Annotated in this window: 58 protein-coding genes and 1 tRNA gene (1 of these 59 cut by a window edge); 31 read left to right on the top strand and 28 right to left on the bottom strand. The window is 64.4% G+C overall.

Annotated features, from left to right (window positions below; genetic code table 11):
- Positions 1-540 carry the 5' portion of a winged helix-turn-helix domain-containing protein gene (locus CK221_RS03450; protein ID WP_066991553.1) on the bottom strand. Its footprint begins 138 nt before the window's first position, so only the first 540 of its 678 coding nucleotides appear in the window; its start codon is at positions 538-540; its stop codon lies beyond the left edge, outside the window.
- A 196-nt stretch (positions 541-736) separates the two neighbouring features.
- Between CK221_RS03450 and CK221_RS03445 the strand changes: the two genes are divergently transcribed.
- Both CK221_RS03445 and CK221_RS29650 read left to right on the top strand, forming a co-directional pair.
- Complete coding sequence (locus CK221_RS03445) at positions 737-1369, top strand: isoprenylcysteine carboxylmethyltransferase family protein (RefSeq protein WP_095776737.1); 633 nt, start codon at positions 737-739, stop codon at positions 1367-1369.
- A gap of 103 nt (positions 1370-1472) precedes the next feature.
- Positions 1473-1658 (top strand): hypothetical protein, encoded by a 186-nt coding sequence (locus tag CK221_RS29650; protein ID WP_143749022.1) that lies wholly within the window; start codon positions 1473-1475, stop codon positions 1656-1658.
- Positions 1659-1702: 44 nt separating this feature from the next.
- On the opposite strand, the gene CK221_RS03440 is transcribed toward CK221_RS29650, so the two are convergent.
- Both CK221_RS03440 and CK221_RS03435 read right to left on the bottom strand, forming a co-directional pair.
- Positions 1703-1921 carry a hypothetical protein gene (locus CK221_RS03440; protein WP_066991559.1) on the bottom strand — a complete coding sequence of 73 codons (219 nt, stop codon included), beginning with the start codon at positions 1919-1921 and terminating at the stop codon, positions 1703-1705.
- A 91-nt stretch (positions 1922-2012) separates the two neighbouring features.
- A complete protein-coding gene (locus CK221_RS03435) occupies positions 2013-2774 on the bottom strand; it encodes a COG4280 domain-containing protein (protein ID WP_066991562.1) in 762 nt (253 codons plus the stop codon).
- A 204-nt stretch (positions 2775-2978) separates the two neighbouring features.
- On the opposite strand from CK221_RS03435, the gene CK221_RS03430 reads away from it, so the two are divergent.
- Both CK221_RS03430 and CK221_RS03425 read left to right on the top strand, forming a co-directional pair.
- Complete coding sequence (locus CK221_RS03430) at positions 2979-4472, top strand: aldehyde dehydrogenase family protein (protein ID WP_095776736.1); 1494 nt, start codon at positions 2979-2981, stop codon at positions 4470-4472.
- Positions 4473-4637: 165 nt separating this feature from the next.
- A complete protein-coding gene (locus CK221_RS03425) occupies positions 4638-5657 on the top strand; it encodes an LLM class flavin-dependent oxidoreductase (protein WP_095776735.1) in 1020 nt (339 codons plus the stop codon).
- A 100-nt stretch (positions 5658-5757) separates the two neighbouring features.
- Here the strand turns inward: CK221_RS03425 and CK221_RS03420 are convergent, their stop codons facing one another.
- The 3 genes from CK221_RS03420 to CK221_RS03410 all read right to left on the bottom strand — a co-directional run bounded on the left by CK221_RS03420 (position 5758) and on the right by CK221_RS03410 (position 7694).
- Positions 5758-5991 (bottom strand): hypothetical protein, encoded by a 234-nt coding sequence (locus tag CK221_RS03420; protein ID WP_095781991.1) that lies wholly within the window; start codon positions 5989-5991, stop codon positions 5758-5760.
- A gap of 70 nt (positions 5992-6061) precedes the next feature.
- Positions 6062-6505, bottom strand: a complete 444-nt coding sequence (locus CK221_RS03415; protein WP_095776734.1) for a carboxymuconolactone decarboxylase family protein — start codon at positions 6503-6505, stop codon at positions 6062-6064.
- Between the two features lie 112 nt (positions 6506-6617).
- Entirely contained in the window at positions 6618-7694 is a 1077-nt protein-coding gene (locus CK221_RS03410; protein WP_095776733.1) for a class I SAM-dependent methyltransferase, read from the bottom strand.
- A 193-nt stretch (positions 7695-7887) separates the two neighbouring features.
- Here CK221_RS03410 and CK221_RS03405 point away from each other — a divergent pair, with 193 nt between their 5' ends.
- The 5 genes from CK221_RS03405 to CK221_RS03385 all read left to right on the top strand — a co-directional run bounded on the left by CK221_RS03405 (position 7888) and on the right by CK221_RS03385 (position 13734).
- Complete coding sequence (locus CK221_RS03405; protein ID WP_095776732.1) at positions 7888-8979, top strand: helix-turn-helix domain-containing protein; 1092 nt, start codon at positions 7888-7890, stop codon at positions 8977-8979.
- A 144-nt stretch (positions 8980-9123) separates the two neighbouring features.
- On the top strand, positions 9124-10095 hold the full coding sequence (locus CK221_RS03400; protein WP_095776731.1) for a sugar ABC transporter substrate-binding protein: 972 nt from the start codon (positions 9124-9126) through the stop codon (positions 10093-10095).
- A gap of 105 nt (positions 10096-10200) precedes the next feature.
- A complete protein-coding gene (locus CK221_RS03395; RefSeq protein ID WP_095776730.1) occupies positions 10201-11703 on the top strand; it encodes a sugar ABC transporter ATP-binding protein in 1503 nt (500 codons plus the stop codon).
- Positions 11700-12716: an ABC transporter permease gene (locus CK221_RS03390; RefSeq protein ID WP_095776729.1), complete on the top strand. Its 1017-nt coding sequence runs from the start codon at positions 11700-11702 to the stop codon at positions 12714-12716. Before CK221_RS03395 ends, CK221_RS03390 begins: the two co-directional genes overlap by 4 nt.
- Positions 12717-12732: 16 nt before the next feature.
- Positions 12733-13734, top strand: coding sequence for a substrate-binding domain-containing protein (locus tag CK221_RS03385; protein WP_095776728.1), 1002 nt, complete (start codon positions 12733-12735; stop codon positions 13732-13734).
- A gap of 170 nt (positions 13735-13904) precedes the next feature.
- Here the strand turns inward: CK221_RS03385 and CK221_RS03380 are convergent, their stop codons facing one another.
- Positions 13905-14963, bottom strand: a complete 1059-nt coding sequence (locus tag CK221_RS03380) for an ornithine cyclodeaminase (protein ID WP_095776727.1) — start codon at positions 14961-14963, stop codon at positions 13905-13907.
- 2 nt (positions 14964-14965) lie between these two features.
- A complete protein-coding gene (gene rocF / locus CK221_RS03375; protein ID WP_095776726.1) occupies positions 14966-15898 on the bottom strand; it encodes an arginase in 933 nt (310 codons plus the stop codon).
- Positions 15899-16030: 132 nt separating this feature from the next.
- Here rocF and CK221_RS03370 point away from each other — a divergent pair, with 132 nt between their 5' ends.
- Both CK221_RS03370 and CK221_RS03365 read left to right on the top strand, forming a co-directional pair.
- Entirely contained in the window at positions 16031-16471 is a 441-nt protein-coding gene (locus tag CK221_RS03370; protein WP_066991897.1) for an Lrp/AsnC family transcriptional regulator, read from the top strand.
- A 231-nt stretch (positions 16472-16702) separates the two neighbouring features.
- Positions 16703-16996, top strand: a complete 294-nt coding sequence (locus CK221_RS03365) for a hypothetical protein (protein ID WP_095776725.1) — start codon at positions 16703-16705, stop codon at positions 16994-16996.
- A 67-nt stretch (positions 16997-17063) separates the two neighbouring features.
- Here CK221_RS03365 and CK221_RS03360 read toward each other — a convergent pair.
- A tRNA-Gly gene (locus CK221_RS03360) sits at positions 17064-17138 on the bottom strand.
- Between the two features lie 209 nt (positions 17139-17347).
- On the opposite strand from CK221_RS03360, the gene CK221_RS03355 reads away from it, so the two are divergent.
- The 4 genes from CK221_RS03355 to CK221_RS03340 all read left to right on the top strand — a co-directional run bounded on the left by CK221_RS03355 (position 17348) and on the right by CK221_RS03340 (position 20117).
- A complete protein-coding gene (locus tag CK221_RS03355; RefSeq protein ID WP_066991899.1) occupies positions 17348-17845 on the top strand; it encodes a prolyl-tRNA synthetase associated domain-containing protein in 498 nt (165 codons plus the stop codon).
- A gap of 86 nt (positions 17846-17931) precedes the next feature.
- Positions 17932-18927: a thioredoxin gene (gene trxA, locus CK221_RS03350; RefSeq protein ID WP_095777067.1), complete on the top strand. Its 996-nt coding sequence runs from the start codon at positions 17932-17934 to the stop codon at positions 18925-18927.
- A 196-nt stretch (positions 18928-19123) separates the two neighbouring features.
- Positions 19124-19795, top strand: coding sequence for an LON peptidase substrate-binding domain-containing protein (locus CK221_RS03345; RefSeq protein WP_095777066.1), 672 nt, complete (start codon positions 19124-19126; stop codon positions 19793-19795).
- Positions 19796-19874: 79 nt separating this feature from the next.
- A complete protein-coding gene (locus CK221_RS03340; protein ID WP_067323589.1) occupies positions 19875-20117 on the top strand; it encodes a Trm112 family protein in 243 nt (80 codons plus the stop codon).
- 24 nt (positions 20118-20141) lie between these two features.
- On the opposite strand, the gene CK221_RS03335 is transcribed toward CK221_RS03340, so the two are convergent.
- The 3 genes from CK221_RS03335 to CK221_RS30710 are packed head-to-tail and all read right to left on the bottom strand — an operon-like array spanning position 20142 to position 25988.
- Positions 20142-23474 (bottom strand): error-prone DNA polymerase, encoded by a 3333-nt coding sequence (locus tag CK221_RS03335; RefSeq protein WP_095776724.1) that lies wholly within the window; start codon positions 23472-23474, stop codon positions 20142-20144.
- The gene (locus tag CK221_RS03330; RefSeq protein ID WP_095776723.1) at positions 23471-24946 is read right to left on the bottom strand and encodes a DUF6504 family protein; all 1476 of its coding nucleotides are present in this window, start codon (positions 24944-24946) and stop codon (positions 23471-23473) included. Before CK221_RS03330 ends, CK221_RS03335 begins: the two co-directional genes overlap by 4 nt.
- Positions 24888-25988, bottom strand: coding sequence for a hypothetical protein (locus CK221_RS30710; RefSeq protein ID WP_095777065.1), 1101 nt, complete (start codon positions 25986-25988; stop codon positions 24888-24890). The genes CK221_RS03330 and CK221_RS30710 overlap by 59 nt, the downstream gene beginning before the upstream one ends.
- 129 nt (positions 25989-26117) lie before the next feature.
- Here CK221_RS30710 and CK221_RS30125 point away from each other — a divergent pair, with 129 nt between their 5' ends.
- Positions 26118-27056, top strand: coding sequence for a hypothetical protein (locus CK221_RS30125; protein WP_179295069.1), 939 nt, complete (start codon positions 26118-26120; stop codon positions 27054-27056).
- Positions 27057-27609: 553 nt separating this feature from the next.
- On the opposite strand, the gene CK221_RS03310 is transcribed toward CK221_RS30125, so the two are convergent.
- Both CK221_RS03310 and CK221_RS03305 read right to left on the bottom strand, forming a co-directional pair.
- Entirely contained in the window at positions 27610-28038 is a 429-nt protein-coding gene (locus CK221_RS03310; RefSeq protein WP_095777064.1) for a type II toxin-antitoxin system antitoxin SocA domain-containing protein, read from the bottom strand.
- 101 nt (positions 28039-28139) lie between these two features.
- Positions 28140-29084 (bottom strand): IS1595 family transposase, encoded by a 945-nt coding sequence (locus CK221_RS03305; RefSeq protein ID WP_095776720.1) that lies wholly within the window; start codon positions 29082-29084, stop codon positions 28140-28142.
- A gap of 163 nt (positions 29085-29247) precedes the next feature.
- On the opposite strand from CK221_RS03305, the gene CK221_RS03300 reads away from it, so the two are divergent.
- On the top strand, positions 29248-29685 hold the full coding sequence (locus CK221_RS03300) for a metallopeptidase family protein (RefSeq protein WP_066991616.1): 438 nt from the start codon (positions 29248-29250) through the stop codon (positions 29683-29685).
- A gap of 25 nt (positions 29686-29710) precedes the next feature.
- Here the strand turns inward: CK221_RS03300 and CK221_RS03295 are convergent, their stop codons facing one another.
- Both CK221_RS03295 and CK221_RS03290 read right to left on the bottom strand, forming a co-directional pair.
- Positions 29711-29917: a DUF1737 domain-containing protein gene (locus CK221_RS03295; protein WP_095776719.1), complete on the bottom strand. Its 207-nt coding sequence runs from the start codon at positions 29915-29917 to the stop codon at positions 29711-29713.
- 56 nt (positions 29918-29973) lie between these two features.
- Positions 29974-30855, bottom strand: a complete 882-nt coding sequence (locus tag CK221_RS03290) for a CoA ester lyase (RefSeq protein WP_095776718.1) — start codon at positions 30853-30855, stop codon at positions 29974-29976.
- Positions 30856-31390: 535 nt separating this feature from the next.
- Here CK221_RS03290 and CK221_RS03280 point away from each other — a divergent pair.
- The 3 genes from CK221_RS03280 to CK221_RS03270 are packed head-to-tail and all read left to right on the top strand — an operon-like array spanning position 31391 to position 34838.
- A complete protein-coding gene (locus tag CK221_RS03280) occupies positions 31391-32089 on the top strand; it encodes a response regulator transcription factor (protein WP_095776716.1) in 699 nt (232 codons plus the stop codon).
- Entirely contained in the window at positions 32077-33648 is a 1572-nt protein-coding gene (locus CK221_RS03275) for a HAMP domain-containing sensor histidine kinase (protein WP_095776715.1), read from the top strand. The genes CK221_RS03280 and CK221_RS03275 overlap by 13 nt, the downstream gene beginning before the upstream one ends.
- Before the next feature lie 23 nt (positions 33649-33671).
- Positions 33672-34838 carry an FAD-binding oxidoreductase gene (locus tag CK221_RS03270; RefSeq protein WP_095777063.1) on the top strand — a complete coding sequence of 389 codons (1167 nt, stop codon included), beginning with the start codon at positions 33672-33674 and terminating at the stop codon, positions 34836-34838.
- Here the strand turns inward: CK221_RS03270 and CK221_RS03265 are convergent.
- The 5 genes from CK221_RS03265 to CK221_RS03245 form a co-directional block, all read right to left on the bottom strand.
- Positions 34757-35566 (bottom strand): DUF72 domain-containing protein, encoded by an 810-nt coding sequence (locus CK221_RS03265; protein WP_095776714.1) that lies wholly within the window; start codon positions 35564-35566, stop codon positions 34757-34759. The genes CK221_RS03270 and CK221_RS03265 overlap by 82 nt on opposite strands.
- Positions 35567-35608: 42 nt before the next feature.
- Positions 35609-36097: an SRPBCC domain-containing protein gene (locus CK221_RS03260; protein ID WP_095776713.1), complete on the bottom strand. Its 489-nt coding sequence runs from the start codon at positions 36095-36097 to the stop codon at positions 35609-35611.
- A 34-nt stretch (positions 36098-36131) separates the two neighbouring features.
- Entirely contained in the window at positions 36132-36581 is a 450-nt protein-coding gene (locus CK221_RS03255; RefSeq protein ID WP_095776712.1) for an SRPBCC family protein, read from the bottom strand.
- Positions 36578-36898, bottom strand: a complete 321-nt coding sequence (locus CK221_RS03250; RefSeq protein WP_066991637.1) for a metalloregulator ArsR/SmtB family transcription factor — start codon at positions 36896-36898, stop codon at positions 36578-36580. The genes CK221_RS03255 and CK221_RS03250 overlap by 4 nt, the downstream gene beginning before the upstream one ends.
- Positions 36899-36973: 75 nt before the next feature.
- Positions 36974-37399 carry a GNAT family N-acetyltransferase gene (locus CK221_RS03245; RefSeq protein ID WP_095776711.1) on the bottom strand — a complete coding sequence of 142 codons (426 nt, stop codon included), beginning with the start codon at positions 37397-37399 and terminating at the stop codon, positions 36974-36976.
- A gap of 158 nt (positions 37400-37557) precedes the next feature.
- Here CK221_RS03245 and leuD point away from each other — a divergent pair, with 158 nt between their 5' ends.
- From leuD to CK221_RS03215, 6 genes are all read left to right on the top strand, one after another.
- Positions 37558-38163 carry a 3-isopropylmalate dehydratase small subunit gene (leuD, locus tag CK221_RS03240; RefSeq protein WP_066991643.1) on the top strand — a complete coding sequence of 202 codons (606 nt, stop codon included), beginning with the start codon at positions 37558-37560 and terminating at the stop codon, positions 38161-38163.
- A 73-nt stretch (positions 38164-38236) separates the two neighbouring features.
- Positions 38237-39181: a hypothetical protein gene (locus tag CK221_RS03235; protein WP_095776710.1), complete on the top strand. Its 945-nt coding sequence runs from the start codon at positions 38237-38239 to the stop codon at positions 39179-39181.
- A 127-nt stretch (positions 39182-39308) separates the two neighbouring features.
- Positions 39309-39692: a RidA family protein gene (locus tag CK221_RS03230; RefSeq protein ID WP_066991649.1), complete on the top strand. Its 384-nt coding sequence runs from the start codon at positions 39309-39311 to the stop codon at positions 39690-39692.
- 62 nt (positions 39693-39754) lie between these two features.
- Positions 39755-40108, top strand: coding sequence for a VOC family protein (locus tag CK221_RS03225; protein ID WP_066991913.1), 354 nt, complete (start codon positions 39755-39757; stop codon positions 40106-40108).
- A gap of 138 nt (positions 40109-40246) precedes the next feature.
- Complete coding sequence (gene leuB, locus CK221_RS03220; protein ID WP_095776709.1) at positions 40247-41350, top strand: 3-isopropylmalate dehydrogenase; 1104 nt, start codon at positions 40247-40249, stop codon at positions 41348-41350.
- Between the two features lie 5 nt (positions 41351-41355).
- Positions 41356-41853, top strand: coding sequence for a GNAT family N-acetyltransferase (locus tag CK221_RS03215; RefSeq protein WP_066991656.1), 498 nt, complete (start codon positions 41356-41358; stop codon positions 41851-41853).
- Here CK221_RS03215 and CK221_RS03210 read toward each other — a convergent pair.
- A complete protein-coding gene (locus CK221_RS03210) occupies positions 41843-42550 on the bottom strand; it encodes a DUF805 domain-containing protein (RefSeq protein ID WP_066991660.1) in 708 nt (235 codons plus the stop codon). The two genes, CK221_RS03215 and CK221_RS03210, sit on opposite strands and share 11 nt — an antisense overlap.
- Before the next feature lie 147 nt (positions 42551-42697).
- On the opposite strand from CK221_RS03210, the gene CK221_RS03205 reads away from it, so the two are divergent.
- On the top strand, positions 42698-44107 hold the full coding sequence (locus CK221_RS03205; RefSeq protein ID WP_095776708.1) for a glycosyltransferase: 1410 nt from the start codon (positions 42698-42700) through the stop codon (positions 44105-44107).
- Between the two features lie 285 nt (positions 44108-44392).
- Positions 44393-45427, top strand: a complete 1035-nt coding sequence (locus CK221_RS03200) for an aspartate-semialdehyde dehydrogenase (RefSeq protein WP_095776707.1) — start codon at positions 44393-44395, stop codon at positions 45425-45427.
- A 352-nt stretch (positions 45428-45779) separates the two neighbouring features.
- On the opposite strand, the gene CK221_RS03195 is transcribed toward CK221_RS03200, so the two are convergent.
- Positions 45780-46187: an ACT domain-containing protein gene (locus tag CK221_RS03195; protein WP_095776706.1), complete on the bottom strand. Its 408-nt coding sequence runs from the start codon at positions 46185-46187 to the stop codon at positions 45780-45782.
- 141 nt (positions 46188-46328) lie between these two features.
- On the opposite strand from CK221_RS03195, the gene CK221_RS03190 reads away from it, so the two are divergent.
- Complete coding sequence (locus CK221_RS03190; protein WP_066991671.1) at positions 46329-46739, top strand: DoxX family protein; 411 nt, start codon at positions 46329-46331, stop codon at positions 46737-46739.
- Positions 46740-46976: 237 nt separating this feature from the next.
- Positions 46977-47240: a YMGG-like glycine zipper-containing protein gene (locus CK221_RS03185; RefSeq protein WP_066991674.1), complete on the top strand. Its 264-nt coding sequence runs from the start codon at positions 46977-46979 to the stop codon at positions 47238-47240.
- A gap of 76 nt (positions 47241-47316) precedes the next feature.
- On the opposite strand, the gene rpsP is transcribed toward CK221_RS03185, so the two are convergent.
- The 5 genes from rpsP to CK221_RS03155 all read right to left on the bottom strand — a co-directional run bounded on the left by rpsP (position 47317) and on the right by CK221_RS03155 (position 52080).
- Complete coding sequence (rpsP, locus tag CK221_RS03180; protein ID WP_066991677.1) at positions 47317-47718, bottom strand: 30S ribosomal protein S16; 402 nt, start codon at positions 47716-47718, stop codon at positions 47317-47319.
- A gap of 107 nt (positions 47719-47825) precedes the next feature.
- Positions 47826-48152 carry a chorismate mutase gene (locus CK221_RS03175; protein ID WP_095776705.1) on the bottom strand — a complete coding sequence of 109 codons (327 nt, stop codon included), beginning with the start codon at positions 48150-48152 and terminating at the stop codon, positions 47826-47828.
- Between the two features lie 7 nt (positions 48153-48159).
- A complete protein-coding gene (gene ffh, locus CK221_RS03170) occupies positions 48160-49755 on the bottom strand; it encodes a signal recognition particle protein (protein WP_095776704.1) in 1596 nt (531 codons plus the stop codon).
- Positions 49756-50129: 374 nt separating this feature from the next.
- On the bottom strand, positions 50130-51071 hold the full coding sequence (locus CK221_RS03160; RefSeq protein WP_095776703.1) for a glycosyltransferase: 942 nt from the start codon (positions 51069-51071) through the stop codon (positions 50130-50132).
- Positions 51072-51138: 67 nt separating this feature from the next.
- Entirely contained in the window at positions 51139-52080 is a 942-nt protein-coding gene (locus tag CK221_RS03155) for a CPBP family intramembrane glutamic endopeptidase (RefSeq protein WP_095776702.1), read from the bottom strand.
- Positions 52081-52338: 258 nt separating this feature from the next.
- On the opposite strand from CK221_RS03155, the gene CK221_RS03150 reads away from it, so the two are divergent.
- Positions 52339-53403, top strand: coding sequence for a TraB/GumN family protein (locus CK221_RS03150; RefSeq protein WP_095777062.1), 1065 nt, complete (start codon positions 52339-52341; stop codon positions 53401-53403).
- Positions 53404-54025 lie beyond the last annotated feature (622 nt).

The raw sequence follows: 54025 nt of genomic DNA, 5'->3' as shown, positions 1-54025 counted from the left end.
CCAGACGCGCTCCAGAAGCATGGTGCGGGTAATCACCCGGCCCTCGCCGCGCATCAGCACTTCGAGCAGGCTGAACTCCCGGGGCTGCAGGTCTATGGTCCTGCCCTGCCTGGTCACGCGCCGCATGATCAGGTCCATTTCGAGGTCGGCGACGCGAAGGCTGGTCTTCTGCTCCTGCGCCGCCGGCCTCCGGCCGAGCGCGTTGATGCGGGCAAGCAGTTCGGAAAAGGCGAAGGGCTTGACCAGATAGTCGTCGCCGCCGGCCTCCAGCCCTTCCACCCGGTCGTCGACGCCGCCGATCGAGGTCAGGAATATGGCCGGCGTCTTGATGCCCGCCGCTCGCACCGCCTTGATCATCGACAGGCCGTCGAGACCGGGAACCATACGGTCGGCCACGATGACGTCATAGGCATTGCGGGTTGCCGCGGCGAGCGCTTCATGGCCATTGCGCAGGAGATCGCAGGCGTGCCCGGCCTCGCTCAGTCCCCTGACGATGTAGTCGGCAGTCCTTGGGTCATCCTCAACCAGCAGCAGTCGCATCTTGGCCTATCGTCCGGTGTCGAGTTCAAGCGGCACGGTAGCATCGGCGAGGCCCCATTCCCACAAGCCGGACTTACGCAGGCCTGTCCGGGTCCTTACAAATTCGTAAGAATGATCGAAAATAATGGGAAGACCTCGCCGCCGGGCGCGAGAAAGGTTAGGGGAGCGCTGGCCCGGCCGGAGTGACTCAAATCGAATGGCTTACACATCGCTCAAGTCAGCGCCAAAGGCCTTCGACCAGCACAAGCGCCTGATCGTCGTCCAGGTCGCCGCCGTGACGGCCATCGCCCTGCTGCTGTTTGCCAAGCCGTTCCTCAGCGAGGGCTCGAGCGGACACGAGCTGATGGAGACGGCCGGCTTCGGCTTCGTGCTCGTCTGCTTTCGCGGCCGGCTGTGGAGCATTCTTTATGTCGGCGGCAGGAAGAACGACGAGCTGGTCGTCTCCGGTCCGTTCTCGATGAGCCGCAATCCGCTCTATTTCTTCTCGATCATCGGAGCGATCGGTATCGGGTTGATGTTCGGATCGGTGCTGGCCGCCGCGATGCTTGGTCTTGCAAGCTTCCTCGTCTTCCGGTTCACCGCCGGCCGGGAGGCCGAGTTCCTGTCCGGCAAGTTCGGCGCCGCCTACACCGCCTATGCCGAGCGGACGCCGCGTTTCTGGCCGAATCCGATGCTCTACCGCGACGAGGAGGAATGGATCTTTTCCACCAGCGCGCTGAAAAGCACGTTCCGGGACGGTTTATATTTTCTGGCGTTCTTTCCGCTTATCGAGGCGGTCGAGCATTTTCGTATGATCGGCATGCTGCCGACCTTGTTCACAATCTACTGATTCCAATTGGGCGTTTGCCGATTGCACCCAAAAGAAGTCAGCGGCAACGCCTTGAGTCCGAGCTGGCCAAGCATATACCTCTTTATGAGTTGGGGGCTGCGTGATGGACGTTCGCAGATCGAAACACGATACGCTCGGACGGTTGTCGGTGTTTGAACTCGATGCGTTGCGAGAAGCTTTCAAGCGATCGGTTCGCGAGAACAACGTCACGGAAATCCGGTGGGCCGAGCACGCCGAGCTTTTCGTCAAACGCGCGATCGGCAAGAAAAGTCGCGTCCTCCGAGCCTAAAGCGCGTCGCGTCGAATTTGGCCCGCGCCACCCATCAGGCCGGCTTAGCCTTTGCCTCCGCCGCGCGCGCCGCGCCTCGTGCTTTCCAAAAGGATCGCCAGGCAGCCGATCAGGATCAGGACAGCGCCGAGGAGCGGCGGCAGCGCCAGAAGCTTCACGGCGCCGGCGACCAAAGCGATCAGAAGCAGTGCCAGAAGCGCAAGGCTGCCGTCGTCGACGAACATGCCGACGAGCTCCTTCAGGACGAGGCGGACGATTTTCATCGGGCAATTCCCTTCGAGCGGTTCACCATTTCACGGAAACGGCAAACCGCTCTGTTTCTTCTTTGACCGCAATTCCGCACGGGAAACCACTTCACGCTTTTCCCGGAATTGCTTTGGCAGCCGCGGCGTGGGCGTTGCGCAGCCAGCGCACCATGGCGAAGGATGCCGCGGCGATGACGACGAAGATGGCAAGCAGCGCAAAATCCTCGCCCGGCCATTCGGCGCCGAGGCCTTCGCCTGTCCAGAACACGCCGAAACTGGTCAGCATCAGGCCGACGACGAATTTGAGCGCGTTTTCCGGCACGCGCGCCAGCGGCCGGTGCACGGCGAGGCCGATCAGCATCACAAGCACGAATGCGGCCAGCGCTCCGAGACCGGCATAGAGCGTCTGGCCATGCGCGGTCCCGACCGCAATGACGATGAACACCACCTCGACCCCTTCGAGCAGCACCGCCTTGAAGGCCGCCACGCCGGCAAGATAGCCGGCGCGACGGTCGTTGGCATGGCGGGTCAGCGCGTCGGTTTCCCTGGAAAAGGCTGCCTCTTCGTCGCGGAGCGCGATGATCCCGGCGCTGCGCAGGATCGCCTTGCGCAGCCAGCGCATGCCGAACAGGATAAGAAGCACGCCGACTGCGAATTGCAGGAGCGTGATCGGGATCAGCTGCAGCAGCGGTCCGAAAGCCAGCACCAGCGCCGCCAGCACGGCGAGCGCCGAGACGGCGCCTGTCAGCGCCGGCCGCCAGCCGCGCGTCACGCCGACGGCCAGCACGATGGTGAAGGCTTCGACCACCTCGACAAAGGACGCCAGGAAGGAAGCGGCCACGGTGGAGAGAACGGGCGTCAGTTCGTGCATCAATGGGCACCGAGGTCCGTGTTTCGCCGCCCTTTTGGGAAGGCGGGGCCGGTCCAGCCTTGTTCAACAGGCGATGACGCACAAAGTATGGCGGATGGACAAATCAGCCGTCGCCGGCTGCACATTCTCCACCGCCGCGGCGAACTTGCGCCCGTGCGCAGGCCGGTGGCATAAGGCCATGCTCATCAGAGAAAGCGGCTTCAGATGACGTTATCGGTGAGAGACCTTCCCCTGCGCACGCCGATCGACGGCCGGCACCGGCAGATGATGATCGACGGTGAGTGGCGCGATGCGGTGAGCGGCCGGACTTTCGAGACGCGCAACCCCGCCACCGGCGCGGTGCTGGGCACCGTGCCGCTTGCGGATTCCAAGGACGTCGACCTGGCGGTGGCCGCCGCGCGGCGCGCCTTCGAGGGACCGTGGAGCCGCTTCAAGCCCTATGAGCGCCAGCTGCTGCTGTTGAAGATCGCCGATCTCATGGAACGGCATTGGGAAGAGTTGGCGCTTTCCGACACCACCGACATGGGCATGCCGATCACCCGCACTTTGGCCAACCGCAACCGCGTGCTCGGCATGCTGCGCTTCTATGCCGGCATGGCGACGTCGATCCACGGCCAGACGATCGGCAATTCGCTGCCCGGCGAGATCGTCTCCTACACGCGCAAGGAGCCGGTCGGCGTGGTCGGCGCGATCATTCCGTGGAATGCGCCCACCGCCGCCTCGATCTGGAAGATCGGCCCGGCCTTGGCCACCGGCTGCACCATCGTGCTGAAACCGTCGGAAGAGGCACCGCTGACGCCGCTCCTGATCGCCGACCTGATGCAGGAGGCCGGCGTGCCGCCGGGCGTCGTCAACGTCGTGACCGGCACGGGCGCGGAAGCCGGTGCGCCGCTCGCGGCGCATATGGATGTCGACAAGGTGGTCTTCACCGGCTCGACCGCCACCGGCCAGGCGATTCTGCGCGCCTCGGCCGCCAACATGAAGCGCGTGTCGCTGGAGCTGGGCGGCAAATCGCCGGTGATCGTGCTCGCCGATGCCGACATCGAGCGCGCCGTGCCGGTGGCGGCCATGTCGGTCTTCGCCAATTCCGGCCAGGTCTGCATCGCCGGCTCCCGGCTCTTCGTCGAACGGCCGATCTATGACGAATTCGTCGAACGCGTCGCGGCCTTCGCGGCAAAGCTGCGGATCGGCGACGGCGCCGACCCCGAGACCGAGATCGGACCGCTGATCTCGCCAAGACAGCTCGAGCGCGTTACGGGCTTCATCGCGGACGGCGCGCGCGAGGGCGCGCGGCTGGTGACAGGTGGTGAGCGCATCACCAAGGGCGCGCTGGCCGCAGGCAATTTCATGACGCCCGGCGTGTTTTCCGGCGTCACCGACGGCATGCGCATCGCGCGCGAGGAAATCTTCGGGCCGATCATCTCGGCGCTGCCCTTCGACACGCTGGAGGAAGCGGTGCGGCGCGGCAACGACACGCCCTACGGTCTCGGCGCCGGCGTGTTCACCAAGGATGTCGGCAAGGCGCACCAGCTCGCCAACCGGCTGCGCGCCGGCTCGGTCTGGGTCAACACCTATCACGCGATCGACCCGGCCGTGCCCTTCGGCGGCTACAAGATGAGCGGTTACGGCCGCGAGGGCGGCGCCGAGCATCTCGACGAATATCTCAACACCAAGGGCGTCTGGATCCGGATCGATTGACGGTCTGTATCCGGTCGCGTTTCGTTGAATAGCCGCACGGCTTCAACTATTTGCGTTGCGCAATTCCGAAGCGGAAAGCCGTCGCATGTTTTTTGCTGGTATTGCGCTGGAGCAACACAAGAACACGAGCGGTTCAGCGGGCCGCCCTGATGCGGAACGGAGCGCATGAAGAAGATCGGGTTTCTGTCGTTCGGGCACTGGTCGCCCGCCCCGCAATCGGGCACGCGCTCGGGCGCCGACGCGTTGCTGCAGTCGATCGACCTTGCCGTCGCGGCTGAGGAGCTCGGCGCCGACGGCGCCTATTTCCGCGTCCACCATTTCGCCCGCCAGCTCGCCTCGCCGTTTCCGCTGCTTGCCGCGGCCGGCGCGAAGACCAAGCGTATCGAGCTCGGCACCGCCGTCATCGACATGCGCTACGAAAACCCGCTCTACATGGCCGAAGATGCGGGTGCGGCCGACCTCATCGCCGGCGGCCGGCTTCAGCTCGGCATCAGCCGCGGCTCGCCCGAGCAGGTGATCGATGGCTGGCGCTATTTCGGCTACGTGCCGGAAGAGGGCAAGGCCGATGCCGAGATGGCGCGCCGCCACGCCGAGATCTTCCTCGATCTGCTGCGCGGCGAAGGCTTTGCCCAGCCCAATCCGCGGCCTATGTTTCCCAATCCGCCTGGATTGCTCAGGCTCGAGCCGTTCTCGGCGGGCCTGCGCGAACGGATCTGGTGGGGCGCGGCCACCAACGGCACCGCCGAATGGGCGGCCAAGCTCGGCATGAACCTGCAGAGCTCGACGCTGAAATTCGATGAGGGCGGACAGCCGCTGCACATCCAGCAGGCCGAGCAGATCCGCGCCTACCGCGCCGCCTGGAAGGAAGCCGGCCACGCAAGGGAGCCGCGCGTGTCGGTCAGCCGCAGCATCTTCGCCTTGGTCAACGACATGGACCGCGCCTATTTCGGCGGCAGCGAGGGCGAGGACCATTTCGGCTATATCGAGCCGGAAAAGCGCGCCGTGTTCGGCCGTACCTACGCCGCCGAGCCGGATGTGCTGGTTGAGCAGCTCAGGCAAGACCAGGCGATCGCCGAGGCCGACACGCTGCTGCTCACCGTGCCCAACCAGCTCGGCGTCGACTACAATGCCCATGTCATCGAGGCGATCCTGAAGCACGTCGCGCCGGCACTCGGCTGGCGGTGATCAATCGAGCGATTCGACGGCCGCGAGGCGAGACCAAACTCGATTTCGGGGCCATGATCGAATCGGTGCACCCGATGCTTTGAGGCACTGCCACCGGCAATCAGGTCGCTGCGCCAGTGTACCGCGCGCGCACGATCCGGGTGATGTGGACCACGTTCAGGCCGATGAAGAAGACGTTCCATGCCACGACGTTCAACATCGGGACGGGCTGGCCGTAGAAGTATACTGCCAGGCAGGTTGCCGCCGTCAGGGTGAGTATTCGCAGGCGCAGCATGTCCATCGTGAAGTAGGCAATCACGTAAAGAATGTTCGCCGCGTTGATGAGCAGTTCCATGAGAGTTCCCATGTGGTGGGGCGTGCAGGAAGGGGCGGTGCCCGGTTGAAACGCCGGGCACCGCCTGCCGTCAGTCGCCGCCAAATTCGGTCTTGAAGGTTTCGAAGTCGATCTGCAGGCCATTCAGCACGGCGCTCCAGTGCCGGACGTAGCCGGCATGGGCCACGGCTTCGGCGACCTCCTCGTCGGTGGCGCCGCGGTCCTTGGCCATCTTGGTTTCCAGCCAGATGCAGTAACGGCACGGAATCTGCGCCGCCACCGCGACGTTGATGAGCGACTTTACCTTCGGTTCGAGAGCGTTGTTCTTGGGTTGAAGCTCGAGACCCTTGAACATCGCCCAAGCGCCGGCGACTGCCGACTTTGGATAGGCCTTGATATGGCTCGGCACGATGCCGAGCGTCGCCTCGATTTCCTTGTAGGTCTGCTCGGCCGCCGGCAGTTCCTGCGCAACGGCGAGCGGTGCGGCAAGTACGGTAGCGATGGCGAAGCCTATGCCTGTGAGAATGTTTTTCATGATCAGTCTCCTGTTTGTTGGGATCGAAGGGATTGCCGCCCGCCCCGCGCCCCCTTTGCGCCGCGAGGCCGGAAGTCGTCCGCTGCGACCGACCGGTGTTAGCTTTCGAAGGTCAGAGCCGGGCCTCGAGGACTAAGTTGAACGGCGTCTCGAAGGCACGACGGAAACGGGTGAACCCGGCCTTGCGGAACACTTCCGCCAGCCGTGCCTCGCCGGCCTGGGCGCCCAGCACGAGGCGGCCGCCGTCCGAAATAGCGTGGGCGCAGCAGATGGTGGTGGAGGCCGCGTAATACATTCTCGCCACCGGCGAGATGTTGTCTTCGACCCGGTCATTGGCGAAAGGCTCGATCAGCATCACCGTCCCGTCCGGCGCCAGCGCCTTTGATGCATGCACTGCCGCGGCGACAGGATCGCCCATGTCATGCAGGGCATCAAAGAAGCAGATCAGATCGTAGCCGCTGCCCGGGTAGTCGTCGGCCCGCGCCTTTTCGAACGCCACGCGCCCTTCCAAGCTCTGCTTGGCGGCGCCGCGACGGGCCTCCACCAGCGAGTCGTCGTGATTGTCGAAGCCATGGAAGCGGGAAGCCGGAAAGGCCTTTGCCATGAGCGCCGTCGAATGGCCGTGGCCGCACCCGATATCGGCGACAAGCGCACCAGTCCTGAGCTTCTCGACGACGCCCTCCAGGGATGGCAGCCATTCGCTGACGAGACTGGCCTTGTAGCCGTTCCGGTAAAAGGCGGCCACGCCGCAGGCCAGGCGTCCGTCATGATCTCCCCAGGCGATGCCCTTGCCGGTGCGGAAAGCCTCTACGGCCTTCTCTTCGTCGGCCCACATCGAAGCGGGCACTGCCCAAGCGTTGGGAATGAAGACGGCGCTGTCCTCGTCGGCGAGCACGACTTCCTGTTCGGCTGTCAACTCGTAGGTGTCGCTGACCGGGTGGTAGACGATATAGCCGCCCGCCACTTGGGAATTGAGCCATTCGCGTACATAGCGTTCGGCACAGCCGGCCCGCCCCGCGAGCGCGCGGGCACTGAGGGGTCCGAGGCCCGCCATGGCCTTGTAAAGACCGAGACGGTGGCCGAGGCTGATCATGACTCCGCCGTAGCCGGCCGAAATATCACCGATCGCTCGCGCGACGAGCGCATCGAGTTTTGCCGGATCGATCTTATGGTTGTGGGTATGCTCCATGTCCAAGTCTCCTGTCCAAGCGCTCGGGCAACCCCCGAGGCAGCGGCTGAATCGCAGGAACAGGGAAGAAACGGGAGAGCGCGACTCTCCAGAATCGGGCCATTTGTGCCACTGGCCCGTCGTCAGGAGAGAAACTGGCGGCCGCGCGCGCCGGGCGCTATGGTTGCGGCGCCTGCGACATGGATTAGCCGACATGCATCGTCACTTCACCACTGCCGCATCCGAGCCGCTTCACGTGAGTCTGGTGGCCATTCCAGAGGCCGTGGTGTCCACGTTGTCGGGCATCTTCGACGTGATGAATGCTTTCAAAATAATGCCGCTGCCGGGCAGCGAGCCGCGCCAGGCTCCGCCCTTCGAGATTGAGATCGTCGGCCTCGAAACGGGCGCTCTGGAACTGGCCAGCCGCGTGCCGGTCATGGTTCAGCGAAGCGTGGCGGAGGTGGATATGACCGACATCGTCATTGTTCCTTCGATCCTGCTTGGGCCGAACGGCTGGCGAAAGGACCTGCATCCGGAACTGGTCGAGTGGTTCCGCGCCATGCATGGCCGCGGCGCGCTCTTGTGCTCGGCGTGCTCAGGCATCTTCCTGCTTGCCGAAACCGGTCTGTTCGATGGCGTGGACGCGACCGTGCATTATGGCTACGCCGGCGACTTCGGCCGGACGTTTCCACAAGTGCCTATCCACCCGGATCGTGTGCTGGTGGTGTCGGGCAAGCGGGAGGAGCTCATCTCCTCGGGTGCTTCCATGACCTGGCATGATCTGGTGTTGTACCTGATCGCCCGACACGCCGGCGCGACCGCAGCCCAGGCCGTGGCGCGCTCATTCGCGCTGCAGTGGCATCAGGACGGTCTTGCGCCCTACATCATCTTTGAGGGCCGCAAGGATCATGGCGATCTTGCCGTTCAGGCGGCGCAGGACTTGATCGCCACCCGATTTTCGGTCGCCAATCCCATAGAAGAGATGATCCGCTGCGCCCAGCTCACGGAGCGCACCTTCAAACGCCGTTTCACGAGCGCGACCGGCCTGAGCCCGATCGCCTATGTACAGCGCTTGAGGATCGAGGACGCCAAGCGCCGACTGGAGCGCACCGACGCGTCAATCGACGACGTGAGCTGGCAGGTCGGGTACGAAGAGCCTGCGTTCTTCCGTCGCTTGTTCAAACGTGTGACGGGGCTGGCGCCCGGCGCATACCGCAAGCGGTTCAAGATCCCCGCCTATGCGCAAAGGCATTTGCCCGACGAGAGCGTCGAACTCCGGCTGGGAAATAGCCAGCGGCAGACGTAAGCCGGGCCGACGCTGCGATATCCGCCCGGCAGGCTACTCGGGTACGCTTCCTCCGCGAGCGTGTTGACATCCGACGAAGACAAGCAGTAGTTTTTGGCGTAATCGGTTACGTAACCGATTACGCCCATTCAGGAGGAGGAAAGCATGAGCAAGGTTTCAAATACCCGCGGGCTCGACCTGGGATCGTTCTCGCGTCGTCGGTTCCTCAAGACAAGCGCGCTGGCGGCCGGCGCGCTTGCGCTGCCGTTCGGTCCGGCGTTTGCGGCCGACAAGCCGAAGGTCGGCCTGGTCATGAAGTCTTTGGCCAACGAGTTCTTCAAGCAGATGCAGGCCGGCGCGGAGGACTATGCGGCCAAGAACAAGGACAAGTTCGATTTCGCCGCCGTCGGCATGAAGGACGAGCGCGATTTCGCCGCGCAGGTCGATGCGATCGAGAACTTCATCACCCAGAACTACAACATCATCGTCGTGGCGCCGGCCGATTCGAAGGCGATGGTCACGCCAATCGCCAAGGCGCTGAAGGCCGGCATCAAGGTCATCAACATCGACGTCGCGCTCGACGATGAGGCCAAGAAGAAGGCCGGCATCGACCTTGCCTTCTTCGGGCCGGACAACCGCGCCGGCGCCAAACTCGCCGGCGACGCGCTCGGCAAGGCGCTGGGCAAGGGCGGCAAGGTCGTCATCCTCGAAGGCAATCCGGAAGCCGACAACGCCAAGCAGCGCAAGCTCGGCTTCGACGATTCGGTGAAGGAGCACGGCCTCGACCTGCTCGATTCGAAGACCGCGCATTGGGAGACCGAGGAAGCCAACACGCTGATGACCAACTTCCTGACCCAGCACCCCGACATCCAGGGCGTGATGGCGGCGAACGACTCGATGGCGCTCGGCGTCGTCAAGGCGATCGACGCGGCCGGCAAGTCGGGTCAGATCAAGGTGGTCGGCTTCGACAACATTCCGGCGGTCGGCCCGCTGCTCAAGGAAGGCAAGATGCTCGCCACGGTCGAGCAGTATGGCGCGCAGATGGCGGCCATGGGCATCGACTACGGCCTGCGCGAGCTTGCCGGCGAGAAGTTCTCCGGCTGGGTCAAGACCGACGTCAAGCTGATCACCGCCTGAGGCGAGCAGAGGCGCCGGGACTCCCTCTGGCGCCATCCATTCGCTTGTCTCATCATCGCCGCCGGCAAGCAGCCGGCGGCGATGAGCGCCGTTCAGGATTGCTGCATGGACGATGTGGTTCTTTCCCTTGAAGGGGTAGGAAAGATCTTTCCCGGCGTGGTCGCGCTGAGCGACGTCTCGCTGTCGTTCGCGCGCGGTGAGACGCATATCGTCCTCGGCGAGAACGGCGCCGGCAAATCGACGCTGATCAAGCTCTTGGCCGGCATTTACCAGCCGGACAGCGGCACGATCGCCTTCAACGGCCAGCCCTATCAGCCGAAGACGCCGCATGATGCGCAGCTAAGCGGCATCCGCATCGTGCACCAGGAGCTGAACCTTCTGCCCTATCTCAGCATCGCCGAGAACCTGATGCTGGAAAACCTGCCGCGCCGCGCCTTCGGCATCGTCGACCGCAAGGCGCTCAACCGGCGCGCCGTCGCGCTGCTCAAGGAGGTCGGGCTCGACGTCGATCCGAGGACGCGGGTCGAAGCGCTCGGCCTCGCGCAGATGCAGCTGGTCGAGATCGCCAAGGCGCTGAGCTACGACAGCAAGCTGCTGGTGCTCGACGAGCCGACTGCGACGCTGACGCCGCCGGAGATCGGGCGGCTGTTCGCCATCATCAAGCGGCTGAAGGCCAGGGGCGTCACCATCATCTACATCTCGCACCGGCTGCACGAAGTGTTCGAGATCGGCGACCGGGTGACCATCCTGCGCAACGGCAGGCTGGTCGCGACCCGCGACCTCCACGGCCTCAGCGTGCCGGATGTCGTGCGCATGATGATCGGCCGCGACATCGCCGACGAATTCGGCTTCGACGCCTCGATCGTGCCGGGCAAGGTCGCGCTCAGCGTCACCAATCTGAAGCGCAGCGCCGTGACGCCCGAAATTTCCTTCAACGTCCGCCACGGCGAGATCTTGGGCGTCGCCGGTCTGGTCGGCAGCGGCCGGACCGAAGCCATGCGGGCCCTGTTCGGCGCCGATCCGAGGCTCGACGGCGTCGTCGAGATCGACGGCAAGCCGGTGGCGATCACGGCGCCCAAGGATGCCGTGCGGCATGGGCTCAGCCTGCTTACCGAGGATCGCAAGGGCCAGGGCCTGCTGCTCGATCTGGCCGTGGACAAGAACATCACCATCACCGATCTCGGCAAGGTGTCGCGCCACGGGCTGGTCAACCGCCGGGCCGAAGCCGCGGCAGCGAACGATCTCATCGGCCAGCTGCGCGTCAAGGCAAGCTCGATCGAGCAGGCGGTGCGCAATCTCTCGGGCGGCAACCAGCAGAAGGTGGTGTTGGCCAAATGGCTGTTCCGCGGCACCTCGACGCTGATCCTCGACGAGCCGACGCGCGGCGTCGACATCGGCGCGCGGCGCGAGATCTACCAGCTTCTGTGGATGCTGGCGGCGGCTCAAAAAGGCATCATCATGGTGTCTTCCGACCTGCCGGAGCTGATGGGCATGTGCCATCGCATCATCGTCTTTTCCAAGAACAAGATCGTCGGCGAGGTGCCGCGAGCCGAATTCGACCAGGAGCGCATCCTGTCGCTCGCCTACCAGGAGTATGTGCGACCATGAGCGAGACGTCCGAAACCCTCGTGTCGGCGCCTGTTTCTCCCGGCAGGGCGAAGTTCCTGCGCTTCCTGATCCGCGACGCCGGCGTGCTTCTGGCGCTGGTGCTGATCACGCTGTTCTTCTCGCTCACAGCGCCTTACTTCGCCACGCCCGGCAACGCGCTGAAGATCTTCGTGCAGATCGCCATCAACACGGTGCTCGCCGCCGGCATGACCTTCGTCATTCTCACCGGCGGCATCGACCTTTCGGTCGGCTCGGTGCTGGCGCTCTGCACCGTGGTCGGCGCCACCGTCATGATCGACGAAAGCCTGTCGCCGGCCGTCGCGATCACTTTGGCGCTGCTCGCCTGCATGGCGACCGGTGCTGCCTGCGGCTTCCTCAACGGCTGGATCTCGACGCGCTGGAAGATCCCGTCCTTCATCGTCACGCTCGGCATGCTCAACATGGCGGCGGGCGCCGCGCGCGTGGTCAGCGACAATTCGACCATCACCGGGCTGCCGCAGAGTTTCGTCGATTTCGGCAATCTGATCATCGGCGGCTTCCTGCCGTCGATCTTCCTGGTCGCGGTGCTGGTGATCGCGGCGGGCTGGTTCGTGCTGCGCTTCACCGTGTTCGGCCGCATGATCTTCGCCGTCGGCACCAATGACGAGGCGGTGCGCCTCTCCGGCCACAATCCGGATTTCTACAAGGTCGCGGCCTTCACCATCAGCGGGCTGACGGCCGGCATCGCGGCCATGGTCTATCTGCTGCGCTTGAACATCGGCAGCCCGATCGCCGGCGTCGGCTACGAGCTCAATGCAATCGCCGCCGTCATCATCGGCGGCACCAGCCTCAGCGGCGGCAAGGGCTCGATCATCGGCACGCTGGTCGGCGCCTGCATCCTGCAGGTGCTCAGCACCGGGCTGCAGCTGCTCGGCGTCGGCGACAATTTCAAACCGATCGTGATTGGCCTTGTCATCGTGCTCGCCGTCATCCTAGACGCTTATCGGGAGAGGCTGTTGCGGAGGATCCGCTAAACGGTCAGAGGGAACCATGACCACAATTGCCGATGTCGCGCGCTATGCGGGGGTGTCCGTCGCAACGGTCTCGCATGTGATGAACCGCACGCGCCATGTCGAGCCGGAGACGGCCGAGCGCGTGCGCGCGGCGATCACCGCCCTGCGCTACAGCCCGAACTCGCTGGCGCGGAGTCTGAGGCGCGGGGAGACCAAGACCATCGGCCTGCTGCTCCCGGACAATTCCAACCCGTTCTTCGCCAGCGTGGCGCGCCAGATCGAGGATGCCGGCTTCGTGGCCGGCTATACGGTGATCCTGTGCAACTCGGATGGCAGCGCCGAGAAGGAAGAGCGCTATCTGTCGGTGTTGATGGCAAAGCAGATCGACGGACTGATCTTCGCCGGTTCGTCAGACCATGCGCGGGTGTTCTCGCACCTGTCCGCCGCCCTGCCGGCGGTGCTGCTCGACCGCGAGATCCATTCTGTCCATGTCGATTCCGTGCTGGTCGACCACGATCACGGCGGCTATCTCGCCGGGCGCCATGTGGTCGGGCTCGGCCACAGCAAAATCGGCGTCATCGGCGGTCCGCGCGATTCGAGCTCCAGCCCGGCCCGCCTGCGCGGTTTTACCCGGGCACTCGCGGAGGCAGGTATCGACCTGCCTGCTTCGTCGGTGGTCGATTCCGACTATCATTTCGCCGGCGGACGCCTGGCGATGGAGCGGCTGATGACGCAGGCGCCGGAGATCACGGCGGTGTTCGCCTGCAACGATTTGATGGCCATGGGCGCCATCACCGCGCTGCGCACGCGCGGCTTGCGGGTGCCCGACGACATGTCGCTGATCGGTTTCGACGACATCCCCTATGCGGTCACCACATGGCCGCCGCTGACGACGATCGCTCAGCCGGTCGAAAAGATCGGAACGCGGGCGGTCAGCCTGCTGCTCGAGCGCGTCGGCGAGCCCGAGGCGCCGTCGCGCCGCGAGGTGCTGGCGCCAGTGCTGGTGGAGAGGGAAAGCTGCGCGGCGGTGCAGAAGTAGCGTGTAATCTCCCCCCTTGAGGGGAAGATGTCGCCGAAGGCGACGGAGGGGGTCGGTCCGACTGGGCTCGGCCTGCTGCGGCAGATGGAGGTTGGCGCTCCACGCGAGGCGACCCCCTCTGGCCTGCCGGCCATCTCCCCCGCAAGGGGGGAGATCACGCGCTCATTCCCTCACGCGGCAGGTTGCATGGCGGCCCTCAGCAGCATGCCGAACAGGTCGCGCGGCTCGTCGGGGTCGGCAAGCAGGTCGAGCTCCTCGTAGAGGCCGGTCGCCTGAAGCTGGTCGCGAACATAGCGCAGCGCGGAAAAATCCTCCGTGGCGAAGCCGACGGAATCGAACAGCGTGATCTGCTCCGGCGCCTTGCGGCCCTCGGCCTGGCCGGTCATGACCTGCCACAGCTCGGTCACCGGATGATCGGCATCGAGCTGCTGGATCTCGCCCTCGATGCGCGTCTGCGGCGGAAACTCGACGAAGATGTCGGAGCGCAAAAGGATATCGCGGTGCAGCTCGGTCTTGCCGGGACAGTCGCCGCCGACGGCGTTGATGTGGACGCCGGAACCGACCATGTTGTCGGTGAGGATGGTGGCGTACTGCTTGTCGGCGGTCACCGTGGTGATGATGTCGACGCCTTCCACCGCGTCCTGCCCGGTCGAACAGATGGTGATGTCGAAGCCCTTGCCGGCGAGGTTGCGGGCGCATTTTTCGGAAGCAGAGCGGTCGATGTCGTAGAGCCGCAGCCGGTCGATGCCGAGCAGCGCCTTGAACGCGACGGCCTGGAACTCGGACTGGGCGCCGTTGCCGATGATGGCCATGGCGCGCGACCCTTTCGGTGCCAGATATTTGGCGGCAACCGCCGAGGTCGCGGCGGTGCGCAGCGCCGTCAGGATCGTCATCTCGGTCAAGAGCATCGGATAGCCGGAGCCGACATCGGCGAGCACGCCGAAGGCGGTGACGGTCTGGCGGCCTTCGCGCATGTTCTTCGGGTGGCCGTTGACATATTTGAAGCCGTAGAGGCGGCCGTCGCTGGTCGGCATCAGCTCGATGACGCCGTCATGGCTGTGCGAGGCGACGCGCGGCGTCTTGTCGAACAGCTCCCAGCGGCGGAAATCCTCCTCGATATAGCCGGCAAGCTCGGTGAGGAAGCGCTCGAGGCCGATGGCGAGCACAAGCTTCATCATGCGGTCGACGCTGACGAAGGGGACGATGGCAAGGCGGGACGGCTGGGTCATGATCAGAGGCTTCCGGAATGGCTGCGGGTCGGGCGGTCCATGATGCGGCGGCCCATCAGGCTGGCGGTAAGGTCGACCATCAGGGTCGCGGTACGGCCGCGTTCGTCGAGGAACGGGTTCAGTTCGACCAGGTCGAGGCTGGAGACCAGGCCGCTGTCGGAGAGCATCTCCATCACCAGATGCGCCTCGCGGAAGGTGGCGCCGCCGGGAACCGTGGTGCCGACGGCCGGCGCGATCGAGGGGTCGAGGAAGTCGACGTCGAGGCTGACATGCAGCAGCCCGTTTGCCTCTTCGATCCTGGCCAGGAAAGCCCGCAGCAGCGGGGCGATGCCGTGCTCGTCGATGGCGCGCATGTCATGCACGGTCACACCCGCGTCCTTCAGCGCGCGGCGCTCGGCCGGATCGACGCTGCGCAGGCCCATGGTGCAGACGCGGGCCGGGTCGACTGCGGCGGGCAGGTCGGGGAAATAGCCGTTGAAGCCGGGGCGGCCGCTGGCATAGGCGAGCGGCACGCCGTGCAGATTGCCGCTGGTGGTGGTGTCGAGCGTGTGGAAGTCCGGGTGGGCGTCGAGCCACAGCACGAAGAGCGGCCGGCCGCGTTCGGCGGCGCGGCGCGCCACGCCGGAGACGGTGCCGGCGGAGATCGAGTGGTCGCCGCCGAGGAAGATCGGCATGGCATCCCTCGAAGCCGCGTAGGCGGTCTCGGAAATCGCCGCCGTCCAGGCGGAGATTTCGGGCAGCGACTTCAGGGCGAGATTGCCATGAGCGACAGCGCGCGCCGCCGCCTTCTCAACCGCGCCCCAGTCCTCGACCTCATGGCCGAGCTCCGACAGCACCGCGACAAGCCCCGCGGTGCGCAGCGCGCTCGGCCCCATCTCGCATCCCATCCTGCCTGCGCCGTCCTGCACCGGCGCGCCGACGATCCTGCAGCGCATCGCTTCTTTCCGCTTTTGCGTTTGATTTGCCGAAGTGAACCACCGCTGCCTGGCGGTTTGAACAGGGTAAATTGGCATTTCGAAAAGGCTGATCTATCATAGTGGGCATATCGGCTGCTCGAAATGGTCAACATGGACGCACTCGACGAGAGACTGGTGACGCTTCTGAGGCACGATGCGCGGCGCAGCGTCTCCGATCTCGCGCTCGATCTCGGCGTCTCGCGCGCGACGGTCCGGGCGCGCATGGAGCGGCTGGAGAAATCCGGCGAGATCATCGGCTACACGGTGGTGCTGCGCGCCGATGCGGTCGACCAGCGCATCCGCGGCGTGATGATGATCGAGATCGAGGGCCATGCCGCGGATCGCGTTATCAGGGCGCTTGGCGGTTTTCCCGAGGTGTCGACCATCCACACCACCAACGGCCGCTGGGACCTGGTGGTCGAGCTCGGCACCGCCTCACTCACGGACTTCGACGCCGTGCTGCGTCGCATCCGGCTGATCCCCGGGATCACCGGCAGCGAGACGAGCCTGCTGTTGGCGACGCCGAGGACGACGAGGGCGAGGCTTGGGTAGAGCGGTTCGTTTTATGGAAACGCCGAACCGCTCGACTTCCTTTTTTGCGCAATTCCGGACTGAAGGCTTCGGCGAGAGCAGGCGAGCCGTTAGGGACTTTACTGGAATTGTTCGAGCAAAGGCTTCAACCTGTCAGGAGCGGGCGGCAGGGCGCGCGTCCTTTCCGTCGCGACGTTCCTCTATTTTGCCCGGCCAGCATGAGCCGAGCCACAGATCGCGGAGAGCAGCGCAATGCTGAAGACGATCGCGGTCGGGGGAGGCCTGGGCCTTGTCGGGTTCCTCATCGCGATTTTCACGATGGGCGCAGGGCACGGAACGAACGTTCCCGGTTTCATCGTGGTCCCCTGGATGATGCTGCTGATGATGGCAGGCGTTGGCGCTTTGCCCGGGTTGCTCGCGGCATGCGCCCAATTCACGATCTATATCCTTCTGATCCGCTGCAAGCCGTTGCTGGCGCTGCCGATCGGGATCGTTCACTGCGTCGCCACGGTATTGGGGATGGCGGGGAACGGAATCTTGTTCTGAAGGCTACAAACGCGAAAAAGCCGCGGAAAACCGCGGCTTTTCGTTTGCTTGATCCCCTGAAGGAAACTGGAGCGGGTGAGGCGATTCGAACGCCCGACCCCAACCTTGGCAAGGTTGTGCTCTACCCCTGAGCTACACCCGCTCGCGCGGCCTTGGGCCGCAAGCCGCGCCTATATGGCCGAAGAGCGCGGCGATTGCAACAGGGAAATGACGGTCTTTTTCGAGCTAGCTCTTCGTATGGCGAGGGGTGCGTTTCGACCCGGCGAATTCGGTTGGCTCAACCGGGCGATCTTGCCCCAAGGGCATCGTTGGCCGTAAACGGCACAAGCTTTCCAGATGATGCGAGGACCGATGCCGAAGACCGAAGCCGAGCTTTATGCCTTTCTTGCCGATCTCGGCATTTCCGTCTCGACGGTGCGCCACCCGCCCTTGTTCACGGTCGCCGATTCGCAGGCGCTGCGCGGAGAGATCCCGGGCGGCCACACCAAGAACCTCTTTCTCAAGGACAAGAAGGACAATTACTTTCTCGTCACCGTCGGCGAGGAGGCCGTGGTGGATCTCAAGCAGATCCACCATCTGATCGGCGCCGCCAGCCGCGTCTCCTTCGGCAAGCCGGAAATGCTGATGGAGCTGCTCGGCGTCATTCCCGGCGCGGTTACCATCTTCGGCCTGATCAACGACACGGCCGGGCGGATCAAGGTGGTTCTGGACCAGGAATTGATGAGCCACGAGGTCATCAACGGCCATCCGCTGACCAATGAGGCGACGACGGCCATCGCCGCTGCCGATCTCGTCAAATTCGTCGAGGCAACCGGCCACGATCCTGTTATCTTGAAAGTCTCGGGCTGATCGCCACATGGATGGCGAAACCGAAATCCGACAATAACGCGCCGCACCCCCGAAGCCGGCGACGACGCGACCGAAAGGGCGACGACATGAGTGACAACAATCCGTTCAGCGGCTCATTTGGCGGCAATGCCGGCCAGTACGCCCAATCCGTGCAATATGGCGGGGGCGACCGCGGCAAGGTATCGCTCGGCGAGGCGCCTGCGGCCGCGGATCTCGTCAAGGATACGACGACCGCGACGTTCGCGGCCGACGTCATCCAGGAATCGCGCCGCCAGCCGGTGCTGGTCGACTTCTGGGCGCCCTGGTGCGGGCCGTGCAAGCAGCTGACGCCGCAGCTCGAAAAGGCGGTCAAGGCTGCCGGCGGCAAGGTCAAGCTGGTCAAGATGAACATCGACGACCATCCCTCAGTCGCCGGCCAGCTCGGCATCCAGTCGATTCCCGCGGTCATCGCCTTCAAGGACGGCCAGCCGGTCGACGGCTTCATGGGCGCCATTCCGGAAAGCCAGATCACGCAGTTCATCCAGAAGGTCGGCGGCAAGGGCGGCGGCGGCGCGCCGCAGATCACCGAAGCGCTGGCCGCGGCCGCCGAGGCGCGCGAGGCAGGCGACACCCAGACCGCGGCCGACATCTATGATGCGATCCTCGAGCAGTCGCCCGAAACCATCGAGGCCATCGCCGGGCTCGGCGAAATCCTGTTCGAGGCCGGCGACAGCCAAGGCGCCGAGACGGTGCTTGCCAAGGCGCCGGAGGACAAGAAGGATGCGCCGGCGCTTGCCGCTCTGCGCGCCAAGATGACGCTCGCGGCGGAAGCCGCCGCGCTCGGCAATCCGGCCGAGTTCGAACGCCGGCTCGCCGCCAACCCGAACGATCACCAGGCGCGGTTCGACCTGGCGATGGTGCAGAATGCGCGCGGCGAGCGGATGCAGGCCGCCGACAACCTGCTGGCGATCGTCAGGGCCGACCGGACGTGGAACGACGATGGCGCGCGTGCGCAGCTCTTGAAGTTCTTCGAGGCATGGGGGATGACCGACGAGGCGACGCTGTCGGCGCGGCGTAAGCTGTCGTCGCTGTTGTTCTCCTGAGCTTTTTGCCGGCTTTGCTGCCGGCCCCTTTTGCCAGGAGGGTCTTGCGCAAGGCGGCAACTGCGCCAGATAGGCGGCAGCGGCTTGCCCCTGCCGGTTAAGAGTTTAAACAGGCTGGGTTGCGTAAGAGGAGATCGCAGATTGATACGCTGCCCGGCGACGCTTTCGAGAGTTGAAGCGCAGGCGGAGGGTTGAGGTGCAGGTCGGAAACGCCCGCTACCGGCTCGCGAGGGATCTGCCGTCGAGGATCCCGGTGTTTCCGCTCGCCGGGGCGCTGCTGCTGCCCGGCGGCCGCATGCCGCTCAACATTTTCGAGCCGCGCTACCTGGAGATGATCGATGAGGCGATGGCCGGGCCGCGGTTGATCGGCATGATCCAGCCCAGCCTCGACGGCGCGCTGCGCGACGACGGCGAGCCCGAGCTTTGCAGCGTCGGCTGCGCCGGGCGCATCATCTCGCTTGCCGAGACCGGCGACGGGCGCTACCTGATCTCGCTGCAAGGCGTCTGCCGCTTCCGTGTCACAGATGAGCTGGCGGTCAAGACGCCGTTCCGGCAATGCCGGATGGCGCCCTTCCTCGCCGATCTCGAGGAGGATCCGGCCGGTGCCGAGGTCGACCGCCCTGCCCTGCTCAAGGCGTTCCGCGCCTATCTGCAGGCCAACGACCTCGAGGCCGACTGGGAAAGCGTGAGCCGCGCCGAGAACGCCATGCTGGTCAACGCGCTGTCGATGATGGCGCCCTATGGGCCGGCCGAGAAGCAGGCCCTGCTCGAGGCGGCGGATCTGAAGACGCGCGCCGAGACGCTGATCGCCATCACCGAAATTACGCTGGCGCGCGAAGATGAGGATTTTGGCTCGAGCCTGCAGTAAACGTAATGATTCGGGTGAAATCGGCCTGACCTGAATCTCAACACTTAGGCCGGCGGCAGTTGGACAATGGAAAAGTGCGATGGCGGACGGACGTGACGGGCGCAAAGCCACGGTCGACCCGAAATTGCTGGAACTGCTCGCCTGCCCGCTGACCAAAGGACCGCTGACCTGGGACGCCGAGCGCAGCGAACTGATCTCGCGCGTGGCGAAGCTTGCCTATCCGGTGCGTGACGGCATCCCGATCATGCTGCCTTCGGAAGCGCGCACGATCTCGGCCGAAGACGCGCTCAAGCCACCGCCGCGGCTCGGAGGGCCGTCGTGAATCGCGCCGGCGGGCCGGTTGCCGCTACTGGAAATTGCGCCCCTTGGGCATGACCTGTTGCGCCGCGCCCGACAGGGCGTCGACATGCTGCCGCCCCGGCAGGCTGCGGTTCGCGGAGCGCTCCGGTCCATTCGGTGACCCGGCGGGCTGATGCTCGATGGTGGGCGGCTCCTGCAGGAGGACGCTCAGCCAGGGCGTCAAATCCTCGATCCTGTCGGCGACGATGTGGATGACATCCGATTCCTGCTGCAGCTTGCCGGTGACGCGGATGAAGCGTGCGCCCATCACGATAGAGCGGAAGCGGTCGAAGACGCGCGGCCAGATGATGACATTGGCGATCGCCTTTTCGTCCTCCAGCGTTAGGAAGATCGCATTGCCCTTGCCGGGGCGCTGGCGCACCAGCACCAGGCCGGCGACGGTGACGCGGCGGCCGTCGCGCACCGACGGCAGGCGGACATTAGGGGTGATGCCGGCGCGGTCAAGCCGCTCGCGCAGGAAGGCGACGGGATGTTCCTTCAGCGACAGGCCGAGCGAGCGATAGTCGTGGACGACATGCTCGCCGAGCGGCATTTTCGGCAGCTTCGTCTCGGGCTCCAGCTCGCGCAGTCGGAGCGTGGGCTGGTCGAACAGCGGCAGTTTCTCGGCAGCGCTCCTGCCGTCCAGCGCGCGCACCTCCCAGAGCGCCGCGCGTCGGTCGAGGCCGAGCGAGCGGAAGGCGTCTGCCTGGGCCAGCCTTTCGATCTCGCCGACATCGAGGCCCGAACGCAGCCAGACATCCCTGACCGATCGATAGCCGTCGTCGCGCCGGGCGACGGCGGCCTCCATCCGTTCCTCCGAAAGCCCCTTGATCTGACGGAAGCCAAGCCGCACCGCATGAGCCGTCTCGATGACGCCGCGCATCGAGGCATGGCGTTCGAGGATGCGCGAAGGATCGAAACCGGCCCCCTCCAGCGTGCAATCCCAGACGGAATGGTTGATATCGACCTCACGCACCTCCACGCCATGGTCGCGCGCGTCGCGAACCAGCTGGGCGGGCTGATAGAACCCCATCGGCTGCGAGTTCAAAATCGCGGCGCAGAAGACGTCGGGATAGAAGGTCTTGAACCAGCAGGAGGCATAGACCAGCAGCGCGAAGGAGGCGGCATGGCTTTCCGGAAAGCCATATTCGCCAAAGCCTTCGATCTGCTTGAAGCAACGTTCGGCGAATTCCTTTTGGTAGCCCTTGTCGACCATGCCGTCGATCATGCGCTGGCGGTAGTTGCCGATCGTGCCGGTGCGCTTGAAGGTGGCCATGGCGCGCCGCAGCTCATCGGCCTCGCCCGGCTGGAAGCCGCCGGCAACGATGGCGATCTTCATCGCCTGCTCCTGGAACAGCGGCACGCCCAGCGTCTTGCCGAGAATCTCCTTCAGTTCCGGCTTCGGGTATTCGGCGTTCTCCTTGCCCTGCCGTCTACGCAGATAGGGGTGCACCATGTCGCCCTGGATCGGGCCGGGCCGCACGATAGCCACCTCGATGACGAGATCGTAGAATTCACGCGGTTTAAGCCGCGGCAGCATCGACATCTGGGCGCGCGACTCGATCTGGAAGACGCCCAGCGTGTCGGCTCGGCAGATCATGTCGTAGACGCGAGGGTCCTCCGGCGGCAGCGAGCTCAACTGATGCGGCCGGCCGTATTTGTCACGCGCCTGCGGATAATGATGCGTGAGCAAGGTCAGGGCTCGCTTCAGGCAGGTCAGCATGCCGAGCGCCAGCACATCCACCTTGAGGATCTTCACCGCGTCGAGATCGTCCTTGTCCCACTCGACCATCTTGCGCTCTTCCATCGCCGTCTTGACGATGGGCACGACCTCGTCGAGCCGGTCGCGGGTGATGACGAAGCCGCCGACATGCTGGGAGAGATGGCGGGGGAAGCCGATGATCTCGTTGGCGCGTTCCAGCACCTGCCGCGACAGCGGATCGGCGCGGTCGAGGCCACCGGCATTGGCTTCCCTTTCGCCGAGCTCCGAGGTCGACCAGCCCCAGATGGTGCTCGACAGGGCGCTCCTGACGTCTTCGGACAAGCCCATGGCCTTCGCCACCTCGCGCAGGGCGGAGCGGCCGCGATAGCTGATGACGGCGGCGGCCAGCGCCGTGCGCTTGGCGTTGTATTTCTCGTAAATATAAGCGATGACCTCGTCGCGCCGTTCATGCTCGAAGTCGACGTCGATGTCGGGAGGCTCGTTACGTTTCTCGGAGATGAAGCGCTCGAAGAGGGCATCGATCCGGTCAGGGCCGACCTCGGTGATGCCGATGCAGAAGCAAATGACCGAATTGGCGGCCGAGCCGCGCCCCTGGCAAAGGATACCCTTGCTGCGGGCGAATTTCACGATGTCATAGACGGTCAGGAAATAGCGCGCATAGTTCAGCCGCTCGATCAGAGCGAGCTCGCTGCCGATGCGCCGCAGCACTTCTTCCGGGATTCCGGCCGGATAGCGCACGGCCGCTCCTTCCCGCGCCAGGCGTTCGAGCTCGGCCTGCGGTCCGAGGCCGGATTCCGTCGGCTCGTCCGGATAATTGTATTCGAGGTCGCTGAGCGAGAAGGTGAGCTCGTCGGCGAAGCGCAGCGTCTCCGCCAGCGCTTCAGGGTGTCGGCGGAAAAGCCGCGCCATCTCCAGCGGCGTCTTCAGATGACGCTCGGCATTTGCCGTCAGCTCCAACCCGACCTCGGAAACCGGCGTGTTGAGGCGGATCGCGGTCAGCACGTCCTGCAGCGGGCGGCGGTCGGCGGCATGATAGAGCACGTCGTTGGTCGCCATCAGCGGGATGTGCAGATGGTGGGCCATCGCCGCCGCCTGCTCGATACGGAAGCGGTCGTTGCCGCCGTAATCAGGCGCCACGGCAAGCCGAAGCGCGGCGCCGAAACGATCCTTAAGCCGGCTAATGAGCGTCAGATTGTCTTCCGCGCCTCCCGACAGGTTGGGCAGGATGGCCAACGACATCAGATCGCCCCATTCGAGAAGGTCGCTGAGTTCGAGCAGCGTCGCGCCCTTCTCGTTCTCGTCGCGCAGATTGGCCTGCGTCAGCATGCGGCAGAGATGCCCCCAGCCCTTGCGGTCGCGGGGGTAAGCCACAATGTCCGGCGTGCCGTCGCAGAAAACCAGGCGGCAACCGGGATGATAGGCCAGCTTCTCGACCCTGGCCTGCTGCCAGGCCCGCACGACGCCGGCGACCGTGTTGCGGTCGGCAAGGCCGATCGAGGAAAAGCCGTAGAATTTCGCCGTGACCACCAGCTCCTCGGGCTTGGAGGCGCCGCGCAGGAAGGAAAAGTTCGACTGGATGCCGAACTCGGCATAGGGGATGGCGGTCAGCGCGTTCATGCGAAGACCCCGTGCATGAACCAGCGCGGCGCGGCCTGCGAGGCGCTGCTGTAGAGGCCCTGGCGGTAGAGCCAGTAGCGGCGCCCCTCGCTGTCCTCGATGCGGTAATAGTCGCGCGTCGGCGCCTCTTCCTCGCCGGGCATCTGCCGCCACCATTCGGCGGCGATGCGCTCCGGCCCTTCGGCGCGGGCGACGCGGTAAAGCGCGCGCCGCCAGCGGAAATTCATCGGCGGGCCCTCGGGGATCTCGGTCGCCGGCACCTCGATCGGCTCGGGCGAGCGGAACAGCCGTACCGGCCGCTCCGGCGGGAAGATGGTCATCGGAGGTGCTGTCCGGTCGGGCTTCGGCGGCATGCGCCTTTGCGGCGCCTCCGCGAAAGGAACCGTGGTAACGGCGCGCTCCGGCAGGTGGCTATCGACGATGACCGGCTTCAGCACGGCGGCTTCGCCGAGACGGGCACGCACGCGGTCGGCGAATAAAGCGATGTCGGCGTCATCGTCGCTTGTCTCGCCGGCAAGGTCGCCCTGCAGCATGTCGAAGGTGGCGACCGAAAGCACCGACAGCCGCACGAGGTCGAAGCCGAAGCCGGCATCGATGGTCTGTTCCAGCGCGGTCAGCCGTTCGTGAAACAGCTTTCGGATCAGCTGCGGCTCGCGCATGGGGCGCGAGGTGCCAACCGCGATGCGGCTGACGAGGCCGTCGACGCGAAAGAGGAGAAGGGCGAGCGCCCGCGCCCCTTCGCCGCGGCGCTCGAGGTCGGCCTTCAAGGCAACGGCAAGCCGACTCACCAGCCGCTCGATGTCGTCGGTGAGCATGATCGGCTCGGCAAGATGGCGCTCGACCGAGAGCGGCGCCACGGGAAGGCGCGGCGACACCGCCTCGTCGAGCCGGCCGAGCGCCTGGTCGAGGCGCAGAAGCAAGGTGGCGCCGAAGCGGCGGGCGAGCGGCGCGCGGGGTGCGGCCATCACCGCCCCCGCCGTGCGCAGGCCGACGCTTTCCAGGCTGGCGCGGGTTTCGGGCGCGATGCGCAGCGCCGAAAGCGGCAGGGGCGAAAGCAGCGCCGCCTCCTCGCCGCCGGCAACGATGCGGTCGCCGTGGAAGCGCGCCGCCGCCCAGGCGGCGCCCGGCGTCGAGGCGAGGCCGGCGCGAACATCGAAACCCTGCTGGAAGAAACGGGTGAGGATCTCGTCCTGCATGGCCCGCTCGCCACCAAACAGGTGCGTGCAGCCGGTGACGTCGAGAAACAGCCCGTCCTCGCCGTCGATCGCCACCAGCGGCGTGTAGCGGTCGCACCAGTCGGCGAGGCCTTCGAGCAGGCGGCGGTCGGCCTCCGGGTCGGCCTCCACCACATCGATCGACGGATGCATGGCGCGCGCGTCGGCAATGCCCATGCCGCGCTTCAGCTTCAGCGCCTCAGCCCGCTCGTCGAGGGCTGCGATGCGCTGGGCGTTGCTGTCCCGATGGCTGATCACAAGCGGTGGGCAAGATGGGGGCAGGTGATGCGAGGGCCGGGAACGCCAGGACCGCCCCAGACGCTGGCGCAGGATCCGCTCCGCGCAAAGATAGGGGAACCACAGCGACAGAATTCGTTGCCCGCTCTTCCTCGGGCCTTCTTTCGGCAAAAGCGTGCTCATCAGGGTTCCACTCCAGTGTGAATTGTCCGGGCAGGGCCGTGCGGCTCTTGCCGATATCGACGGTGAAGCCGGGGCGGCCGATCGAGCCGGCCAGCGCGCCGGCGAGCGTTTCGCGGCTCGCCGCGGGCGCTGCCGAAACAATGAGGCGCACGGGCGCCGCGGTGGGCTCGGCCTGGCCGGCCTGACGCAGCAAAAACACCGGCCGGCCGGCGCTCTGGGCGCGGGCGTGCAGCCGCCGCGTCGCGGTAAGGTCGAGAAGCCGCGGGCTGCCGCGGATCTCGAGGAGGACGGCGGCGAAGGCCGTCATGCGGGCGGCCTCCTCGGCGATCCACAGCGCGTCGACCAGTTTCGGCGCTTCGGAAAACAGCAATTGTTCGGGCTCGATGCCGAAGAAGGCGTGGAGGCCCCTGGCATAGGGAAAGCCGGCCTCGCGGAAAATCTCCGCCGTGCCGATCCAGAGGACCGGCAAGCCCTGCTTCTGTTTGAGGATCAGGCTGGCGAGCGACAGCGCAAAGCCGGCCACGGCGCCGGCATCGCGGGTCTCCAGCCCATGGATTTCACTGAGCGCCGCCTTGGGCACGCCGCCGCCGAGGGCGGTGTCGAGGCGTTCTATGCCGGTATGCAGGAAGGCATCCGGCGAGGCCACAGCTAGGCCGCGCCGGACGATAGTGATTTCGGGGGTGACGTCCGATCCCGCGGCATCGCCAGCTATTTGTTTTTTTGCAAGTCCGGACGGAAAACCGCTTCGCACTGTTCCTGGAATGGCTTTTGGCGCGCCGGAAGCCGGCGCTTCCAGGCGCTCGGGCAGCGTTCCCTCGATCTTCGCGATCTGTCGGCGCAGGGCAAAAACAGTTTCCCGCGCCACGGCGCTTATCGCCATGACGTTCACTTCCGGCAGTAGTTGTTCCTGTTATGTTCTTATAGATTCCAGAGGGGCCTGGAAGAGTCAAGCGGAGTCGCAAGGAATTTATTCCGCATATTGTACTTCGCGTACCCAAGAGGTATGACCATGTGGAATAGACCTCATGGGAGCGCAAGGGCCTACGGGCTGGTGCGATTAACTGACTTGTTAAATTGCAGCCTCATTGGCCTTGCAGGCCTAGTCTCTGAGCTAACCCTGCAGGACATCGTCGGCAGTCAAATTGAGCGCGGGCTTGTCCGCCTTGTGGATGATTCCGACGACGTAATAGCCGAAGAAACAAGGTCACGCCTCAAGGGCTGGATCGAGAAAATAGGCTATGCCGTAGCCCAGGAATACGAAATGTCGGCGGCTCGCGACCGCATTGAGCGATTTAGCCAACTCATTGCTAAGCCAGACGCTACAAATCGCGAGGTCCATTATCAAATCAAGGCGCTGCGCGAAGCCGTAGATGACGGCCTAAGAGGACAGTTCCTGTACCGGTATCCCAAAGACAAGGCTGAGGTCTTGGCGTCATGGAAACGAGATTGGAAAACGGTATTAGAGTCGTTCTCAGACACTGAAGCCGACATCAAAGCTGGTGTCGATATATGGGCGCTTGGCCACCACACAGCGTCAGTGTTTCATATGATGCGCGTTCTGGAATACGGTTTGGGGGCCTTGGCGCGCAATGTCGGCCGAGTGTTCGATATTCAGAACTGGTACAACATCATCAACGAGATTGAGGCAGCGATTAAGCAGGAAGATAAAACCCTTGCGCGAGGCCCCGAGAAAAACGAGCGCCTACGTTTTCTCTCCGAAGCGGCCAAGGAGTTTTCGTACTTCAAGGACGGATGGCGGAATTACGTATCGCATAACAAGTGCACCTACGACGAGCACCAAGCTCGAAGCGTCATGGAACATACGCGTCACTTCATGACGATCCTTGCTTCGAACCTGTCTGCCGAGGTTTTGGCAAAATCCGATCAAGAGCCCGATCAAAATCCTGAGAGTCCTCATCAATCTGAAGCTCCCGAGCGGCTTCAATGAATCGCTCGGATTGCTCTTTCTGACTAAGGGCCTTTGCCTTTTTGCCCGGCGGCTTTCGGGCGATATTAGTCCTGGAATTCATAAGCGCACTTGTCCCTATCTTTGTGATGCGGATCAAAGAAAACGATGCGCAGGCAGTTTCGCTCCCGAACCCCATATAGGCGCGTTCCCGCGTCGAGCCTTAGGGAGAAAAGTGTGTCAGCCAAAATGCCCCTTTCTTTGAGGCGGTCTTGGACGTCCTTCTTGAATTTGTCTCGTGAAATAGGGTGGCTATTAGTGCCGCTGGAACGGCCACCAGACGCCTTTTGAATGTCCGCCCACGTCATTGTTTCCAAGGACGCCAAATGCTTTTCGATGTGCCCGCGAACATTTGCGATATGCGACTCAACGGTTTGAGATCCCCTTGGGCCATCCCAATCAAAGTCGCAAAAGCGCCAAACTGGTGTCTCTTTTAGGTAGGAATCAGGATCGACTGAAAGCCGTACAGGCTCGTCGGCTGGTCGTTTCCCGCCTATTTTCGGCTTTAGCTTGCCCTTTTTCCCCATAGCCCACACTACAGCGATGAATAGTACCGATGCATAGATGCGTGTGAAATGACGGCGTTACTTCGTTCTCCGGGAGCGGAATCGCGTCTGGCTTTGACCCATGGGTCTTCCATGTGAGTTAGATCGCTCAACCACTGAGCGGTTTTCTTGCCGTAAAACTTAACGACCTTGCTGATCGTGCGCTTTTCACGCGACGTGAGACGATTAGAATTCCCGCCTTGGATGTCACTGACCAAAAAGGAGTTTGCATGCATCCTCCAGAGGTCAGGGCAGACAGGTCCATCCCTCCATGCCTCAATGCGATTGCTAAATAAAGGATGTTCAGCCCACACCAAGTGCCACGCCTGCGCGTAATACACTAGCTTTTGCAGCTTCATCGCGGTCATTTCACCGCGAAGTTCTATGATTTCCTGCGCAACGTCCAACACGTCTGCCATGGCTTGCCTCATTTATTGAGGTTTCGGACGGATTATGGAGCTATTCCCTTACCTGTGGCTTGCGGCGATATTTGGAAGGCCGCCAGACGCCATACGGGGCCTCACCTTGCACTAGTCGTTTCATATGTGAGGCGCTTGCCGACGACACCCTCAAGGATGCGGCCAGCGCGCGCCTCGTCGTTCACGCCAAGGGCTACGCGCTGATTGTGGCGGAAGTCAAATTCCGCAAGGTAGCGGTGAAGGTGCTTCTCAGCGCAATGCTGATAAGTGCCCTTCATGCCGCGCTTGAACACGCTGAAATAGCTTTCGATGGTGTTGGTGTGAGCGCCGCCGCGCACATATTCGCCAGCCGAATGCTTAACGGTCCAATGGCTGCTGAAGGTCGCGCCAATGGTCGGGTAAAGATTGCTCTCGTCGGTCATGAGGACGCTTTCGTGAGCGATGTTGGCCGCGACCAGCTCGGACACGTTGACCTTGGTCGCCTGCGCAACGTGGAAGGTGCGCACGTTGCCGCCGCGCCCGATAAGGCCAAGAATGGCGCGCTTCTCAGCCGCCTTGCCCTTCTTGATGTAGGGTCGGCCATGACGATGTTTAGACGGCTCCGGATTGGCCTTCTTGCCCCAATAGGTCTCGTCGGCCTCGACAATCAGACCGTTGCCACCAAGCGGGCCAAGGTTGCCGTCGCGCATAGCTTCACGAATGCGGTGCGACATGAACCAAGCGGTTTTCAGGGTCACGCCAAGGGTGCGGTGAAGCTGGTTGCTCGAAATGCCCTTCTTGGACGAGGCGATAAGGAAAATCGCCTGTAGCCAGTGGTGCATTTTGATGTGGCTGGCCTCGAAGATGGTGCCGATCTTCACGGTGAAGGGCTTGCGGCACTGGTAGCACTTGTAGGTGCCAATCCGGGTGCTCTTTCCTTCCATCTTCGAAATGCGTTCGAAGCCGCCACAATGCGGGCAAACGGGACCGTTCGGCCAAATCCTGGCTTCAACGAACTTGTAGGCTTCGGCCTCATCGTGGAAGTGGCGGTCAGAAAGAACCGACATCGGACTAACTCCTTGTGACTCCTTTCTAATCCCGAAAAGTGGGTACGTCAAGTATAATATGAGGAATTTATTCCTTCGGCTTTCAGCTTCCAAGGCCCAGCCAGCCGGGCCCATTTGCCTCGACCGGCGTGAAAGCCTATATGCCGAGGTCAAAGGAAACCTCATGGCCCGCATCTACAAGACCCGCATCTGGCACGACCAACTCTCGCCATCGATGGATGAGATGGAACTTCTGGCGCTGGAGGCCTACGCCCATCTGCCGGAGGAGTTCCGCAAGCTCACCGGCGAGATCATCATCCAGATCGCCGATTTTCCGACCGACGAGATCATGGACGACCTGTCGCTGGAGACGCCCTTCGATCTGCTTGGCCTGTTCGAGGGGCGCGGCATCGCCGAGCGCTGGAACCCGCAGACCGGCGAGGGGCCGAACCGCATCACGCTCTACCGCCGCGCCATCCTCGACTATTGGGCCGAGAACGAGGAGACGCTGGGCGACATCGTCACCCACGTGCTGATCCACGAAATCGGCCACCATTTCGGCCTGTCGGACGACGACATGGAGCGGATCGAGGAAGCGGCCGAGCAGGCAGCGGCGGGGTGACGAATGAGAGGGCTGCCGCCCTTTCCTACCAATCGCTGAGCTTGGTGTCCGAGGTGTATTCCTGGCCCTCGATATCCTTCACCACGGCCTGGCCGCAGCGCATCGACTTGGTCGTCTTGTCATAGGCATAGGTCGGCGAGCCGAACAGGTGCCAGCCCTTGTTCAGGGCCGCCGTCACCTTATGGCAGAAAGTGGAATCGTCCGGACCGGACAGAAAGCGGTAGAGTTTCATTTTCGACCCTGTCGTGACCAATGCTTGTCTATCTTTCCTGGAATCGCTCGAGCGCATCATGCGCCGATGATTGCGGCCTTCGCCAGAAGTTTCTCGGCTTCCGCCAGATGCAGCCGCTCGACCATGCGGCCGTCCAGCGCAATGACGCTTTTGCCGCCATTTTCGGGCCGTGAGAACGCCTCCCTGATCGCGCGCGCCTTGGCCAGCGCCTCCGGCGCCGGCGCAAAGGCGCGGTTCGCCGGCTCGATCTGGGCGGGGTGGATCAGCGATTTGCCGTCGAAACCCATGGCGGCCGCCTCGGCGCATTCCCGCGCCAGGGCGTCCAGGTCGCGAAAGTCGTTGGCGACGCCGTCGATCACGTCGAGGCCGCCGGCGCGGGCGGCGAGCACAAGCTGCAGCAGCCAGGGCGTGAGATAGCGCCGGTCGGGCGTTGCCAAAATGCCGGTCGCTTTCACCAGATCGTTCGTTCCGGCAACGAAACAAGCAAGGCGAGAAGCAGGATCGCGGCCAAGCTCGGCGATGGCGCCGACGTTGAGCAGCGCCTTGGGCGTCTCGATCATTGCCCACAGTTTAACGATATCCGGCGCGAAATTGTCGTCGAGCAGGTCGCCGGCCTCGAGGATGTCGCGCGGCGTGCCGATCTTGGGCAAAAGAATGCCATCGGGCTCTGCCTTGGCGACGGTCAACAGGTCGTCGATGCCCCATTCACTGCCGAGCGGATTGATGCGCACCACCATCTCGCAGCGGCGCGCCGGCCGCGCGGCGAGGATGCCGGTCAGCTTGTCGCGCGCGGAAACCTTGTCGGCGGGCGCGACGCCGTCCTCGAGATCGATAATGACCGCGTCGCAGGCCAAGGACGGGATCTTGGCCAGCGCCTTGTCGTTCGAAGCGGGCATATAGAGCACGGAGCGGCGCGGGCGGTAGGTGTCAGAGGTCATGGCCGATCTATGCAGGCTGGAGACGAGTGAGGCAAGGCGGCACCATAGAACTCATTTGCGTTCTGGCTAATTGTCGAAGCGAAGCCGGCGATGGCAGCGCCCCTCTCCCCGTCACTATACGGGGAGAGGATGCCGGCAGGCAGGTGAGGGGCGGCGCCAGCCTGAAACGACTTTGCTCCTGCACGAAATCTGCAAATCCTTGCGGAAAACCTCCTCCAATCCGCCGCGCGCTTTCCGCAGCCGCCGGCGAAACAGGCGGCATGCGAACACATCACAGATCCCGCTGGTCCCTGCCCCGGCGCCTCCGCAACGAAGGCTGGTGGTTGGTCGAGCCGCAGAGGCCGCGCATAACGGCGGTCATGCTTCCTTTCATCCCAAGATCACGGCTGCGGCATGCCATGCGAGCGGCGGCGCTCGGGACGGTTCGGTCTTGACGCCAGCTTTCACGACTGGCGGCCTTTGCGCGCTCTCGACAAGCACGGCCCGCTTGCTAATCCTGTCATGACAAAACCGTATTCAGCGAGCTGCCGATTCCATGCCGCACAACATCCTCGTCGCCGACGACGATCCGCATATCCGCGAGATCATCTGCTTCGCGCTGGAAAAGGCCGGCATGAAGACGGCCGCCGTCGCTGACGGCGCCGCCGCGCTGCAAGCGGTCGAGCGCCGCGCGCCCGACCTCATCGTGCTGGACATCGGCATGCCGGAAATGGACGGGCTGGAGGTCTGCCGCAGGCTGCGGCAGCGCTCCGACGTGCCGGTGCTGTTCCTGTCGGCCCGCGATGAAGAAATCGACCGCATCCTCGGCCTTGAAATGGGCGGCGACGACTATGTGACGAAACCGTTCAGCCCACGCGAGCTGGTTGCCCGCGTCAACGTCATCCTGCGGCGGGCGCGCCCGGCGGTGGTGGAGGAAGGCGCAGACGACCGTCGGTTCGCGCATGGCAAGCTGGTGCTGGTTCCGGCAAGCCATGCGGCGAGCTTTGAAGGCAGGCCGCTCACCCTAACAGCGATCGAGTTCGCGATTCTGAAAGGGTTTCTTGGCCGCCCGCAGCATGTGCTTGGCCGCGATGCGGTGATGGCCAATGCTTACCAATCCAACATCCATGTCTCGGAACGCACCGTCGACAGCCATATCCGCAACATCCGCGCCAAGCTGGCGGCGGTCGGCTGTTCGGATGCGATCGCGACCGTGCATGGCGTCGGCTTCCGGCTCGGCCGATGCGGTGGCTGAGCAAGGAGAAATGGCGGCCCAGGCTCGCCACCGTGGTCGTCGCGATCCTGATCGTGGTGATGGCGCTGCCGCTGGTCGGGCTGTTCTTCTTCCGTCTCTATGAAAACCAGCTGATCCGCCAGACCGAGGGCGAGCTCATCGCACAGGGCGCGGTGATTGCCGCCGTCTATGCCGATGCGGTGCGCGCGGCCGGCATTGCACCGGAACGGTTGGGAACGCCGATCTCGGCGGATCCGGCAAGGGACAATAATTACCCCTATCAGCCGATCGAGCCGCAGCTCGACCTTGCCTCCGACAATGTCATGCCGTCGCGACCCGCGGCCGTTCCCGCCACCGCCGATCCGGACTTCGCGGCCATAGGCGCAAAGCTCGACGGCATTCTGGACGAGGCGCAGAAGACAACGCTTGCCGGCTTCCGGCTGCTCGATCCGCATGGCGTGGTGATTGCCGGCGGCGGTGAGGTCGGACAGTCTTTCGTTGAGGTCGAGGAGGTGCGGCAGGCGCTCGCAGGCGCCTATGCAAGCGAGCTTCGCCTGCGGATTCCCGACCAGCCGCCGCCGCCGCTCTATTCGGTGAGTCGCGGCACCAAGGTGCGCGTCTTCGTCGCCTTGCCGGTCGAGCTCGACGGCAGGGTCGCCGGCGTGGTCTATATGTCGCGGACGCCGAACAACATCGTGAAACATCTCTATGGCGAGCGCGGCAAGGTCACGCTCGCGGCGATCGCGATTCTCGGCGGCACGCTGCTGATCGCGCTGGTGTTCATCCGCACCGTCAGCCGGCCGATCTACGCGCTGATCGAGCGCACCAAACGCATCGCCGCCGGCGACCGCGAGGCAATGCGGCCGCTCGCCCATCACGGCACGCGCGAGATGGCGGCGCTGTCGGCCGCCTTCCTCGACATGGCGCAAAAACTCCAGGCGCGCTCCGACAGCATCCAGACCTTCGCCACCCATGTCTCGCATGAGCTGAAATCGCCGCTGACGGCGATCCAGGGCGCGGCCGAGCTGCTCAGGGATTCCGGCGGGACGATGGACGAGGCCGAGCGACGGCGTTTTTCCAACAACATCGTCACCGATGCCGGACGGCTCAATCTGTTGGTGCGCCGGCTGCTCGAACTGGCGCGCGCGGAAAACCTGGCGCCGAGCGGCGAAAGCACGACAATCGGCGCGGCGCTGGCGCTGCTGCCGGTCGACGCCAGGCTGGAGGTACGAGTCGAATCGGGCAGCGATATCGGCCTCGGCATCTCGGGCGAGAATCTCGCGATCGTGCTTGCCAACCTCGTCGACAATTCCGCACGGCACGGCGCGAAGCAGGTGACGGTCGGCGCCGAAAAGGCGGGCGAAAGGGTGGCTCTCCATGTCGGCGACGACGGCGGCGGCATTTCGGCGGCCAATCGCGCAAAAATCTTCGAGCCGTTCTTCACCACAAGGCGCGAGGCCGGCGGCACCGGCATGGGCCTCGGCATCGTGCTGGCCCTCCTGAAAGCGCATGATGGCACGATAACGCTGGTTGACTCCGAACGCGGCGCGCGCTTCGAGATCAATTTGCCGGTCGCGTGAGGACCGGCGAATCGGAGAACAAAGTGCGTTACGACATCGTCATCATCGGCGGCGCCATCGTCGGGTCCTCGGTCGCCTACTATCTGCGCGAAGAAGGTTTTACCGGCTCCATCGCGCTGATCGAGCGCGATCCGCAATTCTCGCAAGCGGCGACGACGCTGTCCCTGGCCTCGATCCGCCAGCAATTTTCCATTCCTGAAAACATCCGCCTGTCGCAATTCACGCTGAAGCTGTTCCGGCGGCTGAAAGAGACTTTCGGCGCCGATGCCGACATCGGCTTTCGCGAGGGCGGTTATCTGATCCTCGCCGGCGAGGCGGGGCTGCCGATCCTCAAGGCCAATCACGAGGCGCAGATCGCCGAGGGCGCCGATATCGTGCTGGAGGATGCAGGCCAGCTCGCCCGCCGCTTCTCCTGGCTTTCGACCGAAGGCATTTCCGCCGGCGCCTATGGCCGCGGCGGCGAGGGCTGGTTCGACGCGCATGCGCTGCTGATGCTGTTCCGCAAAGCGCTGCGCGAGAGGAGGATCGACTTCATCACCGCGTCGGCCACCGGTATCACGCGCCAGGGCAGTCGGGTCACCGGCGTCGCCCTCGACAATGGCGAGACGCTGGAAGCGGGCATCATCGTCAACGCCGCCGGCCCGAACGCCGGCAAGGTCGCGGCCTTTGCCGGGCTCGCACTGCCGGTCGAGCCGCGCAAGCGCAACGTCTTCGTCTTCGAGGCACGGGAAAAATATGCCGACATGCCGCTGCTGGTCGATCCCTCCGGCATCTATGTGCGGCCGGAAGGCTCGGTCTATCTCACCGGCGGCGCCGAGCCGGAGGAAGGCGACCATGCACCCGATCCCAAGGATTTCGAGGTCGAGTGGCCGCTGTTCGAGGACGTGATCTGGCCGACTTTAGCCACCCGCGTCCCGGCCTTCGAGGCAATCAAGCCGACACGCGCCTGGGTCGGGCACTATGATTACAACACCCTCGACCAGAACGCGGTGATCGGGCCGCATCCGGAGGTGGAAAACTTCCTCTTCGCCAACGGCTTCTCCGGCCATGGCCTGCAGCAGGCGCCGGCGGTGGGCAAGGCGCTCTCGGAACTCATCGTGCATGGCGGCTATCGGACGATCGATTGCACGGCGTTCGGATATGAGCGCGTCGCGGCGGGGCGGGCGTTCAGGGAATTGAACGTCATCTGACGCATAATCGCATCGACCGCCAGCGCGTTGCCGAGCGCATGCCCGCGCGCCGTATTGTCGAAAATGCACCATACCTCGGTGGCTGACGCGCCCGCGCTGGCGAGCTGGGCGCTGATCTCCAACAGCCGGCCGGCGTCGTAGTCCGAAAAATAGACTTGCGGCGCGCCATGAAAGCGGAAATAGGCGAGCTCATGCCAGCCACCGGGCGCGGAAGCGGCGGGAACTGAGGCAGGGTCGGCCGCCACGCGCCCGACATGGAGGCGGCTCAGCAAAGCATCCGCCCCCGGCTCGAACCAACTGGCGTGACGCGGTTCGCAGACCAAGCGGCAGTCGATCTTGTCGTGCAACAAGGCGAAGAACTTTTTGGCTATCTGCCTGTCGAACTGCAGACTGGGCGGCAGCTGGACCAAGAGCGCGGCCAGCCTTTCACCGAGACCTCCGACCTCACCCATGAAAGCATCCAGAAGATCATGGCAATCTACCAGGCGGCGCTCATGGGTCGCGGCTTTGGGGATTTTGACAGAGAACCGAAAACGATCCGGGACCGAGCACGCCCAGCGCTCATAGGTTTCGCGCTGATGCGGTTTGTAGAACGAGGAGTTGATCTCCACGACAGGAAGACGCGAAGCGTAACGCTCCAATTGCGAGCCCGTCGCCGGAACAGAGGACCTGTGCGCTGCCGGTATGGTCCATCCGGCTGTTCCGACAAAAGATTTGTTTTGTGCCATGTCCACAATCTGGACAGGCGCGCGTGCAGGTCAAGGCGGGGCTCAGGCGGCGAGGCGGCAGCCCAGATGTGCCTGTAGCCAGCCGAGCACGCGCGCCCAGCCTTCGGCGTGCTCCGCCGCGGCGTCCGGGAAGCCGGCGAAGCCGCCATGGCACACGGTGAGCCGCGTGCCGGCAGAGGTCGGCTCCAGCAGATAGGCAACCGTCGTTTCGTGACGGCCGAGCGTCGGGTGATCCCAATCGTAGCGCCTCGTCTGCACTACCCTGAGCCCCGTCTCGATCTCGAGGAAGCTGCCGCTGGCGGGCAGGGTCCTGCCGTCGGCCGTCCTCACGATGACGCGCCACGATCCGCCGACGCGCAGATCGGCGGCCCAGCCGATCATCCGGTAGGTCTCGGCCGACCCCCACCAGCGCTCGACGTCGCTGGTGAGAAGCGCGGTGACGACTTGTTGCGGCGAAGCGGGAAGTTCCGCCGAAGCCATGACCGTCTCGGTGTTCGCCATGGCGCGCGGCCAGCTATGCGGCAGTATCATTGCCAACCTCCTCCGCGGCCGTTCAATGCGTCGTTCAGCCCTTCGATGGCGGGCGCTCGAAACCCTTGCCGGTCTCCAGCAGGCTCTTGAGGCTCGCCAGCACCAGCGGCCAGCCCTTGGACACGTTCGGAATCAGCCGGTGCGGGCCGTCGGCCTCGTGGGTGACGGCAAGCTTCATCAGCTCGCCGTCCTTTTCGATGGTGAAGGTACAGCGCGTGTAGCCGTCTTCCTTCACTTCGGGCAGCCATTCGTTGCGCCATTTGATGACCAGACGTCGGGGCGGATCGATCTCGAGGATCTCGCCCGAGTCGGCCACGCGGCCGTCCGGGAAGATCAGCTTCCAGCTCGAACCCACCTTCCAGTCGCTCTCCTGGTAGGAGCAGAGGAAGAACTGCCGGTTGAACTCCGGATCGGTCAGCGCCGTCCAAAGCTTTTCGGGCGTGGTGCGGATGTAGGTGACGTAGACGAAAGTGTTGTCGCTCACGGCTCTTCCCTTTCAAGTCGTTTCTTCAGGTCGCTCAAGGCATCCAGCCGATGGCGCTCGAATTTGCCGATCCAGCGCTCGGCGATCTCGTTGATCGGAACGGGGTTGAGGTAATGCTCCTTCTCGCGGCCACGGCGAACGGTGGCGACGAGGTTCGCCTCCTCGAGAATTGCCAGGTGCTTGGTCACCGCCTGGCGCGTCATGTCCATCCGCTCGCAGAGCGCGTTCAGCGTCTGTCCGTTCCTGGCATAGAGGCTGTCCAGCAATTGGCGGCGGGTCGGGTCGGCCAAAGCGCGAAAGACGGCATCCATGGTCATGGCCTTAATATGCAACCATTTGGTTGCATGTCAAGCGTCGCGACAGATCGACCGATCACTTGCCAGTGAATGGCATCAGCGCTTGCGGGAGAACCAGAAGGCGTCGGGCATGCGTTTCATGCCGATGCGCTCGTAGAAGCCGACCGCGTCAGGCATCGAGATCAGGCTGATGGCGACGGACGTGCCGAGCTGGCGGCGTGCCTCGTCCATCAGGCCTTTGCCGATGCCGAGCCCCTGCGCCGAAGCCGATACGGCGAGCTCGGAGATGTAGCACACCCAGGAGAAGTCCGTGACGCCGCGCGCGACGCCGAGAAGCGGACTGCCGTCGATATCGAGCCGAGCCGTCAGCACCAGATTGGCATTGCCGAGCATCGCCTTCAGCCGAGTTTCGTCGTCGACCGGCCGTGTTTCGCCGAGGCCGGATTCCACCAGCACGCGGCGGAATTCGCCGACATCGAGCGTGGGCTCGCTTGCGTAGAGGACCTTCGAAGTCGGCGCCATGCGGCCAAGGTGCCCGATCGGCCGGGATTTTGAAAGCAGCCGATCCCGATCTTGTGTTCGATCGTCCAAGCCACGCGACAACAGTTGCCTTTCATTTGCCCCCGGCTTTGTGTAAAGCGTGCGCAAAATTCCCCGCGGAGAGAAGACGGGTAAGGACCATGGACAAATTCACCAAGCTCACCGGCGTCGCGGCGCCCATGCCGATCGTCAACGTCGATACGGACATGATCATCCCGAAGGATTATCTGAAGACGATCAAGCGCACCGGGCTTGGCACCGGCCTGTTCGCCGAGATGCGCTACAAGGACGACGGCTCGGAGAACCCGGATTTCGTGCTCAACAAGCCGGCCTATCGCAAGGCGCAGATCCTGGTCGCCGGCGACAATTTCGGCTGTGGCTCGAGCCGCGAGCACGCGCCTTGGGCGCTGCTCGATTTCGGCATTCGCTGCGTCATCTCGACGTCGTTCGCCGATATTTTCTACAACAACTGCTTCAAGAACGGCATCCTGCCGATCACGGTCAGCCCGGAAGACCTGGACAAGCTGATGGACGACGCCTCGCGCGGTTCCAACGCCACGCTGTCGATCGACCTCGAAGCCAAGGAGATCCGCGGCCCGGATGGCGGCGTGGTCAAGTTCGATCTCGACGACTTCAAGCGTCACTGCCTCTTGAACGGCCTCGACGATATCGGGCTGACCATGGAGAAGGCCGGCGCCATCGCGTCCTTCGAGAAGAAGAACGCCGAGCTGCGCCCCTGGGCCTGAACGGCTGAGGCACGGTGATAGATAGCCCGGCTGCAAGCGGCCGGGTTCGTGGTGGCTGAACGGAGGGACAGTCATGACACGCCCGCTTCTGGCCGGCGCCTGCGCCTTGGCGGCGATCCTTCTGGCGGTGTCCGGGGCGACGGCGCAGAGCCAGACGGCGCCGCAGGCGCCCGCGCCTTCCGACCAGCCCGCCGCCGATCAAGGGGCGGCCGATCAAGGCGCATCGAGCACTTCCGACGCCGCTCCCGCCGACGCTGACAAACAGGCGCCGATCCCGTTCGAGGACGGCCAGCTCACCATCACGCAGCCGGAGCAGGACGGCGAGAAGGTGCTGGCCTATGACGGCAAGCAGCTGGCCAGCAACTACGACGTCTCCTTCGACAGGATCGTCAAGATCGGCGACATCAACGTGGCGCTGGTCGATGTCGGCGACGGCGGCAACCAGTGCGGCCCGGCCAAGGTCATCGTCTGGAAACCGAAGGACGGCGAGATCCGGACCACGACGGTCGAGCAGGACGAATGCGGCGCGCCGCCGGCCGCGGTTTCCGACGACGCCATCTATTTTGTGCCTTTCTTGCTGCCCGGAGCAACCAAGCCGGCCTTGCAATGGTCGCCGACCGAAGGGCTGACGACCTCCGGAAACCTGACCTACACGCCGGAACCCGGCACCGACTGGAAGGACGTCGATTCGTCGAAATACGACAACATCATCGACGCGTTCCACAACGAAGCGGTTTACAAGGCGGCCCAGGCGCTGCTGGGCGACGATATGCCCGACATGGCGACCAGCCTGCTGGTCGGCGGCGGCACCGAAAAGACCGCTTCCGGCGCCTTCTATGCCACCGGCTGCGTGCCGCATGACTGCGGCGGCAATGACGGCTTCATGGCGGTCGACCCGGTCGAGCACAAGGTCTATTTCGCCCGCCGCGGCCAAAATGGCGAGCCGGATGCCTGGCCGCCGGTAAACGACTGGCCGGTGGATATCAAGAAGGCCTATGACGACACGCAGGGGAATTAGCCCGAGCGTCAATTGCCAGGTTGCGTCCTTCGCGCCTCCCCTCTGTCCCGCCAGCATCGCGTTGTCTGGCTCACGACTGGGCTGTGGATGCGTTTCAGAATTACCGAACAAATCCTGCGAGGCCCCCATGCGCAAGCTGATCTCCACCGGTTCCCCCTTCGAGAAAACCGCCGGCTATTCGCGCGCGGTGGTGCAGGGCGACTGGTGTTTCGTCTCCGGAACGACCGGCTACGACTATGCCACGATGACGATGCCCGACACGGTCGAGGCGCAGACGCACAATTGTCTTGCCACCATCGCCAAGGCCCTTGCCGACGGCGGCTTCGACATGGCCGATGTGGTGCGGGCGCATTACTATATTACCGACCAGGCCTATGTTGACGTGGTCTTCCCGATCCTCGGCGAGGCGTTCGGGGACATCCGCCCGGCGGCGACGATGATCGTCTGCCAGCTCAACAAGCCGGAGATGAAGATCGAGATCGAGGTGACGGCGCTCAGGCGCACTGTCTGATGCCTGTCGCCCAGGCTGCGAAGCGGCTGGGCACAACGACGGCGTGGAGCGAGGAGCGGCCCATGGTCAAGGTCAGACGCATCGTCGCGAATATCGAAACGCCCGACATTGCGGCGGCAAAGCGCTTCTATCAGGGCGTGCTTGGCCTCGATCAGCTCATGGATATGGGCTGGATCGCCACGTACGGCTCCCAGCAGACCATGGCCGTCCAGATCAGCTTCATGTCGCAAGGCGGCTCGGGCACGCCGGTGCCGGACCTCTCGATCGAGGTCGACGATGTCGATGATGCGCTGGACCGCATGCGCAAGGCTGGCTTTGCCGTCGAATACGGCCCGGCCGACGAGCCCTGGGGCGTGCGGCGCTTCTATGTGCGCGATCCGTTCGGGCGGCTGGTGAATATCCTGTCGCATCGGTGATGGCGCGCCTACCGGCCTCTTGCGAGATGCTGGCAGGGCAGAGGGGGTGTGAAGGATCTCGAGGCTCGTCCCCTTGCGCACAGCACGCCCGGCGTTTAGCAAGGCCGCGGTTCAATTCTCTCCCCAGGACGGTTCTCCATGGCTTCGAAAAATCTCTTCCTGCTCGCCGGCGACGGCATCGGCCCCGAGGCCATGGCCGAAGTGAAGAAGTTGATCGCGGCTATGAACGCGAAGCTCGGCAGCGGCTTTGCCACCGACGAGGGGCTGGTCGGCGGATGCGCTTACGACGCGCATGGCGCGGCGATCTCCGATGCCGACATGGAAAAGGCGATGGTGGCGGATGCCGTGCTGTTCGGCGCCGTCGGCGGGCCGAAATGGGACAAGGTGCCCTACGAGGTGCGCCCCGAGGCCGGCCTGCTGCGCCTGCGCAAGGACATGGAGCTGTTCGCCAACCTGCGTCCGGCGATCTGCTATCCGGCTTTGGCCGCCTCCTCCTCGCTCAAGCAGGAGGTGGTCGAGGGCCTCGACATCTTGATCGTGCGCGAGCTGACCGGCGGCGTCTATTTCGGCGAGCCGAAGCAGATCATCGACCTCGGCAACGGCCAGAAGCGCGGCATCGACACCCAGGTCTACGACACGTTCGAGATCGAGCGTATCTCCGGCGTCGCTTTCGAGCTGGCACGCACGCGCAAGAACCATGTCACCTCGATGGAAAAGCGCAACGTCATGAAGTCGGGCGTGCTGTGGAACGAGGTGGTCACCCAGACGCATCAGGCGAAATATGCCGACGTCAAGCTCGACCACATGCTGGCCGATGCCGGCGGCATGCAGCTGGTGCGCTGGCCAAAACAGTTCGACGTCATCGTCACCGACAATCTGTTCGGCGACATGCTCTCGGACATCGCCGCCATGCTCACCGGCTCGATCGGCATGCTGCCGTCGGCCTCGCTCGGCGCGCCGGACGTCAAGACCAAGCAGCGCAAGGCGCTCTACGAGCCGGTGCACGGCTCGGCGCCCGACATCGCCGGCAAGGGCGTCGCCAATCCGATCGCCATGATCGCCTCCTTCGCCATGTGCCTGCGCTATTCCTTCGGCATGACGGTGGAAGCCGACAAGCTCGAAGCGGCGATCGCCGCCGTGCTCGACGACGGCCTGCGCACCAAGGACATCATGTCCGAGGGCATGACCGAGGTCGGCACCACCGAAATGGGCGATGCCATCATCGCCAAGTTCCTGGGCTGATCCCCATGGCAGAGGCGGCGGTTGACGTCCGCTGGGCGACGACCGAAGACGCCGAGGCGCTCGCCACCGTGCTTTGCGCAATGGCGGCGCATTACCGGCAGTCACCGCTCGACCATGCCCGGGCGACGGCCACGGCAAAGCAGTGGCTCGGCGAGGAAAGCCCGGCCTATCCGCATTTCGCGCTGGCCTTCGCCGGTGGCGAGGTGGCCGGCCTGGCCTCGGTCGCGATCGCGCATCCGGGCATTGATCTCGACCGGCTGATGTTCTTGAAAGACCTGTTCGTGCGTCAAGAGGCTCGAAACGCGGGAGTGGGTGAGGCGCTGATCGGCTTTCTCGCCGGCTATTGCCTCGACAAGCGCATTGGCCGCATCGACCTCACCGCCGAGGACTGGAACGAGGGTGCGCTGCGCTTCTACGAGCGGCTCGGCGCCGAACGCCATGGCCAGAAGATCTTCCTCAGGCTGTCGGGCGAGGCACTAAGGACGGCGGCCGTCAGAATCTAACTCCGCCCGGCACCGGCCCCCACTTGTTGTCGCCGGCCTGGGTCGGGATCAGGCCGAAGACCAGGGTGGCGAGCCAGCCGACATAAGGCACGAAGCAGAGGATGGCGAGCCAGCCGGTCAGGCCGAGATCATGCAAGCGGCGCACGATGAGCGCGACCCACGGCAGGAACGTGAGCAGGACGTAAAGACCGAGCAGGCTGAACATGACGACCGGCTCATCGCCGCCGCCCTCGACGTTGCCGCGCGACAGGTCTGCGGAGAAGCCGACGCCGATGGCGACGACAAGACCGATCGTCCAGAACAGGCAAAAGCCCCAGAACTCCTTGCGCCGGGCGCGGCCGGAGAAGTTGACGTAGTTCGTCGTCACGCCACGCCAGAAATAGCTCCAGAGGCCGGTCGATTCCACCGTTTCGGCCTCGGCGTTGCGGCCGAAATGCGGCTGCCCCGCAGGCGAGCTGCCCGGCAGCGGACGGGCAGGAACTGGAACGGCGTTGTCAACCGGATCGATCATCCGGCCGCGGACCGAGAAGACATTGCCAGCACGTTCGCCGTTCGGCTGGAACTCGACCTGGGCTCCCCTGGCAAGCGTTGTCTCGCGACGCAGGTCCTCGCGCGCGAAACTGTAGCGCCTGCCGTCGGCGCCGCTGATGAAGCCGAAGCCCTGGTGCTCGTCATAGTGAAGAACTTCGCCGCGCATCAGATCCCCCCGAGCGTCGAATTCTTTCCCTTTGCTCGATTTGACATGAGCGCCGGCCGGCGGGCAAGAGCGATGGCGTTCAGCCGGCTATCTTAGAGGCGGCAAATCGGGATAGAAGCCGCAAGTCGCCTCACAGACCGCGAAGCAATGGCCCAGAAGGACTCGACACTGCTGCCAGAAGCGGCCGACGCTCCCGGCGGCCAAAGACGGAAAATCTGCATCGACGCGACCGGCCTGCTCGCCTGGCGCGGCGCGCTGGCCGGCATCCAGCGGCTGGAAGACTTCATGGTCAGGGCAGCGCTCGCCGATCCCGACCCGGATGTCGAGGTGGTGACGCTCGATCTCTCCAGCCATCGTTTCCGGGCGCTCGAAAAATTCGAGATGGAGCAGTTGGGTGTCAGCGAGATCGCGCCGTTCCGGCAGCGGCCACGACTGCAAGCCGCTGCCGCGCTGCGGCAGGGGTTCGAAGCGGTGCGGCGCCATCCAATGGTCAAGAGTGAAGCCGATCGCCAGCTTGCGGGAATGGTGACGAACGGCCGTCCCGGCTTCACCTTCACGGTGTCGAAGGTGCTGCTGCGGGCCTATCGCTTCTCTAGGCGAGCCGGTCTCCGGGCGGGTTTGCTTCGCGGCGATGCGGCGCAGCCGACGAAGGATGTCGGGCCTCGAACGGTGCTGATCAGCAACCAACTGCTGGTCGGCGAAAAGTTAGCGGCGGTTTGCGCCGGCCCCGACAATATAGCCTTTCTTTGCCACGACATGATCCCGACCATGCGGCCCGACCTTGTCGCCAAGAACAGATGGCAGGCCGCCTTCGGGCCCAATCTCGAACGGCTGGTGCGGTCCGGCGCGGCGGCCTTCTGCACCTCCGACACCGCGGCGACGATGCTAGGCGATCACATGCGCAAGGCCGGCATAGATCTGCCGGCCGTCCATCGCTTCCCGATGCCGTCGCTGCTGCTTGAGAAGGCCGCGCGGCTGAGGATGACGTCCCGGCTCGAGGCCGGCGAGCCCTACATCCTTTATTGCTCGACCGTCGAGATCCGGAAGAACCACATCATGCTCGCCCGCATCTGGCAGCAGGCGCTCGACGAAGGCGTTCGGTTGCCGAAGCTCGTCTGCGTCGGCCGCTGGGGCTGGATGGTCGAGGAGCTCAGCGCCTATCTCAAGGCTCATGCGGGGCTGAAAGAAAAGATCGTCTTCGCGGGTTCGGTCAGCGACGAGGAGCTTATCGGCTATTATCGAAGTGCCAGCTTCGGCGTTTTCCCCTCGCATATCGAGGGCTGGGGCTATGCCGCTTCGGAGTGTCTGGATTTCGGGGTCCCGGTCATCGTCTCGACCACGCCGTCGCTGATCGAAGCGACCGGCGGCCTGATGCCCGCGGTCGGTTCGACCGACCAGATCGGCTGGTATGGCGCAATCCGACGGATGACAGACGACGATGCCTGGCGCGATTTGCTGGCCGGGCGTATCGCCGAAGAGCACAGGCCGACATCGCCTGCCGAAAGCTGGGCGGCGATAAAGGCCGGGCTCAAGGCGGCAGCAGTCTGCGCCAATTGACTCTTTACGCAAAGCGCGTAAAAGCCGGCAGCGAACGGGATCGTCTTCAATGCGCGGCCATTTGGCTCTTCTGGCATTCGATGCCCCCAGCCACGATGCACAGCATCGGGCCGGGCGTTTCGACGCGTCCGTCCGTTCTCGCAAAACTACGGCCAAAACCACCACCAAAACGGTGTGATTCCCTTGGCCTAACCACCCTCTCCCGGGTTCGGCCCGGGGGACGGAACCCGCATGAGGCCGGCGGGTTTTCTCCAACAACCAAGCGGAGAGGGACAGGAGATTTCGATGAGTTTCAAGGTTGCGGTAGTCGGCGCCACGGGCAATGTGGGCCGCGAAATGCTCAACATTCTGGACGAGCGCGGCTTCCCGGCGAGCGAAGTGGTGGCGTTGGCCTCGCGCCGCAGCCAGGGCACCGAAGTGTCCTTCGGCGACCGCACGCTGAAGGTCAAGGCGCTCGACACCTACGATTTTTCCGACACCGACATCTGCGTCATGTCGGCCGGCGGCAATGTCTCGAAGGAGTGGTCGCCCAAGATCGGCAAGCAGGGCTGCGTCGTCATCGATAATTCGTCGGCCTTCCGCTACGACCCGGACGTGCCGCTGATCGTGCCGGAAGTGAATCCGGACGGGGTCGAACTCTTCTCGCGCAAGAACATCATCGCCAATCCGAACTGCTCGACGGCGCAGCTCGTCGTGGCGCTGAAGCCGCTGCACGATGTCGCCACCATCAAGCGCGTCGTCGTCGCCACCTACCAGTCGGTCTCCGGCGCCGGCAAGGAAGGCATGGACGAGCTGTTCACGCAAACCCGCGCGGTCTTCGTCGCCGACCAGGTCGACGTCAAGAAGTTCACCAAGCGCATCGCCTTCAACGTCATCCCGCATATCGACGTCTTCCTCGACGACGGTTTCACCAAGGAAGAGTGGAAGATGGTCGCCGAGACGAAGAAGATGCTCGATCCCAAGATCAAGCTGACGGCGACCTGCGTGCGCGTGCCGGTGTTCATCGGCCACTCGGAAGCCGTCAACATCGAGTTCGAGAAGCCGATTACCGCCGACGAGGCGCGCGAGATCCTGCGCGAGGCTCCCGGCTGCCAGGTCTTGGACAAGCGCGAGAACGGCGGCTACATCACGCCGCTCGAGTCGGCCGGCGAGGACGCCACCTTCATCTCGCGCATCCGCGAGGATTCGACCGTCGATAACGGCCTGTCGATGTGGGTCGTCTCCGACAATCTGCGCAAGGGCGCGGCGCTCAACGCCGTCCAGATCGCCGAGCTGTTGGTCGAGCGGGGCCTAATCCAGCCGAAGAAGAAGGCGGCTTAGTTCCGCTCACGGGCCGCACCGCCGCTTCGCGGCTGGCCCTCCGCGAGGGCGCCGGACGACCGGCGGCCCGCGGTCGCGGGCTCGGCCTTCGGCCGTGTTGTTCTCGCTCACGGGCTGTTCCGCCGCTGCCGCGGCGGGCCCTCCGCGAGGGCGCCGGACGACCGGCGGCCCGCGGTCGCGGGCTCGGCCTTCGGCCGTTGGGCTCTCGCTCACGGGCCGCGCGTCGCGGGCGGCCTTCCGCCGATAGCTCTCTTTTCCCCGTTCACGGGAAAGGTCGCGGCAGGAGGATGAGGGTGGCGCCGGAATATCCAGGTGTGACGAGCGATGCCCGCTGCTTCCATGTGCCGAGGCGCTAGCCACTGCTCTCCGCAGCCAGCTGCCGCAGGAGGCCGAGCGCCTCGTCCGCCCGCTCCGCCAGGACGAACAGATGGTCATGATAAAAGGCCGAGACCGGATTGACGCCCATGCCGGCAGCGGCGAGCCGCGTCGTGATCGCGGCCAGAAAGCCGACGGCGTCGAGCGACGAATGGATGTCGAGCGTGATCATCCGGCAGCGGAACGTGCCGGCGAGGCCGGCTACCTTCGCTTGGTCCTCCGTCACGATCAGCGTCGTGCCTTCCCGCTCGCGAAACTGCATGACCGGATCAAGACCGTGCGGCACGGCCCCACCCGGCGCCAGGGTCGCGAAAACATGGACATCGGGGAGCAGTTGCGGCGTCATCGACGCCAGTAGTCTTTTGAGATTGGTCTCGCCGGTCATTCTCTCTCCTTCGCTCATGCATTCTCACTCAATCATGCGTTCGAAAAAAGCGCACCGACCCTTGTAGGATCGCCGCCCTGCCCGCCGTCCTTGGCTCGAAGCTGGCAAAACAGCCAGGCTCCAACCAAGGAGGGAACACCAATGAGCATTTCAGAAGCCGCTCCCGTCTCGAACGGCGCCTTGTGGACCGGGCGCGCGCTTAGCGCCATTGTCATCCTTTTCATGATCTTCGACGGCGTCATCAAGCTGCCGCCGCTGCAGATCGTCACCGAGACGATGACGCAGCTCGGCTGGCCAGATGACCCAAACACCGCGCGGCTGCTCGGCATCGTCGGCCTGATCTCGACTGTGCTTTATGCGCTGCCGCGCACGTCCGTGCTCGGCGCCATCCTGCTCACCGCCTATATGGGCGGCGCGATTTCCACGCATGTGCGCATCGGTAACCCGCTGCTCTCGCACACGCTGTTCGGCGTCTATCTCGCTGTTGTCCTGTGGGGCGGGCTCTATCTGCGCGACCCCAGAGTGCGCGCGCTGATCCCGTTCAGCCGCTGAGGTGGTTCGTTCTGGTGATTCCACCGGCTGCGGCGACCGCAGGGGCTTCGAAGCCGGCTGTGCCGAGCTGCGTTACCGAACGCTAATTCGTGAGCACTCTCAATGCTGTCGAGGCCGGTTGGCGCAACCCGCGCCTGCCTTCGAAACAGCAATATTCGTTCCCTTCGGGATCAAATTAGCCGTTTGCGAGTTAAAGCTTGGCGGCGAGGACGGCGATCCCGTGAGAGAGGAACTGAAATGAAGAAAGCGATTACCATTCTGGTGCTGACGGTGGCGCTGGGCGCCTGTTCGCAGACGGAAAAAGGAGCGGCGATCGGCGGCTTGGGCGGTGCTGCGGTCGGAGCGGCCGTCGCCAATGACCCGGTCGAGGGCGCAGTGGTCGGTGGCGCTGTCGGCGCCGTGGCAGGCGCGTTGATCGGCCGTGCCAGCGAAAGCGGCAAGTGCCGTTATCGGGACCGCTACGGGCGCGTTTATATTGCTCGTTGCCCGTCGGGATATTGAGGTATCGACGGGCCTGACCAAAAGAACGGCGGGGTTGGCCCGCCGTTCTTTTGACCTGTTTTGACCGAGGCCGAGATTACTCGGCGGTCGCGGCTTCCGCCTCGGCGGGTGCTGCGGACGCGGCCGCAACGGCAGCGGCGGCGTCTTCCTGGGCCTTCTTCAGCAGGGCTGCGCGCTCCTGCGCCTTCTTGCCGGGCAGGGCCTTGTTCGGGTTGGAGCGGGCCGGACGCTTGGCAATGCCGGCCTCGTCGAGGAAGCGCAGCACGCGGTCGGTCGGCTGGGCGCCGTGCGAGAGCCAGTGCTTGACGCGGTCGGCGTCGACCTTCACGCGTTCGCCGTCCTTCGGCAGCAGCGGGTTCCACGAGCCGAGCGCCTCGATGAAACGGCCGTCGCGCGGCGAACGGGCGTCGGCGACGACGACGTGGTAATAGGGACGCTTCTTCGAGCCCGCACGGGCCAGTCTGATCTTCAGTGCCATTCTTTATCTCCTAACAAGCTCTGAGTTCGTTGATTGGGTTGCGGCTTTGGCCTTGTGCAAGTCGTAATCCCAAGACCGCTGCGCAGTTTGGGCGACATGCACCAGCTTCAGCCGGTTTTCGTCACGCCGTTGTTAGCGGCGATCTGTTCGTGATGCCGGATGACTTCGCGGATGACGAAGTTCAGAAATTTCTCCGCGAAATCCGGATCGAGATGCGCATCGTTCGCCAGTTGGCGCAGGCGGGCGATCTGCTGCTGCTCGCGCGCCGGGTCGGCCGGCGGCAGGCCATGCTCGGCCTTCAGCACGCCGACCGCCTTGGTGCAGCGGAAGCGCTCGGCCAGCATATGAATGAGGGCGGCGTCGATGTTGTCGATCGAAGCGCGGTAGCCCGCCAGAACGGCGCGTGCCTCGGCCATATCCTTCTCCTCGTTCATCGCCCCCTCACTTCTTCTTGCCAAGGCCAGGCAGCCCGCCGCCGCCGAGACCGGGAAGACCCGGCAGTTTCATGCCGCCGGGCAGGCCCGGCAACCCGCCCCCGGGAAGTCCGCCGGGCAGCCCGCCCGGCAGGCCTTTGCCGAGACCGGCAGCCTGGGCCTGCTTCTGCAGGGCCTCGAGCTGCTTGGGATCCATCTTGGAGAGATCCGGCATACCCCCCATGCCGCCGGGCATCATGCCGCCAAGGCCCATCTTCGAGGCAAGGCCGCCCATCATGCCGCGCATCATGCCGCCGCCTTTGCCCTTGCCGCCCATCGCCTTCATCATGTCGGCCATGCCGCGATGCATCTTCAAGAGCTTGTTGATCTCGGCCGCGTCGGTGCCGGAGCCGGCGGCGATGCGCTTCTTGCGCGAGTGCTTCAAGATATCGGGGTTGGCGCGCTCGGCCTTGGTCATCGAGGAGATGATGGCGAGCTGCCGGCGGAACATCTTGTCGTCGAAGCCGGCCGCGGCGAGCTGGTCCTTCATCTTGCCCATGCCGGGCATCATGCCCATGATGCCGCCCATGCCGCCCATTTTCGACATCTGCTGAAGCTGCGCGGCAAGGTCGTTCAGGTCGAACTTGCCTGACTGCATCTTCTTGGCCATCGCCGCCGCCTGCTCGGCGTCGATGGTCTCGGCGGCCTTCTCGACCAGCGAGACGATGTCGCCCATGCCGAGGATGCGGTCGGCGATGCGCTTGGGGTGGAATTCCTCCAGCCCGTCCATCTTTTCGCCGGTGCCGATCAGCTTGATCGGCTTGCCGGTGACGGCGCGCATCGAAAGCGCGGCGCCGCCGCGGCCGTCGCCGTCCATGCGGGTCAGCACCAGGCCGGTGATGCCGACGCGCTCGTCGAAGCTTTTCGCCAGGTTGACCGCGTCCTGGCCGGTCAGCGAGTCGGCTACCAGCAGGATTTCGTGCGGCGACGACACCTTTTTGATGTCGGCCATCTCGACCATCAGCGGCTCGTCGATATGGGTGCGGCCGGCCGTGTCGAGGATGACGACGTCGTGGCCGCCGAGCTTTGCCGCCTGCACGGCGCGCTTGGCGATATCGACCGGGCTTTGGCCGGCGATGATCGGCAGCGTGGCGACCTTGGTCTGCTCGCCGAGCTGGCGCAGCTGCTCCTGCGCGGCCGGACGCCGCGTGTCGAGCGAGGCCATCAGAATTTTCTTGTTCTGACGCTCCGTAAGGCGCTTGGCGATTTTGGCCGAGGTCGTCGTCTTGCCGGAACCCTGCAGGCCGACCATCATGACGACGACGGGCGCGGGCGCGTTGAGGTCGATAGCGACGCCCTCGGCACCGAGCATATCGACCAGCTCGTCATGGACGATCTTGACGACCATCTGTCCGGGCTTGATCGACTTCAGCACCGCGGCGCCGACCGCCTTCTCGCGCACCTTGTCGGTGAAAGAGCGAACCACCTCGAGCGCCACATCGGCCTCAAGCAGTGCCCGGCGCACCTCGCGCAACGCCGCAGAGACGTCCGCCTCCGACAGCGCACCGCGGCCGGTCAGGCCGTTCAGGATGGAGCCAAGGCGCTCTTGCAGGGACTCAAACATTGATCAAACCGCCGTGCGAGAGCGCCTTGGATTCATGCCGATCCCTGTCGGCCCTGCGGCCCTCCACGCCTCTTGTGCGCTCCTGCAGTGATTCAAACATCTTGCTTCCTTCGATCTCGGTTCATTCGACCCGAGAGGTAGTGCGTTCGCGCCGGGTCGCCAAGCCAAAGCGCAAAGCCAAAAAGCACCCGGGGGCGCATCGCGCTGCCGGGTGTTGGCCTCCAGGATCGGTTTACAGCTCTCGCCTCAAAGAGGCTTCGGCGTCCTGGTCGGCTTTCGCGGAGAGGGTCTCGTCGCGGAATTCGTGCGCGTCTAGACAGCAAATCGGCGGCAGAGTCAAGGCTGGGGCGGTTTTCAAGAGCAAAAGAGGCGGTTCAGGGCAGCTTTTCGCCATCCAGGATGCGCGTATAGAGATCGAGATAGCCGTTTGCCGTCCTCGCGATGGGAAATCGCGCGGCGGCGGATGCGCGGCACTGCTCAGGCGACAAGCCGGCGATGTCGGCCAAGGCCTTGGCGAACTCGGCATCGGTGTCGAAGAGGCGTCCGGTGGCGTCGTCGACGATTTCGGGCAGCGCGCCGCGCCGTGTCGTCAACACCGGCGTGCCGCAGAGCATCGCTTCGACCGGCGCCATGCCGAACGGCTCTTCCCAGGCGATCGGGTTGAGAAAAGCTCTGGCCTCTCCCAGCAGGCGCAGCTTCTCGTCGCCGTCGACGATGCCGTGGTAGCGGAAGCGGCGGCCGAGGCTCTTGAAGAAGACACCCTGGCGGCGAACCTTGGTGCGCTGCAGGAGCTGCCAGCGCGAGCCGCCGGCGATATCGAGCTGGAAATCGAAGGCACGGGCGAGATCGACAGCCCGGTTGAGGTTCTTGCCGGCGCGGGCGATGCCGGCCAGAAACAGAAGCCTGTCCGTCTTGCCGACGGACAGCCGATAGGCGTCGACCGGAAAGCCGTTGTGGACGAAGGTTTCCCGCCCGTGGTTGCGCGCATGGCTGGCGCTGACGAAGTTCCAGTTTGGCCTGTTTTGCGTGAATTCCGGGTCGAAGCCGTGCATCGTATAGAGCGCCGGCCGCGAAATCTCGATGTACCAGCCATTGAAATGCACGATGTCGGTGTCGGCCGGGATCGCAGCGCGGCATTCGGCGGCCGAAGAGGCCTGCCGCACTTCGCACAGCGGATGGCTCGAGCCGCGACCGGCGATCAGGACCACCTTGTGGCCGAGACGCGAAAGCTCTGTTGCCAGCCAGTCGACCTGCCGCTCAGTGCCGCCATAGCCTTTGCAGGGAATGGTGCGTTCCGCCACCAGCGTGATGCGCATCAGGCGAGCCCGTCGGTTTTCCGCCTGACCACGATCCGATCAAGAAACCGGTTTCCGCTTTTTTGGATCATGGCTCGTCCGGCCCGACCGTCAGGGGGGAGCGGCGATGCAGAAGCAGGAGCATCGTCAGCAGCGTGCTTACGATGCCGATCGCGGCGATGAGAACGGCGTCCCAATTGGTCCAGCCGGGGCCTTCCAGCGGCTTGGCGTTGAACAGGGCGAAGGAATTGTAGCTCTGCTGGTGCGAGATCAGCAGGAAGCCGATCAGATTGTTGCCGAGATGGGCGCCGAATGCAGCGCCGAGATTGCCGGTCACATAGACCAGCAGCGTCAGCAGCAGCGCGAAGGCGGCGATCGAGACCAGCACGCTGGCATTGATGGCGAGCGTCGAGGCCGGGCTCCAATGCAAGGCGGTGAACAGAAGGCCCGGCAGCGCGGCCCAGATCAGCGGGCTGCCAAAGCGGCTGGCGAGGCCACGCAGCAGATAGCCACGGAACAGAGCCTCCTCCGATGAGGTCTGCAGAAAGGCGAGCGGCACGATCGCGAGAAGCAAGAGCAGCCAGGACGAGAACGCGATCGATCCGCGGACGATCTCCGGCTGTAGCCAATAGAGCAGCACCTCGGAGAACAAGGAGGTTGTCAGAACCGCGACCAGGCCTTTGAGAAACCCGCCGCGCGAGATGCGGCGGTCTGGGCCGATCAGCGCCGAGAGCGGCTCGCCATGAACGAAGCGCATCGCGGCCCAAAGACCGATCCAGATGCCGAGAAAGGACGCCAGCGCGGTGAGGATGCCGGCGGGAGAGGCAAGGAAATCCTGGATCGGCTGTCCGGTCGCCGGACCCGGGAGGCGCAAGACGATGAAGGCGGCGGTGCCGGCGACGAGCACGACCAGCGTCACGGCGAGCCAGAAGAGAACGACGATCGCCGTTCCGAGCAGGAGCCGGAGCAGGGTGGTTTTCTCGTTCGGCGAGCGCCGGTAGCGCTCGAAGGCGGCGTTGTCGATGATCACACGGGGGTCCCCTGCCGGGCGCTTTACGGTCGCATGATCTAGGGGATCGGCGTTTTCGGCGCAATCGCTCCCGTCAGATCCAGCAACCAGTTGGGCCGCTCGACCGCGGGGATCATCGAAACTGGCGGCAGATCAGCCACGCCTTCCACCGGCGCAGGGCCACCCGTCTAACGCTGCTGCCGCGAATCCGAGCCGGTCGACAACAATTTCGGCTCTCGATTAACCGTTTTGCCGCTTTTTGCGCGTAAGACGCTTGCCATGAAACGCGTTATCGCCATCGCCGACCGCGCGGCCCTCGTCTCGTTGAAGCTGCTCGCAGCGCTCAACGTGCTGCTTTTCCTTTCGTTCCTGCTCGTGCTGCTGCTGGCCGGCCGCGCGCATGCCGAAGCGCCCGCCTGCGGCGGCAGCGACCTGCTGGCAGGTCTTGCAAAGAGCGATCCCGCCGCCTTCAAGAAGGTCCAGACCGAAGCCGCAGCCGTTCCGAACGGCCGGGGGCTGTTGTGGAAGCTCGAGAAACCGGGCGAGAAGCCGTCCTATCTCTTCGGCACCATGCACATGACGGACGCGCGCGTCACCACGCTGCCTGCCGCGGCCCAAAAAGCCTATGACGGCGCCGACACCATCATCATCGAAACCACCGACGCCCTCGACAAGGCCAAGATGATGGCCGCCATGGCCGCCGAGCCTGGCCTGATGATGTTCACGGACAACACGACGCTGTCCTCGCTGCTGTCGCCCGAGGATGCGGCAGTACTGAACAAGGGGCTCGATGCACGCGGCATTCCGCCTCTGACGGTGGCCAAGATGAAGCCGTGGATCCTGTCGGCCATGGTGGCGCTACCGGCCTGCGAGGTGGCGCGCCAGAGCGCCGGCGCGCCGGTGCTGGACGTCAAGCTGGCCGCCGACGCCAAAGCATCCGGCAAGGACGTCGAGGGGTTGGAAACCGCCGTCGACCAACTGCGCGCCATGGCTTCGCTGCCGCTCGCCTACCACATGAAGGGGTTGGTCGAGACGCTGAAGCTCGGCGACAAGGTGAACGACGTCAACGAAACCATGATCGTGCTCTACCAACGCGGCGAGGTCGGCATGTTCTGGCCGCTGTTTCGCACCGTGCTGCCCGACACGGCGGACGACCAGGCCGGCTACGCCGCCTTCGAGCAGACCATGATCACCAGCCGCAACAAGGTCATGGTCGCGCATGCCATGGCTATCCTGGCCAGGGGCAATGCCTTCATGGCGGTCGGCGCGCTGCATCTGCCCGGCCCTGACGGACTGATCGAAGATTTCCGCAAAGCGGGGTATAGTGTTACCGCCGTCAACTGAGTCGTCTGGCGGCTGGGGAGCGGAAAATGCCGGTTTTTCAGCGCTTTCCGTCCGCCTGCGTGAAACCCATTAGGGGATCCGCGCGTTGATGGCTGCTATTTGATGCCTTTCATTCCAAGGAGGACACGTTTCATGGCGAACCCTAACGACCCCTACACCCCGTCGAGCACGCCGCCCTCGAGGGGCGGTGGTGGCGGCAGCGGGTGGCTGATCGCCCTAGTTGTCATTATCCTGGCCATTGTTGCGTATTATGTTTTTGGCAGAACCGGCGGCGAGCACGCCCCGGCGACTTCCGAGCCGCCGGCCGCGACGACGCCGGCCCCGGCGCCTGCAACGCCTGAACCTGCGCCCGCAACGCCTGCTCCAGCTCCGACGCCAGCCCCGGCGCCCGCGCCGACTCCGACGCCTGCCCCGGCTCCGGCACCTGCACCGTCTCCGTGATCAGGCTATAGCTCCACGACGAACGGCCCGCCGAAAGGCGGGCCGTCAGACTGCTGACGAACCCCGTCGATTTTCGGCGGGGTTTTGTTTTGCAGATTGATTGCGCTTGGGAAATTGGTGGCGGGAGCGGATGTCAGGAGGCCGCCGACGCAGATTTGGCCTCAGGCGAGGACCGGTTTGG

This window comes from Mesorhizobium sp. WSM3868 (assembly GCF_002294785.1).
GTDB lineage: Bacteria > Pseudomonadota > Alphaproteobacteria > Rhizobiales > Rhizobiaceae > Mesorhizobium.
The sequence above is the reverse complement of the archived record's forward strand: the minus strand, read 5'-3'. Positions and strand labels throughout refer to the sequence as shown.

What these genes read in the sequence shown, in the direction of transcription:
- CK221_RS03275 (WP_095776715.1), top strand. Translation starts at nt 32,077, where the DNA reads ATGCGGTGGCTGAGCAAGGAGAAATGGCGGCCCAGGCTCGCCACCGTG.
- leuB (WP_095776709.1), top strand. Translation starts at nt 40,247, where the DNA reads ATGGCTTCGAAAAATCTCTTCCTGCTCGCCGGCGACGGCATCGGCCCC.
- leuD (WP_066991643.1), top strand. Translation starts at nt 37,558, where the DNA reads ATGGACAAATTCACCAAGCTCACCGGCGTCGCGGCGCCCATGCCGATC.
- CK221_RS29650 (WP_143749022.1), top strand. Translation starts at nt 1,473, where the DNA reads ATGGACGTTCGCAGATCGAAACACGATACGCTCGGACGGTTGTCGGTG.
- ffh (WP_095776704.1), bottom strand. Translation starts at nt 49,755, where the DNA reads ATGTTTGAGTCCCTGCAAGAGCGCCTTGGCTCCATCCTGAACGGCCTG.
- CK221_RS03150 (WP_095777062.1), top strand. Translation starts at nt 52,339, where the DNA reads ATGAAACGCGTTATCGCCATCGCCGACCGCGCGGCCCTCGTCTCGTTG.
- CK221_RS03435 (WP_066991562.1), bottom strand. Translation starts at nt 2,774, where the DNA reads ATGCACGAACTGACGCCCGTTCTCTCCACCGTGGCCGCTTCCTTCCTG.
- CK221_RS03370 (WP_066991897.1), top strand. Translation starts at nt 16,031, where the DNA reads ATGGACGCACTCGACGAGAGACTGGTGACGCTTCTGAGGCACGATGCG.
- CK221_RS03175 (WP_095776705.1), bottom strand. Translation starts at nt 48,152, where the DNA reads ATGAACGAGGAGAAGGATATGGCCGAGGCACGCGCCGTTCTGGCGGGC.
- CK221_RS03230 (WP_066991649.1), top strand. Translation starts at nt 39,309, where the DNA reads ATGCGCAAGCTGATCTCCACCGGTTCCCCCTTCGAGAAAACCGCCGGC.
- CK221_RS03195 (WP_095776706.1), bottom strand. Translation starts at nt 46,187, where the DNA reads ATGACCGGCGAGACCAATCTCAAAAGACTACTGGCGTCGATGACGCCG.
- CK221_RS30710 (WP_095777065.1), bottom strand. Translation starts at nt 25,988, where the DNA reads ATGGCGATAAGCGCCGTGGCGCGGGAAACTGTTTTTGCCCTGCGCCGA.
- CK221_RS03235 (WP_095776710.1), top strand. Translation starts at nt 38,237, where the DNA reads ATGACACGCCCGCTTCTGGCCGGCGCCTGCGCCTTGGCGGCGATCCTT.
- CK221_RS03445 (WP_095776737.1), top strand. Translation starts at nt 737, where the DNA reads ATGGCTTACACATCGCTCAAGTCAGCGCCAAAGGCCTTCGACCAGCAC.
- CK221_RS03400 (WP_095776731.1), top strand. Translation starts at nt 9,124, where the DNA reads ATGAGCAAGGTTTCAAATACCCGCGGGCTCGACCTGGGATCGTTCTCG.
- CK221_RS03160 (WP_095776703.1), bottom strand. Translation starts at nt 51,071, where the DNA reads ATGCGCATCACGCTGGTGGCGGAACGCACCATTCCCTGCAAAGGCTAT.
- CK221_RS03280 (WP_095776716.1), top strand. Translation starts at nt 31,391, where the DNA reads ATGCCGCACAACATCCTCGTCGCCGACGACGATCCGCATATCCGCGAG.
- CK221_RS03405 (WP_095776732.1), top strand. Translation starts at nt 7,888, where the DNA reads ATGCATCGTCACTTCACCACTGCCGCATCCGAGCCGCTTCACGTGAGT.
- CK221_RS03395 (WP_095776730.1), top strand. Translation starts at nt 10,201, where the DNA reads ATGGACGATGTGGTTCTTTCCCTTGAAGGGGTAGGAAAGATCTTTCCC.
- CK221_RS03430 (WP_095776736.1), top strand. Translation starts at nt 2,979, where the DNA reads ATGACGTTATCGGTGAGAGACCTTCCCCTGCGCACGCCGATCGACGGC.
- CK221_RS03340 (WP_067323589.1), top strand. Translation starts at nt 19,875, where the DNA reads ATGGCGGACGGACGTGACGGGCGCAAAGCCACGGTCGACCCGAAATTG.
- CK221_RS03390 (WP_095776729.1), top strand. Translation starts at nt 11,700, where the DNA reads ATGAGCGAGACGTCCGAAACCCTCGTGTCGGCGCCTGTTTCTCCCGGC.
- CK221_RS03385 (WP_095776728.1), top strand. Translation starts at nt 12,733, where the DNA reads ATGACCACAATTGCCGATGTCGCGCGCTATGCGGGGGTGTCCGTCGCA.
- CK221_RS03250 (WP_066991637.1), bottom strand. Translation starts at nt 36,898, where the DNA reads ATGACCATGGATGCCGTCTTTCGCGCTTTGGCCGACCCGACCCGCCGC.
- CK221_RS03225 (WP_066991913.1), top strand. Translation starts at nt 39,755, where the DNA reads ATGGTCAAGGTCAGACGCATCGTCGCGAATATCGAAACGCCCGACATT.
- CK221_RS03420 (WP_095781991.1), bottom strand. Translation starts at nt 5,991, where the DNA reads ATGGAACTGCTCATCAACGCGGCGAACATTCTTTACGTGATTGCCTAC.
- CK221_RS03380 (WP_095776727.1), bottom strand. Translation starts at nt 14,963, where the DNA reads ATGACCCAGCCGTCCCGCCTTGCCATCGTCCCCTTCGTCAGCGTCGAC.
- CK221_RS03215 (WP_066991656.1), top strand. Translation starts at nt 41,356, where the DNA reads ATGGCAGAGGCGGCGGTTGACGTCCGCTGGGCGACGACCGAAGACGCC.
- CK221_RS03190 (WP_066991671.1), top strand. Translation starts at nt 46,329, where the DNA reads ATGAGCATTTCAGAAGCCGCTCCCGTCTCGAACGGCGCCTTGTGGACC.
- CK221_RS03335 (WP_095776724.1), bottom strand. Translation starts at nt 23,474, where the DNA reads ATGAACGCGCTGACCGCCATCCCCTATGCCGAGTTCGGCATCCAGTCG.
- CK221_RS03295 (WP_095776719.1), bottom strand. Translation starts at nt 29,917, where the DNA reads ATGAAACTCTACCGCTTTCTGTCCGGTCCGGACGATTCCACTTTCTGC.
- CK221_RS03415 (WP_095776734.1), bottom strand. Translation starts at nt 6,505, where the DNA reads ATGAAAAACATTCTCACAGGCATAGGCTTCGCCATCGCTACCGTACTT.
- CK221_RS03265 (WP_095776714.1), bottom strand. Translation starts at nt 35,566, where the DNA reads ATGGCACAAAACAAATCTTTTGTCGGAACAGCCGGATGGACCATACCG.
- CK221_RS03185 (WP_066991674.1), top strand. Translation starts at nt 46,977, where the DNA reads ATGAAGAAAGCGATTACCATTCTGGTGCTGACGGTGGCGCTGGGCGCC.
- CK221_RS03260 (WP_095776713.1), bottom strand. Translation starts at nt 36,097, where the DNA reads ATGATACTGCCGCATAGCTGGCCGCGCGCCATGGCGAACACCGAGACG.
- CK221_RS03305 (WP_095776720.1), bottom strand. Translation starts at nt 29,084, where the DNA reads ATGTCGGTTCTTTCTGACCGCCACTTCCACGATGAGGCCGAAGCCTAC.
- trxA (WP_095777067.1), top strand. Translation starts at nt 17,932, where the DNA reads ATGAGTGACAACAATCCGTTCAGCGGCTCATTTGGCGGCAATGCCGGC.
- CK221_RS03310 (WP_095777064.1), bottom strand. Translation starts at nt 28,038, where the DNA reads ATGGCAGACGTGTTGGACGTTGCGCAGGAAATCATAGAACTTCGCGGT.
- CK221_RS03290 (WP_095776718.1), bottom strand. Translation starts at nt 30,855, where the DNA reads ATGACCTCTGACACCTACCGCCCGCGCCGCTCCGTGCTCTATATGCCC.
- rocF (WP_095776726.1), bottom strand. Translation starts at nt 15,898, where the DNA reads ATGCGCTGCAGGATCGTCGGCGCGCCGGTGCAGGACGGCGCAGGCAGG.
- CK221_RS30125 (WP_179295069.1), top strand. Translation starts at nt 26,118, where the DNA reads ATGTGGAATAGACCTCATGGGAGCGCAAGGGCCTACGGGCTGGTGCGA.
- CK221_RS03205 (WP_095776708.1), top strand. Translation starts at nt 42,698, where the DNA reads ATGGCCCAGAAGGACTCGACACTGCTGCCAGAAGCGGCCGACGCTCCC.
- CK221_RS03410 (WP_095776733.1), bottom strand. Translation starts at nt 7,694, where the DNA reads ATGGAGCATACCCACAACCATAAGATCGATCCGGCAAAACTCGATGCG.
- CK221_RS03425 (WP_095776735.1), top strand. Translation starts at nt 4,638, where the DNA reads ATGAAGAAGATCGGGTTTCTGTCGTTCGGGCACTGGTCGCCCGCCCCG.
- CK221_RS03300 (WP_066991616.1), top strand. Translation starts at nt 29,248, where the DNA reads ATGGCCCGCATCTACAAGACCCGCATCTGGCACGACCAACTCTCGCCA.
- rpsP (WP_066991677.1), bottom strand. Translation starts at nt 47,718, where the DNA reads ATGGCACTGAAGATCAGACTGGCCCGTGCGGGCTCGAAGAAGCGTCCC.
- CK221_RS03200 (WP_095776707.1), top strand. Translation starts at nt 44,393, where the DNA reads ATGAGTTTCAAGGTTGCGGTAGTCGGCGCCACGGGCAATGTGGGCCGC.
- CK221_RS03355 (WP_066991899.1), top strand. Translation starts at nt 17,348, where the DNA reads ATGCCGAAGACCGAAGCCGAGCTTTATGCCTTTCTTGCCGATCTCGGC.
- CK221_RS03210 (WP_066991660.1), bottom strand. Translation starts at nt 42,550, where the DNA reads ATGCGCGGCGAAGTTCTTCACTATGACGAGCACCAGGGCTTCGGCTTC.
- CK221_RS03245 (WP_095776711.1), bottom strand. Translation starts at nt 37,399, where the DNA reads ATGGCGCCGACTTCGAAGGTCCTCTACGCAAGCGAGCCCACGCTCGAT.
- CK221_RS03440 (WP_066991559.1), bottom strand. Translation starts at nt 1,921, where the DNA reads ATGAAAATCGTCCGCCTCGTCCTGAAGGAGCTCGTCGGCATGTTCGTC.
- CK221_RS03365 (WP_095776725.1), top strand. Translation starts at nt 16,703, where the DNA reads ATGCTGAAGACGATCGCGGTCGGGGGAGGCCTGGGCCTTGTCGGGTTC.